The sequence below is a fragment of the Oceanobacillus sp. AG genome (genome assembly GCF_009746545.1).
In the GTDB taxonomy this organism is placed as follows: Bacteria; Bacillota; Bacilli; order Bacillales; family Amphibacillaceae; genus Oceanobacillus; species Oceanobacillus indicireducens.
On sequence record NZ_WOWT01000012.1, the window covers coordinates 57,672 to 115,342 of the forward strand.

Here is a 57,671-nt window from a genome sequence, read left to right on the forward strand (position 1 = left end):
CCAATGTCCTAACCCCAATGTCCCATTTTATTTCACACGAGCGATGACACTTTTTGGGATTCCGGTAATGCGTGAGAGTTGTCGAATGGTGATACCTTTTAGTGCTTTTAATTCACGAATGACTGCATCTCTTTCACTTTTCCCCATTTTTTGCAGGTGGCTTATGTTGCTTATACCTATCTCCGTTAGAAAATTCATAACTTCTGCATCCTCAAGAACTTTTTTGCCTGTATTATTCATAAACTCATCTTCATGTTGAAGCAGCATAAATTCGATAAATAATCGAATTGCCTTCTCCCTGTCTAAAGCGAATAATTGAACGGCAACTTCGGTATCCACAAGTGAAGGTTTGCCTAAATATTCTTGCATGCTTGTCCATTTAGATGTTATGGCGTCACTAGCAAGTCCCGCCTGAACGGGGTTTTGGTGAATATAACGAAGTACTTTTAAAAAAGAGCGGACAGACTCTATTGTTTCACTTCTAAATCTTCCTTGAAACAAGTGACCTGTTCGATCGTATTTCCGATTGTACCAAAGAACATAGCTTGAACTTAGGCGCTGAATCGCTTTAGAAATTGATTCTTCTCTTTCTTCAATCAACAGGTGGACATGGTTATCCATTAAACAATAACCATAGAGTAAAAGACCACTTTTCTTTTTAACATATGCCAATGTCTGCATAAATCTGTATCTGTCATTCTTATCCTCGAAAATTGTTTGCTTATTAATCCCACGCAGCATGACATGATAAATCCCACTTAAACTTTTTTTACGCGGCTTTCTCGCCACAAAAATATCCTCCCTTCCTGGTTTATTTAAAAAAGATATGCGTTTCTGAAAAAAGATGAGATGTTGAAAGAATTAATGATAGGGTATATAGGAGAAAAGACGGGGAAAGGATGCTAGCATTTATCATAGACGGTTCGAAAAGAAGAAGCAAATAGAGGATTTACAGTAAAGGGGGAGCTATTTCTGGAAAATAGAGGGGGAAATGGGAATTATCATCGTAATGTAAGAGATCAAAAGTATCATTTACCTCAGGTATACCAACTGAAAACGTAAATCGCCAAACTTTTAATAATATATTAATCGGGACAAATACACTGACCCCATGTCCCAATCGGGACACAGAGTCAGTGTATTTGTCCCAGTTTATGCTGGGAAGTTAACTGTTTTATCTGTTGGTTTTGTTTTTGCTTTTTTATTGAAGCGTGCTTTGATATATGGAGCAATAAAACGGTCGACACCGTAGTAATAACTTGCTGCACCTGTGAATAAAAGCACAATCGCAAGCGTGTAAAGTATAGGGTTTGTACTCAATGTTCCTGCAAGTAAGAAATTAAGGTTCATGAATGCACCAGCGATTAAAGCAGGAATAGTAGCTGCACCAAGTATTAAACCGATACCTACCAAGAGTTCTCCCCACGGGATTAAGATATTTATTAAACCGACATTCGGAATAGCAAAGCCTTCGACAAATGTTGCGTACCATGCTTGTACTGTAGGGGCTTCGCCTGTTGCATTGGCAAGTACACCTTGCAGAAACCCGCCGGCATCAAATCCGCCAACTACTTTACCCCAACCCGCAGTCAACCATTGTACACCTAACCAAACCCGCAATACTGTCCAAACAACCGCCATCTGAGGTCCTTTAATAAAGTTTTTCATTTGTTTATCTCCTCACATATTATATTGTGAAATGTTTCACTATCTCTTACAATTTAAATATACTGTATTCAACGTGAAAATGCAATATACTTCACCGCATTGTAACAATTTAAAAATGGGGACAGGGGGTCAGAGCAACTGTCCCAGAATCTCTGGGACAAGTGCTCTGACCCCCTTGTCCCTTTCCCGTTTAGAAATTGTTTAGTTTGGCTCATTATACTAGGGATTGGATAGGTTTATTTAAAATAGAGGGTGTTTAGGATGAAGATTGTTATTATTGATGATTTAATATTTCTAAAGAAAAACAATCAAGAAATTGCTGAAGAACTGGAACAGCCGGCTGAATCTGTTCGCTATAATGTGAGTAAAATCTATAAAACATTGAAACTAAAAAAATCCGGTAGAAACCACTCGTTATCTTAATAAGCTGATAATGAATAGAGGGACATTGGGGTCAGAGCAACTGTCCCCGCTTTTTTGGGACAAGTGCTCTGACCCCAATGTCCCAACCCCAATGTCCCACCACTTGTCTATCTTGTAAAGGTGATTTCTTTTTTTGTGTTGAGGTTGATATGGGTTTCGCTTGGTTTTGTTTCGGCGATTTTCTTACCGTTTCGGAAGGCGTAGCGGACAATTGTTTGTTTCCGAATCGCCTCATACCCATTTTCTGCCCCTAAAACAATAAAGTTTGCTGGTTTTCCAGCTTCAATTTCGTACCGATCTTCAATATGCAAGGTGCGTGCACTGTTTGCAGTAACCAAATCGATTGAATTAACAATTTCCTCATAGCCCATCAACTGCGCGACATGGATGCCCATATGCAATACTTGCAGCATATTTCCAGTTCCTAAAGGATACCACGGGTCAAAAACATCATCGTGACCGAAGCAAACATTCAAATCCGATTCCAGCAATTCTTTTACCCGTGTGAGTCCCCGCCGTTTCGGATACGTATCAAAACGCCCCTGTAAATGAATGTTAATAAGCGGATTCGATACAAAGTTAATGTCTGCCTTCTTCAATAATCCGAATAATTTATATGTATAAGCATTATTATAAGATCCCATCGCTGTTGTATGGCTTGCAGTCGTTTTTGCACCTAGCCCACGCTTTAACGCCTCCGCAGCAACAACTTCAACAAATCGGGATTGCTCATCATCAATTTCATCACAATGGATATCGATTAGCCGGTCATATTCTTCGGCAAGATCAAAAGCGATCTTCAAGGATTCGACGCCATACTCCCGAGTGAATTCAAAATGAGGAATCCCGCCAACAACGTCAGCTCCAAGCTTGAGCGACTCCCGAAGAAGGTCTTCACCGTTCGGATAAGATAGAATTCCCTCTTGCGGAAAAGCTACAACTTGCAGGTCGAGATAATCGCTCATCTCTTCCTTCACAGCAAGCATTGCCTTTAAAGCCGTCAGATCAGGATCTGTCACATCAACATGGGTCTGGACATGCTGAATCCCTTGAGCGATTTGCCATTCGAGCACGGTTTTCGTCCGTTTTTTTACATCTTCTTCCGTCAATGTTTCCTTCCGCTCGGTCCAGCGCTGAATCCCTTCAAACAATGTACCGCTCTTGTTCCACTCAGGCTCTCCAGCTGTCAATGTCGTATCCAAATGAATATGAGGCTCGATAAACGGTGGAAGGACGAGAGCACCCCCGACATCAAGGATTTCCTTATCCTCGGGCAACTCCTTTTCATCTGCGGTAATTTTTTCAAAAACACCATCTTGAATCATGATATGGAATGTACCATCTTGTCCACGTAATGTACAATTTTTAATGATCATTTGTCATAGCAACCCCTTTTACAAAAATTCTTTCAGGTAAAATTTTCGTTAATATAATATATACCATCCCAGTGCCAATCAGGGCATTTAACGGACTGATCCCTGGTGCGAATTGGGCCAAACTAACTCCGGCTACCCAAGCAATCATCGCAATCCAGTTCACTTTTTGAAAATGCATCTTCTCAAATTCAGCATATTTCCGCTTGCGTATAAAGAAATAGTCTGCAATTATAATCGCTCCAATGGAAGGAATTGCCGCTCCAAGCACATTGAGAAATCCAACAAAATTACTGTACATCCACATTGCAAAAAGCGTTCCGACGAGTCCATTGATGATGACAAATAATTTCTTCGGCATGTTCGTGATATTAGCAAAGGCTAATCCGGAAGCGTAAAGCGCATTGTCATTCGTTGTCCAAATATTTAAGCCAAGGACAACAATCGCTGGGATAACCAATCCCTGTAGAAAGAGAACTTCGGAAATCTCAGCAAGGCCATATGCCATCGCACCGAATGCACCGAAAATAAACATGAGTGAGTTACCCAGTAAAAAGGCGATGACCGTTGCCATTACGGCTTGGCGCGGTGATTTGGAAAAACGGGTAAAGTCCGGTGTGAGTGAACCGGCGCTAATGAAAGATCCAATACAAATCGTAAGCGCAGCTGCCACGGAAATAGATGTTACGGGTTCGTAGGAAATGAGACCTTGCAGACCACCAATTGCTTTTGTCGCGTGAAACATGGAATATGTGCCAAGTATCGCAATCGCTGGTACTGCAATATATCCAAGTAGGACGAGCGATTTCATCCCGTACAATGCGCTCGCTGTCATCGCAAACCCAAACAGGAAAATCAGGGCGTACACATTCCAGCTGAGAATTTTTGCAACAGGAATCGCAAACATGGCAACTCCAACCCCAAACCAGCCGACTTGTGTAAAGCCAAGCAGGAAAGAAGGCAGGTGTGAACCTTTTTCTCCAAAGGCATATTTTGCTAGCAAATGGGTCGATAAACCAGTTTTAGCCGCGATAAAAGCAAGGGAACCAGTAGTAAATTCCTAAAATGAAGTTCCCAATCAAAACAATTAGCATAAATTGTGTGAAGGTGAGACCAAGTCCGAGCTCTCCACCTGCGAGCATACTTGCTGAGAAAAATGTCATTCCAAGCATCACAGATAAGATTTTCCAAAAGCTATTACGATTTCCCATTGGGACAGCTTGCCGAGAAAATTCCGGATCAAATTTTTTCATTTTTGTATCCTCCTCATTAGCTGGTATCCATTTTCTATACATGAGGAAGTAAAAAAGAGGCTAATCATCAGTATATGCTGACAATTAGCCTCTTTTAAATATAAAGATAGACATCTACAGTATATCGACTGCAGACGCATCCTCTACTTACCCGCTGTTCTTGTCAGCCTCACAGGACTGAATTAAAGATACCAGTATTTAGTTAGTGTTCATTATAGCAGGGTAATTCGTATTCCGCAAGAAAATGTTTTATTTTCTCTGAAGCGGTTAAACATAGAATGAAAGCAAAAGAGAAGCATAAACTAGTAAACTGCTTAGGAGGTTTTTAATAATGGAAAATGTTTATGTTGTTGAAAATAGTGTGAAGGCAAAAGAGAAGATCGACCAATTAATGCTACAAGGTTATACAAAAGATGAAATTTATGTTATTGCCCACGAGCCAGACCTAACGGACAAGCTATCAGAAAATCTGCATGTGAATCAAGTAGGCATGGAGGAAGAGGGCATCCTGGATAAAATCGCAAATGTCTTCCGTTCCCGTGGTGACGAACTCCGGAATCAATTTGAAAACCTTGGCCTTACAGAAGCAGAGGCAGACAGATATGAAGCAGAACTCGACAAAGGCCATTTGATAGTCGTCGCAAAAAAATAACACAACGTGCGGGACATTGGGGTTGCGGGACATTAGGGTCAGAGCACTTGTCCCAGATTTCTGGGACAAAAGCTCTGACCCCATGTCCCGCTCAAATAATGAGATTTATTTGATTTAGCGTTTCGGCAGCTTGGGAAGTAATCGTCCCACAATTTCCTCGCGTCTTCCCTTCCCAATACCATTACAAAGGTGGATGTTCCGTTTTCAACATCTTATCTGGAAGGTTTTCCACGTATTTCCTCATTACTTTCTGCATCTAACAGATTATCCATTTTCTCCGTTTCATCCATTCAAGTGCAAGGTGTTTGCCTGTACGCTGTTTATTCCATAATTTAAAGTCAGACAGTGGGACATTGGGGTCAGAGCACTTGTCCCAGATGGGACAAATGCTCTGACCCCATGTCCCAAAGGAGAAGATGACAGATTTAAAAAAACGATGTATTCTAGCTTTAAACAATCATCAGGGGGATATGTATGCGACTGTACGAGATAAGGCAGAACTTCAAGGAAGCGAAAGTAACGGACGCGAGAGTATGCCGAGGTGGCTCGAGCAGCAGTAGCGGGTCACTTAACGAAAGCACGTATCAAGTTGAATCATCCCCGTGTTATGTAGCTGAAGGAAGGAGAGGAAAAATCATGGAAATTAAGAACATATTTTGTATCGGACGTAATTATAAAAATCATGCGCTGGAACTAGGAAACGAAGTACCAGATCAACCTTTAGTATTTTCAAAACCGACAAGTGCGCTTGCTTCTGCGGATGGTAGCGTCTTATCTTTTCCAGCTAATCGCGGTGATATCCATCATGAACTGGAAATTGTCCTTTATATCGGGAATGAAGTGGAGCGCGGTTTCACGGTAGAGGAAATCGTTACACAAATGGCGCTTGGTATTGATTTAACACTAAGAGATATTCAATCGAATCTGAAGAAAAAGGGGCATCCATGGCTTGTCGCTAAAGGATTCAGGAATGCAGCAATTGTGACAGAGTTTTGGGAGTTCCCTGGTGTGGAACAAATAAAAGATGTGGAATTCTCCTTGGAGCGTAACGGGGAAACGGTTCAGCAGGGAAATATCCAATCCGTTATTTTTAGTTTCCAAGAATTACTAGAATACATCCATGAAGAATTTGGTTTGTCAAAAGGCGATATCATTTATACTGGTACCCCCGAAGGCGTTGGACCGATTACAGACGGAGAAGAATACACATTAAAATGGGGAAATGAAGTAAAAGGCAGATTTACGGTAAGCAAACGATCATAAGTGTTAGAAAAAAGAAACAGGATGTCATGTTTCTTTTTTCTAAACCTACTGTGGACTGTCCACCTAGCCACTGGCCAGATTGGAGGTTTTCTATGGAATTTGCACCAATTAAAAAACGAAAAAGAATCTATCAAACGATCATTCAACAAATCAAAACTTCCATTGCAAACGGACAAATTTCCCCAGGGGAAAAGCTTCCATCCGAGCGAGCACTTGCGGAAATGTTCGGCGTCTCCCGGACGTCCGTGAAAGAAGCTGTAACTGTCCTGGAATCTTCCGGCATCATTACCGTCCGGCCTGGCGTCGGTATGTTTATCAATGAAGATTCCCAGCAAGATTTATTGTATAAATTAACAGCATCGGGGGCTGTGGCGCACAACTCGTAGAATACGATAAGTTATTGGCGGATGATACAGACTGGGCGGAACGAGCAGAGCAATTTGCTAGAAAGAATGTGGATATTAGTGTCATTTTGAGAGAATTACGCTTACCGTGTACGAAAGAGATTAATAAAGTTATAACCTACCAGCCGTCCCGCCATATGACAAATGTTCAAAAACGGGAGAATAAGCCGCTGGAGTTGCTAGGGATTACTTATCTCGAACTGCTAGACAAAAATATGTGCTGTGGTTCAGCGGGTATTTATAATATCGTAAATTATATTGAATAGTCCGAGTGGGACAATTGGGGTCAGAGCATTTGTCCCACTGGGACAGATGCTCTGACCCCCTGTCCCAAAAAATTAAAAAGCGCGGGATTTGTTGATACATCAATAATCCGCGCTTTTTCAATCGATGTGCCTATGTCATAAGTCCATTGTGATTTGGTTAGAGTTATGGTTGGATAAAAGAGAATGGAAAATGGTGGCACTTTCCCATCCGACTTCGGCTAGGGAACATCCTATTATCGTAGATGTTGCGTGTAGTAGGGTGATATATAGTATAAAAAGTATACTAAAAAGGGAGGAACCAGCAGCATGGACAAAAACAATGGTCAACAGTTAGAAGGGGATTACGAGAAGGGGACAGATGAGAAGTCTACAGCTTCTCCGCAAGAACAAACTATTCATCAGCATGCTTCAACTTGCCAAGAAGAGATCCAACCCACACATCAAGAGAACGTTCAACAACCATCTAATGTAAATGAAAATCAGCAAAAAGAAACAGATTCCAAAGATAAAAAAGTAAATTTCAATTTTGATAGGAGTCTGAATGAATCAAAAGGGATATTAAAAGATGCGATTATCAAACCGCATTCGGTCATTAACTCCAACCGTTCAATTAGTTTAGAAACAAGTGTCATTATATTCGTTCTTTTATCTTTTATCCTTGGAGTGTTCGCATATTTCTCTGTGAAAAACCTTATGGACAATATGTTTGGTGGTTTAGGAAGCTTTTTTGGCAGTTCGATAGGGATTGAGTTTCTTTTCAAGACGATGTTTGGTTGGCTCGTCACGTTTGCGGTTGGCTATTTTACTTTATATTACATGCTATCCTATTTTGGAAACCGAAAAATGGAACATAAATTATTGCTGACGAAATACGTTACAGTAAACATCCCGTTTGTGCTCGTATTTTGTATCGTTTTCGTACTTTTTGGTTTACTTGCTATTGAATACTTTATGATTATGTATGTGTTTGGTCTGATGCTTTTTGGTATGATTCATATTTATCTATTCTTGGTTAATGTGAAGAAACCGAAGTTTGACATGTTCTGGCTCAGCGCAGGCTACCTGCTAGTACTGCTCGTCGCCACGTACCTACTAACTGGAATAGATTTCGGATTTTAATCGGGACATTGGGGTCAGAGCATCTGTCCCAGTGGGACAGATGCTCTGACCCCAATGTCCCTCCCGCCAATTAAAAAGGACGGCCAGAATATTCTGGTCGTCCTTTTCGATTAATCTTCTCTAATATTTTTACGGTCTTTCTTAAAGAGTTTACTTAACATTTCATATACCACTGGTACGATAATGAGTGTAAGGAGTGTCGAACTTGCGAGTCCACCGATAACGGTGATACCTAAGTCTCTTGATACAAGTCCTCCGCCACCTGTAACAGCAAGTGGGATAAGGGCTCCGATTGTCGCGATAGCTGTCATCAGAATTGGACGGAGACGTGTGCCTCCACCTTCGATAATCGCTTCACGAAGCGACATACCGCTGCGTTCCATCCGGATGATCCGGTCGACAAGCACAATCGCGTTCGTGACAATGATACCAATTAGCATCAAGAGTCCCATCATTACCGTTACGGAAATGGTGTCACCAGTCAAGTATAGACCAATGAAAGATCCAATAACTGCAAATGGAAGGGAGAATAGAACTGCGAATGGGGCAATTCCTTCACTAAAGGTAACAACTAGGATGAAGTAAACAATCGCAATTGCGGCAAGCATCGCAACACCAAGCTTTTCAAATGTTTCTTCCATATCAGCTGCAACCCCGGCAATGCCTACTTCCACACCTCGAGGCAGTTCAAGATCTTCAATTGCCTCATCAAGCTCTGAAGTTGCTTGTGAAATATCTTGATCTAGAATCGTTCCCGATACGGTCGCATAGTATTGGTTATTACTTCTGGACAATGTAGCAACCGTTGAATCCTCTTCCACAGATACTAATTCAGATAACGGAAGTACGGTTCCTGGCTGAGCAGGTACAGGTACTTCTAATTCAAGTAATTCATCAATTGAAGTTGCTTCTGTTTCTGCTTCTTGCTGAACGATAACGTCAAGAGTTTCACCATCTTTTTCTACCGTTGTCAGTACATCTTCTGTAGAGGAATTGCTTAGTATACCGACGATTTGTCCTGTTGTTAAACCATATTGCAGGAGATCCGCTTGATCAACTTTCAAGATATGCTCGACGTATGCACCTTCTGCAGTCGACGTTACATCTTCCAAGCGCTCATTTTCAGTCATAACTTCTTCAACCATCCGAACAGCTTCATTTAAATCATTTCGATTTTCACTGTAGAATGTATAGCTTAGCTCATTCGAGCCTATATCCATAGAGAAGTCCTGGCTGATCCATTCTCCAGAGTGGCCGATTTCCGTAATATAATCTTTAATTTCATCTCGTACTTCAGGGAAGTTTTCCATATCCTCATCGAACGTAACGAAGATTAGTGCTCCGCCGCCACCAGTACCCATCATCGCTGATTCAGGAGATGTGGAATCATTAATGGAAAGCTGGACAATTTCTGTATCATCCCGGGCAATTAGCTTATCTTCTACTTCTGCCACATTTTCAAGTGTATCATCCATTAACTCACCTGGTTCTGGTGAATAGGTGATATACATCACTTTTTCCTCATCACTGCCTAGGAAACTGAAGCCAATCAATGGTGTTAAGAATAAGCTTCCAACGAGTAGGGCAATTGCAAGAAAGGATGTAATGAATTTATGATTTAATGTCCAGTTCAGGAACTTCTTATATCCCTGTGTTATTTTTCCTTGTTTTTTATGTTTCACTTCAGTCCGGTCACCATATAATTTCTTCTTGAACAATGTATGGGATAACGCCGGAACAATTGTAATTGCGACAAGTAAGGATGCGAGCAATGCTAGAGACATCGTTAAAGCAAACGGCATGAATAGTTCGCCAACCATACCACCGATAAAGACCATTGGGGCAAATACCGCAATCGTCACTAAAGTGGACGAAAGGATAGGTTTAAACATCTCAATGGTTGCTTCACGGATTAATGCACGCCCTCTAAGTTGTTCGTCTTTCAAGTGAAGTCGTCGATAAATATTCTCAACAACAACTATCGAGTCGTCAATAACCCGTCCGATGGCAACCGTTACCGCACCGAGGGTCATAATATTCATTGTAATATCCAGCCAGTTCAAGATCAGGAAAGCCGTGAAAATAGAAACTGGAATGGAAATGATGGAAATAATTGTGGATTTAATATCCCGTAAGAAAAGCAGGATAATCATAACAGCAATTATTCCACCGAATAGTGCTTTTTCCACCATTGTGCTAACGGAATCTTCAATTGGTTCTCCTTGGTCAAGCGAAACATCTACAACAAGTCCGTCCAATCGATCCTGTTCTTCTTCCATTAAATCCTTGACCGCATTAACAACATCAACTGTGTTTGCTTGCTGGCCTTTAACAATTTGAATCCCAATCGCATCTTCTCCGTTTGTACGGGAGATGGACTCGACCTTACCGACTGTTTCGATTTCTGCAATATCAGCAAGTTCTACAAATGGTACAGGATTTTCTTCTGATGGTGTGACTGGAATAACCATCTCTTCCAGTTCTTCCGCCGTCGTGAATTTCCCGTCAACGGCAACAGCTTCTTCTCCTTCTGTAAACTCAAACAGACCGAGGGAAACGGCCATGTCACTTGCCTGGATCATATCTCTTACCGTTTCTTCATCGAGCTCGAGTTCTTCCATGGCGGCTTCATCGAATGTAAGCTGTACTTCTTCTACATGATGACCGGCCATTGTAGCAGAGGCTACTCCGTCCAACTTTTCAATTTTTGGCAGAATGACTTCATCTACAGTTGATGTAAGCTCGACAATGTCTTCTTCTGTACTACTGATGCTTAATGCAAGAACCGGCATCATATCAAGACTAATTGCTGTAATCGTCGGTTCTTGGGCATCTTCTGGCAGGTTGACGCCTTCAATTGCGTCCTGCAATTCACGACGTTTCTCCGCCATATCAACTCCATATTCATATTCAATTTGAATACTGGAAAGGCTGGAAGAGGAGTCAGAGTAAACATTTTTTACATCTTCCAGGTCTTCAACCGCTCGTTCAAGCGGGATGGATATATCCTCCATCACCTGTTCCGCGGTTGCCCCTGGATAAACATCCATCACCATTAAATAAGGAATGGATATATCTGGAATGGACTCTGTTTTCATCTGAGTCCCGGCATAAATACCACTAGCAGTTACGATAATGGTGAGTAACCATACCGCAAGCTTGTTCTTCATAACGAAATTAGCTATACTTTTCATTTGCACCGTCCCTTTGTTGACATTTTAAACTCATTTTTCTATAATAAATGACCAGCTGGTCAGAAGTCAATAGAAATAGCGGAAAGCAGGACGATAAAAATGGAAAAAAGAAAGTTAATTATGGAAAAAGCAATGGAGCTTTTTGCTGAGCAAGGGTTCCGTGCAACATCTGTCCAAGAAATCACGGAACGTTCTGGTATATCAAAAGGAGCCTTTTATCTTTCATTCAAATCGAAGGATGAACTGATTATGGCCTTAATTCATAAATTTTTACAGGAGTTTATTACCGGTGTTGACCAAGTGGTCAGTGAAGGCGCTTCCGATCAACTACTCTATAATTTTTATGAATATCACTTCGAACGCTTTTTGAAGCAATCGGGATTCGCAAAAATCTTTATGAAAGAGCAAGTTCACTTTTTGGATGAGGAATTTATTACGCAAATCAGTGGCTATAATGAACGGATGCAAGAATTGATTTTAACGATGCTTGAAAAGGTGTATGGAGAAAAAGTGTTGGAGAACAAATATGATCTCGTCTATACGATTCTTGGCCTCATGAAGAGTTATATGGAAATATTGCTCCTTACAGATCTGCCCTTTGACGCAAAACTGCTCGCTGAATCGCTTGTGGAAAAGACGCATATTTTGGCTAAACATACAAGCCAACCGGCAATTACAGAAGATGTCTACGTTATGCTAAAAGGGTCACAGGGAACATCGATTACAAAGGAGAGGGTTTACGCGATCCTTGATGAGACGATTGCTTCGCTGAACGAATCTGTGGAAAAAGAATCCATTCTTATGTTAAAAAATGAGCTGATGAATCCCTCATTGCATCAAGCGGTGATTAAAGGATTACTAAAAAATATCGAAGCACACCCCCAATGCAAGCAGGCTACTTATGTATTGCAATATTATTTTGAACGGCAAAATAAATGGTCGGCTAGGAATAGTTCCTGAACCGACCATTTTCAATTATTTATTTCCCTGCATATACTTTATCTCTTCCAGCAATTCCAGGGGAAGTTAAGTTGTTTAAGTCGAGGATCGTATCGACTTCTTTTTCTGTAAGAATTCCGTTTTCAATACAGATTTCACGGATCGGGCGATTTGTCTCAATTGCAATCCGGGCGACTTCGGTTGCTTTTTCATAACCAACATATGGATTAATCGCAGTAACAAGAGAAATACTGCGTTCGACCATATTCCGGCAATGTTCGATATTCGCCGTCATTCCTTCAATAGCATATTCTTTAAAGATCTGAATTCCATTTTCTAAAATAGAAATGGATTCGAGCAGGTTGAATACAAGGACTGGCTTCATTACGTTCAATTCAAGCTGTCCATTTTCTGCTGCCATTCCAATTGTTGCGTCATTCCCAACAACTTGATAAGCGACTTGGCTAATTACTTCACAAATAACCGGATTTACTTTACCTGGCATGATGGAAGAGCCGCTTTGACGTGCCGGCAGATTGATTTCTCCAAGTCCTGCAGTCGGACCGGAACTCATCAGGCGCAAGTCATTAGCGATTTTCGATATATTTAATGCATGGATTTTCAGCATGCCAGACACTTCGGTATAGACATCTGTATTCTGAGTTGCATCAATCAGGCTCTCACTGCTTTTCAGTTCAAATCCTGTCAGTTCTGCTAAGTAGTCAACAGCTTTCTCCGTGTATTCTGGCAGGGCGTTGAGTCCAGTTCCAACAGATGTTCCACCGAGGTTGATGGAGCGTAAGCCTTTGATTGATTTGCTGATTCGCTCTAAGTCACGATCAATAACAGAATGGTAGCCAATGAATTCTTGGCCAAGACGGATTGGAACAGCATCCTGCAGATGGGTTCTTCCCATTTTAATGACATTATCGAATTCCTCAGATTTTGACTTTAAGGCATCGACAAGCTTGGCAATTTTATCAACGAGATGATGTAGGCGTTCGATAAGTGCTATATTTACTGAAGTTGGGAAAACATCATTTGTTGATTGTGCCATATTGACATGCGAGTTCGGGCTAATAATACTGTAGTTGCCTTTCTTTTCGCCTAATAATTCGAGTGCTCGGTTCGCGATAATTTCATTCGCATTCATATTGAAGGAAGTTCCCGCTCCACCTTGAATTGGGTCGACGATAAATTGGTCATCAAATTTCCCGCTAATTATTTCCTCCGAAGCTGTTACAATTGCTTCAGCGATTTGCTTATCCAGTTGACCGAGCTCGGCATTCGTCATCGCAGCAGCTTTTTTAACAAAACCAATTGCCCGGATAAGTGTCACATCCGTCTTGTAGCCTGTGATGGGGAAATTATCCCTTGCCCTCACGCTTTGTACACCATAATAGGCGGTGTCAGGTATCTCTACTTCACCTAAAAAATCTTTCTCCACACGTACTTCCATTCCCGCATCCCTTTCCATTCTATATTTAACATACCGTTATGTTGAATATCATGAACAATTCATATTCCATTGTACAATTTTTCTTATCACTTGTCAGTAGCTTGACGAGCTTTTCAGACGAATAATGGATAACTTATCCGTTATTGCTCCTCATTTAATCATAAAAAACTGTTTTCATGTGGAATGCTGGAGCAGATTTAGGGAATATGCTAAAATAATAGTGTTACAACTATATGAATTTATCTATGGGCAGAATCTATTGGGTTCTTAAGGTAATTGAATTTGTGGAAGCACTTTCATTTTTGGGGAGCAAAGGAAACTATAAAGTGAAACTCATTCAGTGGGGCAACACCGAACTACCTTCCGTTCTGGAAGGAACAGTTTGTACGTTGCTGCGACTACTGGATACGCTGGTACAGGCGTCCGCGTAACGAATCGCGTACTTAGCCTGTAAGGGTGCTTGCGCCGTTGTTCAAAATATACAGATAAGGAAGAGGATAGTATGAATAAAAGGGAGAACACAGATGTTATTTTAATCGGTGCTGGAATTATGAGTGCAACGCTTGGTACGCTATTGCATGAATTGGCGCCGGAGTGGAACATTACAGTGTTTGAGAAGCTTGAGAAAGCAGGGGAAGAGAGTTCACATGAATTAAATAATGCTGGTACAGGGCATGCCGCATTATGTGAGTTAAACTATACGACTGAAAATCCAGATGGCACAATCGATGTAACAAAGGCAAATAATGTGAATGAGCAGTTCCAAGTTTCCTTGCAGTTCTGGTCCTATCTTGTAAAGAAAGGCTTATTGCAGGATCCGGAGAAGTTTATTAGAGCGTTGCCGCACATTAGCTTAGTCCAAGGTGAAAAGAATGTCGAATTTTTAAAGAAACGTTATGAATTGATGAAGGAAAATCCTTTGTTTGAAGATATTAAATACACGGAGAACCCTGCAACATTAGCGGAATGGCTGCCGCTTATGATGAATGACCGCGTACTTGAAGATGGGATTGCCGCGACGAAGATTGATAGTGGAACAGATGTGAACTTTGGCGCTTTAACTCGGAAGTTATTTGAACATCTAGACGAGACTGGAGCAGATATCCAGTACAATCATGAAGTGGAAGATCTGAAGCAAAAACGCAAAGGCTGGGAAGTCAAAGTGAAAAACTTGGAAACTGGTAAGACGGAAAGCCATTTTGCGAAATTCGTCTTTATTGGCGGTGGCGGCGGTAGCTTGCATCTTTTACAAAAAACAGGCATTCCAGAGAGCAAGCGTATCGGCGGGTTCCCGGTTAGCGGAATCTTCATGGTATGTAATAATCCGGAAATCGTGGAACAGCATAATGCGAAAGTGTACGGTAAAGCGAAGGTCGGTGCTCCACCAATGTCCGTACCGCATTTGGATACACGCTATATCAATAATGAGAAGCAATTATTATTCGGTCCTTATGCCGGATTTTCACCGAAGTTCTTGAAGACGGGTTCCAATATGGACTTAATTACTTCGGTAAAACCGAGCAACGTATTTACGATGCTTGCAGCAGGAGCGAAGGAGTTGCCGCTTACGAAATATTTAGTGACACAAGTGCTGCAATCAAAAGAACAGCGGATGAAAGAACTTCGTGAATTCATTCCGAATGCGAAGAGTGAGGACTGGGATTTGATTGTTGCTGGACAGCGTGTCCAAGTCATTAAAGATACGGATCACGGCGGAAAAGGAACATTACAGTTTGGTACCGAGGTAATTACAGGTGCGGACGGAACAGTTGCTGCATTACTCGGTGCTTCACCAGGTGCATCCACTGCCGTACAGGTTATGTTGGATATCTTGAATCGCTGCTTCCCGGAACGGATGGAAGAATGGGAACCGAAAATTAAAGAAATGGTTCCATCCTATGGAATGAAATTACGTGAAAATCCGGAATTACTGCGTGAAATCAAAGAATCAACCTCTAAAGCACTTGAGTTAAACGAAACGAAAGAACCCGAACTGCTGGCAAGTGTATAATAAATAATTAGAGAAACACCCGCAAATATGTGGGTGTTTTTTTGAGCAGTGGGACAAATGCTCTGACCCCGTGTCCCGGTAAATTTGAAATCAATTCATGTATCCTCTATACTTTTATATATAAAGAAAGGGTGGTTTCGCAATGAAATTTGAAGAGGTTTTGCCACGTCTTCGTGCAGGTGAAAAGATAATCCGTTCCGGTTGGCCGGGTGCTGAGTTATATGTCAAACTTGTTGGTGAAAGTACAATCGATGGTGAAAAACTGAATCCATATTTATTAATAAATGTTGAGGGTGAAGGGTATACAATGTTCACCCCGACTGTTTGTGATCTGCTTGCGGAAGATTGGGAAGTAGTCAAATAAAGACGAGCCTTTTTTAATGGGCTCTTTTTTAATATAAAAAATGTTAAAAGGATGATGATGCTTGAATTTTTCAGAGTATGACGGGAAGACGGTATTTATTACAGGTGCAGCTTCGGGTATTGGATATGCACAGGCAGAAGCCTTCTTAAAGCAAGGCGCTTCTGTTTTTGGGGTGGATCAGAATGAAACCGGCCTGCAGTTATTAAAACAGGCCTATCCGGAGACATTTGCGTTCTGGTGTGCGAATGTCGCGGAAAAGTCAGAAGTTGCAGAAGCTGTCCATCAGGCGCTAAGGGAATATGTCCGAATTGATATTCTGGTGAATACAGCAGGCATCCTCGATGATTACAAAACGACGCTCGATACGACAGAGGAATTATGGGATGACGTATTTAATACAAACGTAAAAGGAATCTACCACGTTACGAATTATATCCTTCCTCATATGTTGAAATGGGAACAAGGGGTTATTGTGAATACCGCATCGATTGCCGGGCTTGTTGCAGGAGGCGGAGGAGCAGCGTATACGGCTTCGAAGCATGCAATTGTTGGCTATACGAAGCAGCTTGCCTATGATTTCAGCAGAAAAGGAATCCGGGTAAACGCGATCGCGCCTGGGGCGATCCGGACTCCAATGAATGCTAAGGACTTCGCAAATGGAGGCGAGATGGCAAACTGGGTAGCAGAAGAGACGCCGGCTGGGCGCTGGGCTGAACCAGAAGAGGTTGCGAACCTTACTTTATATCTTGCTAGCAGCGCGGCAGGTTATATTCATGGCGCTGTCATTCCAGTCGATGGCGGTTGGACTGTTAAATAGCGTATCATAACTATTTTCCACAAAAATCCTTCTATGCAAAAGAAGGGTTTTTTGTTATACTCATCTGGCAGGCTTTTTTGCTTGTATTATGGCACTTTGTAGGGCACTTGTCCGATCCTTTGGCCATAATTATTACTAAAATAGCAATTTGCTATTTTACAAAGGAGTTTATCAAATGAATAGTTCTATAGCACACGAAGAGTCACTGACTTCAACTAGGAGTATAGTGAAAATTTCCTTAGTTGCCGCATTATATATGGCGGTCACCCTCATTTTATCTGTCATTAGCTTTGGGCCAATCCAGCTCCGCTTATCCGAAATGTTCAATTACTTGGCATTATTTCACAAACGATATGTCGTTGCAGTTTTCTTGGGAGTTGTAATTGCAAACTTCATGTCACCGATGTGGTTTATCGATGTGCCAATTGGCGGACTCGCGACCCTTGCAGTTTTGCTTGTCGCTAGGGCTGTGACCAAGAATATAAAAAATGTAAAAGCTAAATTTATTGTCACAGCTTTTATCGCTACGTTATCGATGTTTAGTGTCGCTGTGCAACTTTATTTAATATTCGATCTGCCATTTTGGTGGTCTTATCTTACGGTTGCTATTGGTGAGTTACTCTCCATGACAATTGGCGGATTCATTATGTACTATACAAGTAAAAAGATAGATTTGACCCAATAAGTTTAAAGCCAGATTTTCGGACTTCCGATCTGGCTTTTATTATTTTTGTTAAATTTCTATGTCTCCTTAATATATGTGGTAATATATTGTATAATAGATACAATTATCGCTGAAACGGATACTCACATGAAAAAGAGAAATTAGGTGGAAAAGTGAAAACGATTAGTGTAGAACGAATTGCGAAAGAATTATCCTTGGAAATTCTCGCAGGAGAAGATAGTCTCGACAGAAAGGTATCGAAGAATAAATCGCACCGGCCTGGCCTCGAGTTTATCGGTTATTTTGATTTTTTCCCAACGGAACGCGTGCAAGTTCTCGGACTAACGGAAATAAATTACTTGAAATCGCTTAGTGTGGAAGAAAGGAAACAAAGAATCGGCAACATTGTCAATTATCATCCTCCTTGTTTTATTGTGACGCGGGGGCAGGAGGAATTGACCTATCTTGAACAGTACTGCAACCAGGAGCGAATTCCATTGCTTCGGACGAATGATTCTACGTATGAGTTCATCTCTAAATTGGACGCTTATTTAGGTAGAGCACTTGCAGAGGAGATTGCTGTACCAGGCGTTTGTCTGAATGTGTTCGGCATCGGAATCCTTCTGCGCGGTGAATCGGGAATAGGAAAAAGTGAAACCGCTTATACGCTCATTGGGCGCGGGCATCGTCTTGTTGCTGATGATATTGTCGTACTGAGAAAACTCAGTCACCGGACGATTCTTGGGACACATAATGAGATGAATAAAGAATTCCTTGCTCTAAGAAGTGTAGGACTGTTAAATATCGTCCGTGTTTACGGAAGGAAAGCGTTCCAGGAAGAAACGAGGATTGCCCTTGATATTGAGCTTACCAAATGGGGAGCTAATGAGCTGAACAATGATCTCGAATTAAAGACAGAATATACGAATTATATGGGAGTTGAAATTCCTCATATTAAAATCCAGCTCCAGCCGGGAAGAGATGTTGCGGGCTTAATTGAAGCAGCAGCAAACAGCTGGTATCTAAAACAACAAGGCTACAGTGCTGCCGAAGAATTCATCAACCGAACGGAAAATTATAACGGAAATGACTAAGGACAGCCCATCAAGCTGTCCTTTCCTCGTTGGATAAGAAACTATAAATTAAAATGCTGTGATAACTTAGGTATCCAGGGCTAGCCACGTCCGCTCTGCGCTCAAGCATTGCCTAATTTAATTCCTTCTTGAGTAAGCTCCTAAGAGTAATCTTCTTGCAGCTTTGCGAGGAGAGTTTCTCCACCCAGAAAGCTTGCAATACGACGAGTAACTAGCAGATCTTTTGGTAGGACGAGTAATCACAGTCCCAGGCGCCCGCGAATCGGCCTTTGCACTTTTAGATTCTCTTCCTCACCGTAAAGTTATCCCGCAGCAATTCCCAGTTTTGTGGGAAAGGGTAGCCGAGTGCCCAATAACTGATCCCGCCAAGATTCAATTCTTTTGCCAAATCAAACTTGGCTTGAGCACTTCTCGCATCTTCAAACCACACTTCATGATCTACACCGTCTTCATCCGTGTAGCGAAAGAACGGAGAAGCGGCAACTCTATCAAACTGAATTTCTGCATTATACTTGGTAGCGAGCTCCACTGCCCTTTGAGGGCTGAATGTTTGGGCGGCTTGACCTTGAACATGAGGCAACTTCCAGTCCCGCGCGTAAATCTGGAAACCAAGGAATATTTTCTCTGCGGGCATTTCGGTTAGGGCATATTCTACAACCCGCCGCATCTGGTTTAGTGGTGAAATCGCTTGAGGCGGACCGAGCCGGTATCCCCATTCATATGTCATTAAGATAACGAAATCGGCAATTCTTCCATGGGCTGCATAATCATGGGCTTCATACAATAATCCAGGTTGGTCAGCGCTTGTCTTCGGGGCTACCGCAGTCGAAACGAAATACCCTTCAGGATGGAGGCGGTTGACGGCCAATTGTATAAAGTTATTGAAACGCTCCCGATCTTCGGGTAATACATTTTCAAAATCAATATTTAACCCTCGATAGCCTTTTTCGTTCATTACATTGAGGATGTTTGTCAATAATGTATCCATTAGCTGGTTACTCGTCAGAATCGTATGGGTGAGCGATGAACCGGTTTCTTCTGAAGTGAAATTCAAGATCGACATCATTGGCAAAACATTCTCTTCATAACTTGCGGCAATCATCTGTTCATCTGGAAAAGGCTCCAAGCTTCCGTCCGCTTGAACCTGATAGGCAAACGGGCTCGCAAATGTCAGCAGTTCCCCAACTTCACGGATCGACTGAGCACCCGCTGCATCTTGCTGGTAGGAATATGCATTGACATCAATAATTGGTTTCCCCCGTGGAATAAAGAGCGTTTGGCCACTAAAGATAGGCTCGGTTATCGTAAGGGCGTTCTCCTGAGCGAGTGCATAGACCGATACTCCGTACTGATTTGCAATGCTTGCAAGTGTCTCGCCAGGCGCTACATTGTGACGTGCAAGCGGAATAAATATTCTTTGCCCTGGCATGAGCGCCTCGGGATTGCCCCCGGGGTTTGCCTGTAATACCTGATTTAAAGCCAATCCAAAATTAGCAGCAATACTCCACAAGCTTTCCCCAGCCTTCACCGTATGCCACGTACCCTTAATCGGAATAAGTAACGCCAGACCAACAACAAGCCGTTCCGGATCCGGCAAATCGTTCACTCGCAATAACTCCGTCATACTTACCCCATATCGTTCATGTAACCCATACAAATTATCCCCCGGCTCCACAACGTGAATAATCACAAAAACTCCCCCTCTTACATTTCGCTCCAATATCCTATGCCCAAAAAGTGAGAATGTGTAGGGACAGAGGGTCAGAGCATTTGTCCCAGAATAGGAAACTATAAAATAAAAATGCTGTGATAACTTAGGTATCCAGGGCTAGCCACGTCCGGCTCCAGCGCCCAGCAACTATCAAACTTCACACTCCTCCAATCGATAAGTCAACATCAACTCACTGCGTTCGTTGTGTTTCCTTTATCTCATTCCGGAGTGCTCCAGTTTGTACGTTGCTAAACGGACGCTTACGCCTTTGTCCCAGAAAATTAATAGAAAGTTAACGAAATAAACCATTTTCCCAATAGACATCTGCCCATAACATGTTAAACTTATAGTAAGGAAATGATTGGGAAGTGATGGCCATGAAGTTGTGGATGAAAAAAGCGCTCGTTGCATTGATTGCGATTGCAACACTCGGAATGTACACGCCGACTTCGTTATTGGAAATTGAAGCAGAAGATAATAAAGATACTTTCTCCTCAAAAGCAGAATTCGATCAAGCGACTGAAGTCCGGGCAAGTGAAGCGACGTTCGAAAGCTATGAAACAATGCTTGAAGTCGAAACAGAACCGGATTATTTACGGGAGTTACAAGAACAGGCGAAAATTCAAAGCATGCTGAAATTTGGTCCGCGTATTGCTGAACAAGTGGAGGATGAGTTTTCTGCGGTAATTTTGCCGAAAATGGAGTCTGTACTAGAAGAGTTAGCTGCTGAAGCAGGGGATGAGGCGGTTCGTTATTATGGAATTACGGAACAACCAGCAAAGGGCTACGGTGAGCGAATCTTTCACGTAACCGATTATCGTACGGAAGAAGATGTCATCCAGTTCCACGTCCGTCGTGACAATCGGCCATTAGAAGGCTACTATTTCAACTTCCACTATCATCTTCAAAACGATGACTTCAGAGAGCATCACAACCTCGGTGAAATTTACTGGGATAAAAATACACCACCTAAGTGGATGGCATAAAGATTAAAAGAGGTGAGGATATAAGCTGTCCCCACCTCTTTTTATATATTCGCGCGCCCAGCAAGCCGTTAGTTGCTAGCTGTTGAAACTTTCTTGAATGACCTAAAGCTTTGAGGTGGGAGCTTTACGGACGGTTACACCGGGATAAAGTGAATCCTGCCGCCTTGTCAATTACACCCCTTGTTGAGGGATAAAGGGAAGATGAGCCTGAGATTATTGGCGAAAACCATGGAAGATGTGAGGAACTTGGAATTCAGCACCGAAGAATCCCGCGGGAGTTTCTATTTATGGATTAGGAGAAGGGAGAATATTTTAATGAGATTAGGTTTAAAAAGAAATGAAGTTAGACTGGTACCTCATAATCACGAATGGACAGAAGAGTTTCTCAGAGTTAAAAAAGATATTGTAAAGGAAACAAGGCTAGAGCCGTATAAAGAAATCCTTTGTAAGGCATAAACAGGAAGGTATAAATGAATATACAGCGAAAAAAGAGAGTTTTGTTAAAAAAATATGTGCATTGAATATAGTATAGAATAACTTCACCGATTTGTCATAATCTGCCGAAACAGGAAGCGTTTCCAGGTGGTATGATCAATTTGAAAGAGATAGAAATCTTATTACGCAATAACATGATCAACGGTTCACAAAGAAGCGAGGTGAGTTTAACGGTTAATTAACAGACATTATTTTCTCAGCCTCACATGATATTTAGTTGGATAGCAATAGGCTATATTTTTTTAAAACAACATGCTCAATATTTCACAATATAAGATGAGGAGGATTTACCATGACTACAAAAACACTTGAAAAGAAACAAGTTAAATCAGCGGGTGAGAGCATTGATGCCCTGGTCGTTAATGGGAATAAGGCATTAAAGGAAATGAAAATGCTGGATCAAGCCCAAATTAACAACATTATTAAAGAAATGGCATTAGCGGGCTTGGTCCAACATATGGAATTGGCCAAGTTGGCTGTAGAAGAAACAAAACGCGGTGTTTACGAGGACAAAATTATTAAAAATATGTTTTCGACGGAATATATTTACCACAACATTAAATATGAACGGACAATAGGGGTCATGAATGAAAATGAAATGGAAGGTATCGTTGAAATTGCGGAACCTATTGGAGTCATAGCTGGCATTACTCCTATCACGAATCCGACTTCTACGACCATGTTTAAATCCATTATCTCTATTAAAACGGGCAATCCGATTATCTTTGCTTTTCACCCTGGGGCACAAAAATCAAGTGCTAAAGCAGCCCAAGTCCTATATGAAGCTGCTGTAAAAGCCGGTGCACCTGAACACTGCATTCAGTGGATTGAACAACCAGCTGTGGAAAAAACGCAAGCACTCATGAAACATGAGGGCATCGCGCTCATTTTAGCCACAGGTGGATCTGGAATGGTGAAATCCGCTTACAGTTCCGGAAAACCAGCCCTAGGTGTCGGACCAGGTAACGTCCCTTGTTATATAGAAAAAACAGCATATATCAAACGAGCAGTCAATGATCTCATTTTATCTAAAACATTTGATAATGGCATGATTTGTGCTTCCGAACAAGCTGTAATTATCGATGAGCCAATCTATGAAAAAGTGAAACAAGAGATGATTGCCCAGAACTGTTACTTTTTAAATGCCACAGAAAAGGTAAAAGTTGAAAAACTGGTCATTGATGAAAATACGGCTTCTGTTAATCCGGCGATTGTTGGAATGAGTGCAGCTACTATTGCGAAAATGGCAGGAGTCACTGTTCCAGAAAACACAAAGATATTGGTCGCTGAATTAACCGGAGTGGGTCCCGATTATCCGCTGTCACGGGAAAAACTCAGTCCCGTGCTTGCCTGTTATAAAGCAAACAATACAGAAATGGGACTCAGACGATGTGAGGAAATGCTTGAATTTGGTGGACTTGGTCACTCTGCTGTGATCCATTCTGAAGATCAGAAGGTCATCGATGAATTCAGTCAGCGGATGAAAGCTGGACGCTTGATTGTTAACCAGCCATCATCTCAAGGGGCAATTGGCGATATATATAATGCGTATACCCCGTCACTGACCCTTGGGTGCGGTTCATATGGCGGAAATTCTGTGTCTAGCAATGTGAGCTCTGTTCATTTATATAACGTCAAAAAATTGGCGAAAAGAAGTGTTAATATGCAATGGTTTAAAGTTCCACCAAAAATATATTTTGAAAAAAATGCCGTTCAATATCTTGAGAAAATGCCGAATATCTCAAGGGCTATCATTGTAACGGATCCGATGATGGTCAAATTGGGATACGTTGATAAGGTCCTATATTACTTGAGAAAACGTCCGGATTATGTCCATTGTAGAATTATTTCAGACGTTGAGCCAGATCCTTCTAAAGAAACCGTCATGCGGGGTGCGGCGGAGATGAGAGAATTTGAGCCGGATGTCATTATTGCTCTCGGTGGTGGTTCACCCATGGACGCCGCTAAATCGATGTGGCTATTCTATGAATATCCTGAAACAGACTTTAACGGTTTAAAGCAGAAATTCATGGATATCCGTAAACGTGCTTATAAATACCCGCAACTCGGAAAACGGGCGCAATTTGTCGGGATTCCAACAACCTCTGGGACTGGAGCCGAAGTCACATCTTTTTCAGTCATCACAGATAAAGAGAATAATATAAAGTATCCGCTGGCTGACTATGAGCTGACACCGGATGTAGCAATCATTGACCCGCAATTTGTAATGAGTGTACCGAAAACAGTGACAGCTGACACCGGAATGGACGTCTTAACCCATGCGATTGAAGCTTATGTATCCAATATGGCTAACGACTTTACAGATGGGTTGGCAATTAAGGCTATTCAGCTTATCTTTGAATATTTACCGCAAGCCTATCATGATGGATCAAATGAGAAGGCCCGTGAAAAAGTGCATAATGCCTCGACCATTGCCGGAATGGCATTTACCAATGCGTTCTTAGGGATAAACCATAGTTTGGCACATAAACTGGGCGGTGAATTTAACATTGCTCATGGCCGTGCTAATACTATTTTGTTACCTCATGTTATTCGATATAATGCAACGAAGCCGACGAAATTTGTCTCATTCCCTAAATATGAACATTTCATTGCAGATAAGCGTTATGCGGAGATTGCCAAAGCGATTGGCTTACAAGCTGCTACCACCGAAGAAGGGGTGGAAAATCTGGTACAAGCCATTATTAAACTGGCAAAAGAATTGGATATCCCGATGAGTATTGAAGAAAATGGGGTCACCCAGAAAGAATTTGAAGCAAAAGTGGATCATTTAGCTGATAAAGCTTTTGAAGATCAATGTACAACAGCAAATCCGAAGTTACCTCTCGTCACAGAACTGGCCGATGTTTATAGAAAAGCATTTAAAGGTGTCTAGCTAGTAGAAGAGGGCGAGAAAAACCGGAAAATAGAAATGAAAGACGTGGTATCTACCCTCATAAGGAGAGGGAGCTACCACGTCTGTTTTATTTTTCTTATAGATTCTCATCCAGTTCTTGCAAAAGCTCACCAATTTTCTTATCTTGAATAATCAAATCGGCGGACCGATCAAGCGGGGTATCTTCTGCATTAACAATGACCAATCTCGCACCATTTTCTTTCGCAAGCATTGGAAACTGGTTCGCCGGCGTAACGGTGAGGGAAGAGCCAAGCACAATGAACAAATCTGCTTTTTCTGTTTCCTGTAGTGCAAATTCAAAGTCATCGACTGGTAGACTTTCCCCGAATAAAACAATCGAAGGCCGTAACACACCATTACATTCCTCACAGTAAAATGCCTCTTTCACATACTTCTCACTACCGTACTGGCGCCCGCATGATTCACAATGCAACTTCTGCAAGGTACCATGAAGCTCTGCGACTTGCTTACTGCCTGCAAGTTGATGGAATCCATCGACATTTTGTGTAATAATCGACTTCACTTTGCCGGAACGCTCCCAATTGGCAAGGATCGAATGTCCTTTATGTGGTCCATATTCCTTCACTCCGAGTACACGCTCCCGGTAAAATGCAATAAACTCTTCCACATTATTGTTGAGTGCATCGGTACTTGCAAGCTGCGCGGGGTCTTTCTTCGTCCATAACCCCTTATTTGCTGACCGAAAATCCGGGAGGCCACTTTCTGTCGACATCCCCGCTCCGGTAAATACGACCGTATAATCAGACTGCTCCAACCAATTCTTAAGCATGTCATTCCTCCTTACTTGTACCCCTAGTATACCGTGAATTCAGGAAGCTTGCAGAGACCCAAGTTGATTGACTTCATAGAAAGGATATGGTATTAAAATAGATGGATTAGTATATATTGCTTCTTACTTTTTAACGAAAGAGGAGAGAGACGATGGAAAGAAGAGAATTTCAAGCGGAATCAAAGAAACTACTAGATATGGTGATTAACTCCATCTATTCGCAGCGTGAAGTTTTCCTAAGAGAATTGATTTCCAATGCGAGCGATGCAATCGACAAACTATACTACCGGGCACTTACAGATGACAATCTCACGTTTGATAAAGACAGTTATTTTATCAAACTTGACCCGAACAAAGATACACGAACATTAACCATAACCGACACAGGAATCGGGATGACAAAAGAAGAGATGGAGAGCAACCTCGGTATCATCGCAAAAAGCGGCTCCCATCAATTTAAGGAAGAGAATGAAATTAAAGACGGCCATGACATCATTGGGCAATTCGGTGTCGGCTTCTATGCGGCCTTCATGGTTGCGGAAAAAGTAACCGTCATCAGTCGCTCTGTTGATAGTGAAGAAGCTTATAAATGGGAATCAACTGGGCCTGAAGGGTACACGATTGAACCGGCAGAAAAAGCCGAAGTAGGCACTAAAATTATCCTCAAAATCAAAGAAAATGAGGAAGAAGAGAATTACGATGAATTCCTAGAAGAATACCGACTCAAACAAATCGTGAAGAAATACTCCGACTTTATCCGTTATCCAATAAAAATGGACGTGACGGAAAGTAAGCTGAAAGAAGGCACGGAAGACGAATATGAAGACGTCATTACGGAAGAAACCTTGAATACAATGATCCCAATCTGGAAGAAGAATAAGAGTGAGCTTACCGACGAGGATTATGAAAACTTCTATCGGGAGAAGCATTATGGTTTCGATAAACCGTTAAAACATATCCATCTTTCCGTTGATGGTGCGGTCCGTTATGATGCGATTCTTTATATCCCGGAGAGCGCACCATATAACTACTATACGAAGGAATATGAAAAAGGATTGGAGCTTTATTCCAACGGCGTACTTATTATGGAGAAAAGTCCAGAGCTGCTGCCGGACTATTTCGGTTTTGTGAAAGGATTAGTAGATTCCGAGGATCTTTCTTTAAATATTTCGCGGGAAATGCTTCAGCATGATCGCCAGTTAAGAACAATTGCCAAAAACATTAATAAACGAATCAAGCAGCAACTGAAACAAGTGCTGAATAATGACCGGGAAGCTTATGAACGCTTCTACCAATCCTTTGGCCAGCAATTGAAATTCGGTGTTTACAGCGATTTCGGCCAGCATAAAGAAGTGCTGCAAGATTTGCTATTATTCTACTCATCGAAAGAAAAGAAATTAGTTACTTTGGATGAATACGTTGAGCGCATGCCAGAAGAGCAGAAATATATTTACTATGCACAAGGCGATAGCGTTGACCGCGTGGACAAGCTTCCGCAGACTGAACTTGTAAAAGATAAAGGTTATGAAATTCTATATTTCACAGACGAAATTGATGAGTTCGCAATCCGCATGCTCATGAGCTATAAAGAGAAGGAATTTAGAAACGTCTCAAGTGGCGATCTTGGCATTGAACAAGATGAGAAAGAGAAGGAAGAAGAGAAAGAAACAGAGAAGGAACACGAAGAGCTGTTTACGAAAATGAAAGAGCTATTAGGGGATAAGGTTACAGCTGTCCGTGCTTCAAAACGTTTGAAATCTCATCCGGTTGTGCTTACAGCAGATGGTGATATTTCAATTGAAATGGAAAAAATCATTAATTCCATGCCCGATGATCAGCAAATTAAAGCAGATAAAGTATTGGAGATTAATGTGGATCACGAAATTATGAATGCTTTAGAGCAAGCGAAAGAGCAAGGCGACGAGCATTTGAAACTTTACACGAATCTATTATATAACCAAGCATTACTAATCGAAGGTCTTCCAATTGAAGATCCGGTTGCTTTCACGAATGATATTTGTAAAGTGATGCTTTAATATTCTGATGGTACTTTTCCGTATATCTGGAAAGGTACCATTTTTTATCTACCTAGCTTTCGCGAAAAAATGGTACACCGCAAAAAGCTCATTAAAAATCCGCCTTGCAATTGTATTGGGTTTTTGATATGATGGAACGTAACCCAAAATTTGTAGTAAACAATTTACCATCTATGTTAGAAATTACCTCCAGACGGGTAGACTAGTTTTCATAGTCGATTGAAAGTATCTGAAAGGAAGTGATTTCATGTTATTAAGTATTATCCTACCTGTCTTATTCCTCGGCCTCATTGTCTTCATCTTGCGTCAGTCAACCAGAAGATCCTAAAACAAAAGCGAGGCTCATTCCTGGCGTATTCCGTAATAGGCCAGGAAAGACCATGCTTCTACTCCTCCTGTTTCACCCATTATGTAGCATAAATTTCATCGCTCTAGAAAATACACCACGCTCATGTATAGCTGACTACTTTCAACTTTCACAGCCTAAAATAGCGAACTATTCCCTCGCGTAGTTAGTAAAACCAACTATCCATTATGGTTTCAGACACATATAGATGTTTTTCCGATCTCCTAATACCCCTCTCAAAAGGAACAACTGACTTACTTACTTTTTTATACAGCGTAAGTGTTTGCTCGTTCACTAATTAAAGAACGCTTTCGTATGTGGCAACGTCTGTATTAGCGACATCCTATGCGTCGAGACTTAGGCAGCCGCCCGCGGAAAAAGAGAGGTACCTGGAATGTGGCTCTCCAGAAGTAGGTTGCATTCAAGCCGTAATGAAAGTAATCATCCGTTCAGCTTAAAAAGCTTTTATTTAAAAAATAGTGTCTAGGTACATATTTGCAAAACTGCGGGATTCGGGAAGAAAGTAGGAGTTTTACGATAGCGATTTAAGGTAATAACTATTTAAAGAGGTAATTGTGGAATAAGTAAGTAAAAAGTTAGGAATACCCCGTATTGCATTGACAAATGACACGGTGTCATTTATTATAAAAATATAAGATGACACCGTGTCATTATCTGGTAGAAATGGAGGTAAAGGAATGCCCAAAGCAACATTTTTTAATCTGCCAGAGAAAAAGCGTCAATCCTTAATTAAGGCAATGGAAATAGAATTTTCTAGAGTTCCTTTATACGAGGCCTCCATCGCAAATATCGTAAAGACAGCAGGGATATCTCGGGGAAGCTTTTATCAATATTTCAGAGATAAAGAAGACGCCTATTACTATATTCTCAAGGAACAGGCAAGCCGTAGAAACAAACAGTTTATTCAACAACTGCATACACATCAGGGAGACTTATTCGAAGCAATCACTGCTTTTTACTATGATCTGCTTATTGAATTACCTGATGAAAAGGAGTATAACTTTTTCCGGAATGCTCTTCTTAACGTAACCCATCAGATTGAAACCATCTTCAATGAAATAATTGAAAGCAATCTGAAAAAAGATGGTATGGAAGAAATTACGAAACTAATTAATAGAGATCTTTTAAATATCGAATCAGACAGCGAACTGACCCATGTCATCCACATTATATCGGCAGTTGCATTCCGCAATTTTGTCGAGAAGTTTACGAAAGAGCTATCCGATCAAGAAGCAATTGAAAGCTTTATAGCAGAAATGAACTTATTGAAAAAAGGCATAGCAAAATAAACCAATTTGAAATGGGGTATGATATATGACAGTGACAATTTATGGAGCTGCATGTTCATCGACTAGGAAAGCGAAGCAATGGTTTACAAAGCAAAACATTCATTATGTGGAGCGGAATATTTTGAAGTATCCGTTAACCGTAACGGAACTTCAGGGAATCCTACGCATGACCGTTGACGGAACGGATGAAATTATATCAACACGATCCAAGATTTATAAAGATCTTGATCTAGATATTGAAGCATTACCGCTTCAGGAATTATTGGAACTGATTCACAAGCATCCTCGTCTGTTGCGTAGTCCAATTATGGTTGACGAGAAGAGGCTGCAAGTAGGCTATCATGAGGATGATATCCGTCAATTCCTGCCGAGAAAAACACGCGAATACCAATGGTTGCAATGGAGATTAAATCATTTGCAACTTGCTGAAGGGTAATTTATGGCGCAACTCTTGGCTGAACAATCGTATGTGAAAGTTATTCGTACCGTCGATTCCCTCACCCAAACAAATACTGAAGAACAACGTATGATGTATTTGTATGAGGATCGACTGGTGACGAAACATCGTGAGTTTCCAATCGATACAATTCACGATTTGTCCTACCGGTTGCTCGGAACAAAAGGTGGACTGTTGTATGTATATACGAACAAAGGTGTATACTCCTTTATTGTTAAAAGCTCTCCAGAACAATTTATTGAAGTTTTTAAAGCATATAGTAAATAAGGTAAACCCTAAGACTGGGTTTACCTTATTTTTATAAAAAATCGAAAGGAATGCATGCCCTAAATAATTACTTACTTTCTGAAGCGTGCACATTCTGGAATAGATTGATAATAAACAGCACAACAGAGATTAAAAATGCAACCCCACCACCAGACACGAAAATTTCAAGAACGATTGGCGGTACATCAAGATAAATCATCATCATCCCGATAAGGAGAAAAGGTAAGCCGATTTGATGAAGCCAGAATTGTAATTTACCAAGTTGGCTATTTCCCGCTTTTGGGTAAACCGAGTAAATAACACCAATTAAACCAGTAGACAGCCAGCCGACAACATTAATATGAGCGTGCGTTGCCCCCCATTGAAGCTGGATCGTGTAAAGCGCAAATAACCCAAAGCCAATTCCGATAATAAAATAAAGAGCGGCAATTTTTATCCATTTCGCACCCAACGTTATCCACTCCTTTTTTGCTGATTCCTTTCGATTTTTAACCGGTTGACAGGAAAATAGAAGCAGACTGAAATGCTGAGTTACTCTACCCAACCTAAGCCTTTTTTAGCATATTTTTCAAGTGAAACAGAAATACTTCCTCATTTTTATTTCATCTCCTTCATAATATATATTGTTCCAATTGGAAAAGTATGCCCTATCCAGAGGATGTTGGGAAATGGTAAAATATAAGATAATGAAAGAACAGAGGAGTTTGTCGGATGAAACGATTAAGTTACCGAGATACATGGGTTGAAGTTTCTTTAGCTGCAATCCGAGAAAATACGCGAGTCTTTAAACAACATATGAATAAAAATAGTAAACTACTTGCTGTCGTAAAAGCGGATGGCTATGGGCATGGTGCGGAGGAAGTCGGGAGGGCTGCTTTAGCGGCTGGTGCCGATCGTTTAGGTGTCGCATTGCTTGATGAGGCGATTGAACTCAGAAAGGCTGGTATCGAAGCCCCGATTCTTGTGCTCGGTTATACGAAACCGGAAGTTGTAAAGGAAGCGATTATAAATAAAATTACGCTCACCGTTTATAGCAAGGATGTGTTGGACGCACTTGTTACCGCCTGTGAAGAATTGCAGCAAGCAGTTAAGGTCCATTTGAAAATAGATACAGGGATGAGAAGGGTTGGCGTTCAGACCAAGGAAGAAGCACTTGAATTAGTGAAGGGCATTGACAGCAAGTGGATCGAACTTGAAGGGATTTATACTCATTTTGCAGACGCGGACAATGTAGATGAAACGTATACACGGATGCAATTTGCGCGTTTCCTTGAAGTGACGGACTATTTAGCAGAACATGGTTATTCCGCCCTGCTGAAGCATTGTTGTAATAGTGCGGCAACGATTTGTTTTCCAGAGATGCACTTGGATATGTGTCGGGTTGGGATTGGTATGTATGGTCTTTATCCAGCAAAACATATGAAGAAAGTGATTAGCTTGACCCAGGCAATGACATTCCAGACGAAAGCGGTGCTAATTAAGGAAGTAGAGGCGGGAGAGTCAATCAGCTATGGTTGTACATATCAGCCCAAGAGAAAATCGCTGATTGCCACTCTTTCAGTTGGATATGCGGATGGGCTTTCTCGTCAGCTGTCCAATCGTGGTGAGGTGACGATAAGGGGGCAGCGGGTGCCGATTGTCGGGAGAATCTGTATGGATCAGACGATGGTGGACGTAACAAGTATTGACGAGGTACAGGATAACGATATTATAACGATATTTGGTGAGGAAAAAGAAGGCTACATCTCCCTCGACGAAATAGCCGAACAGCTACAAACCATCCATTACGAAATCATTTGTCTCATCGGGAAACGTGTTCCAAGAGTTTATATTGGGTAAAGTGAAACTCATTCAGTGGGGGTATCCTTACCTCCCCGCTGAATGTAAGTTGAACAGAATAGGAATTTACGGACTGTTTATCCCCATCCTTCACATATTGGGTTTCCCCCATGTTTAGAGGAGGGGGTATTACAGACCGTTAATACGTGATAAAATAAAAATTCGCTCTGTGCCTATGTTATTAAACTTACAAATGATAAGTAAATAATAAAAGAGAACAAAAAGATTGCAACATGAAAAAAATCATGGTATATTAATAAGCGTAATTCATTTATATTGAATTAAACTAAAAGTAAGTTATAGATAACAGGGGGAATTCGAGTGTTAAAAATTGGTATTATTTTAGGAAGTGTTCGTGAAGGACGTAATGGGGAACAAGTAGCAAATTGGACACTTGACTTTGCGAACAATCGCAAGGATCAAGATGTAGAATATGAGCTAGTAGACCTAGCGGATTACCGTTTACCATTCCTAGGTGAAAGCTTACCGGAAGCTGAAAAAGAAAAGGCAAATGCAGTTATCAAAGCTTGGTCTGATAAAATGGCTTCTTTTGACGGATATATTTTCATCACTCCAGAATACAACCATGCAATCGGTGGTGCACTGAAGAACGCGCTTGACTACTTAAATCCAGAAGTAAATAATAAAGCGGCAGGATTTGTTGGTTACGGAAGCCTTGGCGGAACCCGTGCTCATGAGAACATGCGCCTGATTCTTGGTGAATTACAAGTAGCAGACGTTCGTACTGCAGTTACATTCTCACTACTAGCTGACTTTGAAAACTTCTCCGTCTTCAAGCCAGCTGATTACCATGCAGATAATGCAAACCAAATGTTAGATCAAGTCATTGCTTGGAGCAGTGCTTTGAAATCATTACGAGGCTAATTTGCTGACCACAAAATCCTCATGAATGATCTTATAAATGAAAGAGAAGATGCTGAGCTTAACGCACAGCATCTTCTCTTTTTTCATATAATCTCAGGAATTCCGGGATATACATCAAGAAAGAAATGGATAGGAATATACCCGTTACAATCATGAGGAATGCGATAAAATACGTATCTAGGCTGGGAAATGTAATTAAAATTCCCATCGCTAGGTAAAAAACAGCCGTTGATACTTTCCCAAACCACTTCGCTCCGTCCAATTTTTTCCCGCGTTTTAAAAGAATGAGTCCATTGATTCCCATAAACAACTCTTTCAAGACAAAGAGGATAAACAGAATCCACATATATGGATAGCGGAACAATAGACAGGCGACGATCGCTGTCTGTGTTAATTTATCTGCAATCGGGTCAACGATTTTCCCGAGTTCTGTAATTTGATTGAATGTCCGGGCAATCCATCCGTCCAATGCGTCGGTTACACCAGATAAAAGAATAATAATGCCGATAAGATAATAATCGCTTGTGTCCGTTGCATGAATGAAAAGATAGACAAATACAGGAATCAGAAGAATCCGGATGTAAGATAAAATATTTGGGATGGATAAAACTTCCCTTGTTGTTAACTTCACATGAAATTCCCCCTATGTTTAGAACTACATTACCCAACTCTTGCAACTTATAAGTTTTATAAAAACTAGGAATTACTTTCATTCAGTGTAAGAGTAACTCTTACCTGGAGGTCCGCAGTTCAGACACCTCTCGCTTTCCACAGGCGGCCGGGTTACTCCTGCGTGAAAAGCATTAGTCCTAAGCTCCCGCAGGAAGTGCTTTTCTTCCGAGGCAGACTAAGTTCGCTCTCGTATGTGGCAACGCCTGTATTATCACTTCCTGTGCGTCGAGGCTACGGCTGTACCGTAGGATGCGCATCCGTCCGCCGGGCAACTGAACGGCGATTAGTGCTCTTACATAACAGAACGTGCGAAACATTTGCGCTGAATGAAAGTAATTATACGGTTAGGTTGTTGTAAAAGTTGAATAATACCTTATAAGCATATCAAAAATAGTTGTTTTACACTCCTATTTTGCTACCAAACGATGCGCTTGTCTTGTTCAATGAGCGAGTAGAGACTAACTGCAATGAAAAATTGAGCTGCATAGTAGGGGAGCATGACAAGGGCCTTCGCAAATGGAACGGCCGCCACAAACATATTCCAAGCAAGAATCGAATCAGAAATAACGAATAACAATGCCCCGAATTGCGCCGGTCGATTGCCTGTTAAAATTGTAGCCAAGAGCATTAGTGAAATAATGATAATATAAGCAACGACTGGGACCGCAAGTACTTGCTCTCCGGCATCCGTTAACGCAGGTATAAGGAATATCCCGAAAATAATAGCATAGATACCAATTGGAATTGCGGCAAGTATCCGCCGCTTCGTGAATTTGGCAACTTTGAGGAAGCCGATAGCATAACAAATATGGGCAATAAAGAAGGCGACAAGACCAATGAGAAACCAGTGCAGTGTCGCATCGCCAATCATCGAAAAGACGAGACCAAGCATGATGAACCAATGGACGCATCTTTTATTTTCTGGAGCAATCCGAAATGCATAAAGTATAATGACAATCATTGGCAATAGTTTAAAAAAGAGTTTGAACGTAAAAGGCTCATCGGGAGCGATGAAAATATATACGAGACTAAGCGTCAGTATCATTAGCGGTAAGCGGTAAAGAACCATTGTGCTCCTCCTCGTCTTTATTCCGTGTCGCCCGATTTCAAGATGGCAGGCAATTTAATTTGCAGTGTAAAGGTTTGGTTCTTATAAACGAAATCAAGATATCCTGCATGTTTCTGGGTAATCTGTGCGATAATCTGTGTACCAAGTCCCTCATGATCCCCTGATTTGGTCGTTCTCGCCTGTTTCGTAAATAAATGATCAAGTACATCGTTCGGTATGGGGAGGGTGTAATTTTTACAGCTTAAAATAAATAATCCGCTCCGTTTTGAAGTCTGTAATGTAATATGGGCCTGTTTTCCGGTCTCTTTTTGCCATTCGGCGCTTGCTTCCAGCGCATTATCCAGTATATTCCCGATTAGTTCAGTTAAATCTCGATCGGAAAGTGGCAAGCTTGAAATTGCCGCTTCGAGATCGTACGTTACTTCAATCCCATTATCTTTTCCTTTGCGGTAACTTTGATGCAGAATACCCGCAACCGTTCCTCTTTCTCCTTGAATGGACAGGTTTGTTTCCTTATACCCTTCCACAAGCTCATTTAAATACGTTGTTGCTTCTTTATGATTCTTATTTTCAAGCATATAATGCATCGCAGAGATATGTTTTAAAAAGTCATGTCTTTCTTTCCGGACGATGAGAAAGGCTTCATTCATCTGCTCAATTTCCCTTGTGTGGGAATGGATAAGCTCATCCTTATGATAAAGCTTCCGGCCCAATGTAAGTCTCATTATTTCAACGGAAAGGAAGAGGAGAAATGGAATAAGTGAAATCAGGCCAGGCCCGCTTAATAAATAGATGAATAAAACAAGTAGCTGGATACTGTATAACCCCAAATTCACCTTTGCTCCAAGCGCCTCAATCTGCACGATCATTTTTCTTTGAAGTAGAAAAACAAGGAACAAAGCTACAATAATTGATACATAAAAGGGAAAATCAAAAGGTAAAGCTCGCCCCGCAAGCTCCAAATGAAACGCGAAAAGCAAGACAACACTCACCCAATAAAGACGCACAATCCCCATTTCCAACCTCCTATCAATCGGGACAACTGCTCTGACCCCGTGTCCCGCACTGGGACAGAGGGTCAGAGCAGTTGTCCCGGTGTTAAAAGTAATTTTGCTGCAAGTGGTTGACCATTTCTTTTGTAATCATTGCGGTTTCTTCTATGCCGTCAAAGTTCACGATGAAGGAGTTTTTCGCGTAGAGCTCGAAATTTTGAATGTAGTGGATGTTGATGATAAAGGAACGGTGTGAGCGAAGAAAATCCCTTTCCCTTAGCTCTCCCTCTAATTCTTTTAACGTTTGATATGTCTTAATGGTTCCACTTTTTGTAAAAATTGTGGATGACCTGCCTGTTCGTTCAATGAAAATGATATCCTTTTTCTGGATAATATGAATGTTGTTCTTCTGTTTAATGTAAAGTCTCCCTGTAATTTCCGCTTGCCGGGACTTTTCCATAATCCGTTTAATTGATGTCGTGAGCCGATTTTTCGTATAGGGCTTCATAATATAGTCATGTACATTGATTTCAAAGGCATGGACCGCATACCCACTATTTGCCGTTACGAAAATAACGTCAATATGAAGCGCGTGGGAATGGATAATATCTGCGAGCTCATAGCCGGAAAGATGGGGCATTTCAATATCGGCGACGAGCAGCATGATTTCTTCATCTTTAATCCGCTCATAGGCTTCCTCTGCAGAAGTAGTAGAGAAGACGATCTCCACATCATCAATCTGTGATACAATCCCAACTATCTTATCTAAATCAATCTGACGGTCATCAACGATTCCAACCTTCAGCATACTTGTAACCCCCGTACTTTCTATGTAAAATGACGCAATAGTTTTTCTTCATTATACCATTTCAAAGCCAGATAAGGCATTTTCACGACATCAAAGGAATGATTCGCGACATGTCCGGTGAAAGAGGCGATGGTTTTGCTTACAATGAATGTAACAAATCAAAAAAGGGATGGGAACGAAATGATTGAAATTCAAAACGTGACGAAACGATTTCAAGATAAAAAACTCTCAATAACTGCTTTAAACCATGTGTCCTTTACAGTTCATGCAGGAGAGATCGTCGGTCTATTAGGGGAGAACGGAGCAGGGAAAACGACGCTTCTCCGTTCCATCGCAACATTGCTTACACCGACAGAAGGACAAATTGTTGTAAAAGGCTATGACACAGTAAAGAAACCAGATGAAATTAAAAAGCGGATGGGTGTCTTGTTCGGCGGAGAGACTGGGCTCTATAACCGCATGACCGCTAGAGAGAATCTCGAATACTTTGCAGCGCTCTATCATTTAAGCAAGCATGAAACAAAGGTGCGGATTGATGAACTGACGAAAATGTTCGGTATGCGCGACTTTCTTGACCGGAAAGTGGACGGTTTCTCTAAAGGGATGCGTCAGAAGATGGCGATCGCTCGTGCAATCATCCATGATCCGGAAATTATTCTCTTCGATGAACCGACAACCGGACTCGATATCACCGCTTCCAACGTTTTTCGCCAGCTCGTCCAGGAGCTAAAAACACAAGGAAAAACGATTATCTTCTCCAGCCACATTATGGAAGAAGTTGATATGCTCTGTGACCATATCGCGATGATCCATAAAGGTGAACTTATCTACCATGGGGAGAAAGAGGCCTTATATGAAGAGGAAAACAGTCGGGATTTAAACTATATCTTTATGAGTAAATTAGTAAGGGGGACGGATGGCTATGCTATTTAAAATTTATAAAAAAGAAATGATTGATTCCTTCCGTGATAAGCGGACATTGCTATTAACCGTATTGTTACCGATTCTTATGATGTCCGCATTAACTTTTTTCTATGAAAGTTTGATTAGTGACGGGGAAGATGAAACATACACATTGGCTGTGGAAGAAGACATTTCCGCTGAACAGGAAACAATACTTGGAACATTGGATAAGGTGGAACTCTTACGTGCGGAAAATCCGGAACAGGCGTTTATCGATGGAGAAGTTCAAGCAGCAATTGTGTTTGCAGATAACTTTGACGCGGAAGTGCAAGCGGGAGAAGCTGGCAATGTGGAGCTGATCGGGGATACATTCAGTCAAAAATCTTCTAATCTTATTTATCTTGTAAGTGGCAAGCTTGCAGAATATGAACAGATTGTTGTCGCAGAAAGACTGCAACAAGCGAATATCGATCCATCCATCACTCAGGCGGTTGCAGTGGAGCAACGGGAGACGAACACGGAGGATAGTAATATCCAGGTGCTGGCTCTGTTGATCCCACTTATTCTATCGATTGCTATTGGAGTGGGAGCTGGTCCATCGGCAGCAGATATCTTTGCGGGTGAAAAGGAAAAGAAAACGATGGAAGCACTTCTTATGACGCCAGTAAATCGCTCTACGTTACTAATGGCAAAATATTTAACGATATCTTCTGTCGGGGTCATTATTGGAGTTATTACGCTCGCCGTCGTTGCAATTGAGGTAGCCTTCTTTACGGAACATTTAAAAGCTGCCATTTCGTTTGGTGATAACATGGTCACGATTATTGGGATGGGTGCACTTGTTACGCTAGTCTATTCATTCTTCGTTGGTGCTCTTTTAATGATTACAAGTATTGTGGGTAAGACAGTAAAAGAAGCACAAAGTTATAGCACACCGATTATGATGGTGATTATTTTCCCGGCGATGATGATTGGCGGACTCGGTGTGAATGAATTCACGATGAATCATTTTATTCTGCCATTTGTAAATATCTTTGCGATTCTTACGGAATTATTGTTTGGTGTGGTGAATTATGGGCATATATTGATGACGATTGGCAGTAATCTCGTCTGTATCATCATTATCTTCATTATCAGCAGAATCCTATTTAGTAAGGATAAATGGGTGATGAATTAAAATAAAAGACTCAATAGAGCCATATAATGCTTGAATAAAGATACTTAAACAGCCGGGCACATCATAATATGCCCGGCTGTTTTGTCGAGTGTTTAACTATTTTAAAAGATGAAGGTTTCAATCCCCATTTGCAAGATGCGTTTGCGAGCGATTTCTGCTGCAGATCGGCTCGGATAGGTGCCGGCGATGACACGGTATAGCTTTTTTCCAGTTATCGACGCTTCTTTTACCGTGGCCGGGATTTGTTTTGAGGTGAGTAGTGCTTGTCTTGCAGTTGCATTTGCTTTTTGTGCATAGGAACCGGCAATTAATTGGTATCCCTCTTTACTAGAGCTAGAGCTTTTTAAGTTAAAGATTTTAACTAACCCTTCTACATGCGCGGCTGCGACTTTTTCTCTCCAGGCAGCTTGCTTCATCCACTTCGCATCTTCCGGGTGATCGATAAAGCCGTTCTCTGTTAAAATCGCCGGCATGTTTGATTCGCGCAGGACATGAAAGTTGGCCTGTTTCTTCCCACGGTTTGGTATGCCAATTGCTCCCAGGACTTTTTCGTGGAGAATCGTTTGATAGTTTCTTGTAACAGAACCTGCCGGCAATTTGTTATAAATAAAATCTTCATATCCCCGGGCTCGTCCATTAAAAGCATTACAATGAAGCGACAAGAAAAGATTTGCCCCCCAGCTGTTCGCTTCATTTGTCCTCGCAGGAAGACTCTTCGTGGCATCAGTCGTTCGGCTCAATTTCATTAAAACTTGCGGATAATCACGAAGCATACGGCGAATCCGAAGCGCCAAATCAAGAGCCACTTCTTTTTCCTGCAAACCATTTCCGATCGCACCGGAATCTTCTCCACCATGTCCGGCATCAAGATAAATTTTCATCTCTTTCATCTCCCTTTCTTTTCATTATCCATCCATTTCTATAATCGAAAGGAAATGATAGAAAGGGGCATAGATTTAGAAGAAAGCTGCATATACTATAGAAGCTCCGTAAATTTACACAAGCTTTACATTCGACTAATACTTCCTTTACATTGGGACACTATACTAGTACTTGAGAGCGAAAAGCGCTCAAGATAAAATCCATCTATTATTGGGGAGGACAAAGTCGTATGAAACTCAAGAAATTCCTTATGTTCCTCGTAATCGGAGCATTCGTTACAGTGCTTGCAGCATGCGGAGGAACAGATAACGGTAATGACACAGGTTCAGAGGAATTGTCAGAAGAAACAAGTGGCAATTCAATAGAAACACAAGAAGGCGAATCCGAAGAGCTGGAAGGTATTGTTGAAATTGACGGCTCTGGAACTGTATTTCCATTAATGTCTAGACTTGCTGAAGAATATATGGTTAATGAACAACAAGGTGTATCGGTCGAAGTTAGTCGAGCGGGCACAAGTGCTGGTTTCAAACGTTTCCTGGAAGAGGGCGGAACGGACTTTAATGATGCCTCCCGTGAGATTAAAGAAGAAGAACTAGCAAAAGCAGAGGAACTTGGAATAGAAGTGAAAGAATTGAAAGTAGCACTAGATGGTTTGACAATTGTAACCCACCCAGAGAACGATTGGGCAACAGAACTGACTCCAGATCAAATCATTGGTATTTTCTTAGGTGAATATACAAACTGGTCTGACGTAAATGCAGACTGGCCGAATGAGCCAATCCGCACGTACGGACCGAATGAAAACCATGGAACGTACGAATTCTTCTATGAAAATATTTTAGAAGAACAAGACTTAAGAGAAGATGTTAACCTGCAACAAGAATATTCAACACTCGTAACACTAATTTCTGAAGATGTAAACTCCATCGGATTCTTCGGATTCGGTTACTATGTAAACAACCAAGACCAAGTACAAGCAGTTAAAGTTGATTTTGGTGAAGGTCCGGTTGAACCGACATTGGATACGATTGCGGAGGATGGCGATTATGCGGACTTCACGCGACCAGTATTTACGTATCTAAATGTAAACAACTCCAAGGAGAAGCCACAAGTCCTTGATTATGCAATCTATTGTATGGAGAATGCGGCAGACTTTGCTGGTGAAACTGGATTCGCACCAATACCTGAAGAGGAAGCAAGTGCATTGGTTGAAGAATTAGAAGCTCTTCAGTAAAATACGCAACATCATGTAAACATTAAAGATGAGGGCAAAAAATTGCTCTCATCTTGTTGTGAATTTTTCACGCATGAATGGGTTGTAGTACCCCACCTCTAAATGTGGATAAATAAAAATTTGAGAAAAGGGGTAGCCCCAGGAATCCCTGATACGGCTCAACTAACAATCCGAGGGGTGATAAAGAAACCCTACGGAATGAAGTTTCACTTTTTATTCTGGGAAGGAGTATACGGAAATGGCAGGGAACAGCGATACAAACAAAAACGCTGTGAATGTAAGAGAAATGATTGCAGAAAAGAAAAAAAGGAAAAGTCTCTCTAATTATACGGAAAAATTCATTCCAACTTTTCTTCTTCTTATCGCATCTATCTCTCTTCTGACAACAGTAGGAATTATTATAACTTTATTTACGGAAGCAATTGAATTCTTTAAGCGTGTTCCGGTTTGGGAATTCTTTACTGGAACGGTGTTGAAACCGATGAGTCAAAATCCTGAATTTGGTGTGCTGCCATTAATTAACGGTACACTGATTTCAACCTTTATCGCAATGCTCGTCGCAGGCCCGATTGGGATTATGTCGGCGATCTATTTAAGTGAATATGCATCAGACAGGGTAAGGCGGGTATTGAAGCCGCTGCTTGAAATTCTCGCGGGGATTCCGACAATCGTATATGGATTTTTTGCATTCACATTCGTTACACCACTTATCCGTAGCATTTTTCCAGAAGTAGGAGCGACAAATATTTTGAGTCCTGGTCTTGTAATGGGGGTCATGATAATCCCGATGATTGCTTCTTTGTCTGAAGATGCTATGAGTTCCGTGCCGAATAGTATGCGGGAAGGTGCATTCGCCTTAGGTGCCACGAAATTGGAGACGACGTTTAAAGTTGTCATCCCGGCAGCACTGTCTGGAATTATTTCATCCTTTGTACTTGGTATTTCACGGGCAATCGGGGAAACGATGATTGTTACGATTGCGAGTGGTAGCTCAAAGAACTTCACTTTTGACGTCACCCAATCGATGCAGACGATGACTGCTTATATCGTAGAAGTTTCTTCAGGTGACGCTCCGGCAGGCTCGACTATTTATTACAGTCTTTATGCTGTCGCAGCTACATTATTTATTTTTACGTTATTAATGAATATCCTAGCAAGATATCTCTCTCGTAAATTTAGGGAGGAGTATTGATTATGAGATATGTTGATGAAGCAGTTGTAGAGAAGCGGATGAAATCACGGGTACGCAATAATTCAATCTTAAAATTCATCTTTTTACTCTCCACCTTATTTGGCTTAATTGTCTTAGCGGTATTACTTGTTCGCGTATTCTCTCAAGGTATTGCTTGGTTGGATTGGGATTTTATAACGGGTAGATTATCGACAGACCCTGATCGTGCAGGAATTATGGGGGCAATTCTTGGAACCTCCTGGCTCATGCTTGTCGTCATCCCGGTCACTTTATTTATAGGAGTGGGAACTGCTATTTATCTCGAACTTTATGCAAAGCCTGGCCGTTTTCAAAACTTTATCGCTACAAATATATCAAACTTAGCCGGTGTGCCATCAATCGTTTATGGTTTACTAGGACTAACAATTTTTGTCCGTGCCCTTGATTTCGGTAACGTCGTGTTGGCAGGTGGTTTAACATTATCACTCTTAGTATTGCCGATTGTTATTGTTGCAGCTCAAGAATCGATTCGTGCAGTTCCTAATTTTTTAAGTGAAGCAAGCTATGGTATGGGGGCTACGAAATGGCAGACGGTGAAGAAGATTATCCTGCCAGCAGCACTACCAGGAATTTTGACGGGCTCGATTCTTGCATTATCGCGGGCAATCGGGGAGACAGCGCCCCTTACAGTTATTGGGATTCCTGCATTGCTCATCCCGTTTCCAGGTGGCTTATTCGATACATTTACGGCACTCCCGATGCAGATTTATTACTGGACACTCGATGCATCCTTAGTTGCTGAGTATACTTATCTTGCAGCTGCTACGATTATCGTGTTGCTCGTCCTATTATTCTTACTCAATTCCGTAGCCATTCTCATCCGAAATAAATTCCAACAACGCTATTAAGCGATTAATTGATTCAAGTCACGTTTTTAAGGAGAGAACATAATGAGTCAGAAAATCACGGTAAAATTAAATGATCAGGTCGTCAAAAAGACTGGCCGACAAGAAAAGAAGCGTGCCGTATTTGAAACAAACCAGTTGAATTTATGGTATTCAGACACCCATGCATTAAAGGATATTAATCTATCAATTAAAGAAAAGGAAGTCACCGCCGTCATCGGTCCATCCGGTTGCGGAAAGTCAACATATATTAAAACATTGAATCGCATGGTTGAACTTGTTCCAGGTGTTCGCACAACAGGTGAAATCAAGTATAAAAACAGAAATATTTTAGATCGAAATTTCCGTGTCGAAGATTTAAGGACCCAAGTCGGCATGGTTTTCCAGAAACCGAACCCCTTCCCAAAGTCGATATATGAAAACATTGCTTACGGGCCGAAAATCCATGGAATTAAAAATAAAAAAATACTTGATGAAATTGTGGAAAAGAGCCTTCGTGGTGCCTACATTTGGGATGAGGTGAAAGACCGCTTGAATGAGAATGCATATGGTCTTTCGGGCGGACAGCAGCAACGACTTTGTATTGCACGTTGTCTAGCGGTTGAACCTGACGTCATTTTAATGGACGAGCCCACTTCAGCACTTGATCCGAAGTCAACGCTCCGGATTGAGGAGCTTGTTCAAGAGCTGCGTGAAGATTATTCCATCGTTATCGTTACACATAATATGCAACAAGCTGCACGCATTTCAGATAAAACGGCGTTCTTCTTGAATGGGGAAGTTATCGAGTTTGATGAAACGGATAAAATTTTCACCAATCCAAAAGACAGCCGCACCGAAGACTATATTTCCGGTCGCTTTGGCTAGAATGAATAAAACGAGGCTGGCATTCGTGCTAGTCTCGTTTTACCACGTATTAACGGTCTGTAATACCCCCACCTCTAAACATGAGGGAAGCCCAAGATGTGAATGTTGGGGATGTACAGTCCGTAAATCCCTGATTCTGTTCAACTAACATTCAGTGGGGAGGTAAGGAAACCCCACTGACTGAAGTTTCACTTTATTAATAAACCTTCAACTTTCTGCTATACTTGGGATAGACTGTTTGTTGAAGGAAGGAGCTTTTGCAGTTGGTTGGCGTATTTCGCATTATTACTCATATTTTCTTCTTATATGCTTTACTCCTGATTGGGAACTTTCTTCAGGAAGTTTTTCACATACTCATACCAGGCAGTGTCATTGGTATGCTTCTTTTATTTCTTCTATTAAAAATGGGAATCATTAAAATAAAGTGGATGGAAGAAGGGACTTCCCTTTTGTTAAGACATCTCACCTTATTCTTTATTCCGGTGACCATCGGATTTATGGAATACCTTGAATTGTTTAGAGGAAAAGGGATATTCCTTCTCCTTATTACAGTAATCAGCACAGCGCTTGTCATGGGAGTAGGCGGAGCGGTTAGTGAACAGCTGGCCCACGGAAAGGAAACACAACATGAATGAAATTGCAATTGGTATAATCGCAATTACTGTGACCATCATTATCTATTCACTTATTCTTCCTATCCATAAAAAGGTTCAATCACCGCTCACTCTCCCGATTGTCGCTGTTTCTGCGATTATGATTCTCGCTTTACTTCTCTTTGATATCCCTTATGAAACATATATGATTGGCGGTCAGTGGATTGAATTTCTGATGGGGCCGGCGGTAGTAGCGCTTGCGTTACCACTTTATAGGCATTATGACATGCTGAAGAAATACATGAAACCAATTTTCGCAGGAGTCACGATTGGTGCTTTCGTGGGGGTAACGACAGGTCTGTTCATGGCAAAAGCGCTTGGCTTCGAGAGGGAACTGATCCTTGCACTTCTGCCAAAATCGGTCACGACTCCAGTAGCGATTTCTATTGGTGAGACATTGGAAGGACCGCTATCCTTGACAGCAGTTTTCGTTGTCATAGCTGGAGTTTCCGGGGCAATTATTAGTCCAGTTATATTTAAACTCTTTAAATTGGAGCGACCGATTGGAAGAGGAATTGGTATGGGGAGCGCTTCGCATGCAATCGGTACAGCTACGAGCATGGATAGAGACGCCTTAGAAGGTTCCATAAGTTCCATTGCAATGATACTCAGCGCGATCATCGTTTCCATCCTTGCACCGTTATGCGCCTTGTTATTTTTGTAATCCAACAAATAGCTTGAGACAAGCAAGATGTATCTTTGCAAAATATAGGAAACCCACGATTCCTTTCATTCAGCGTAAGGGTTTTGCGCGCTCCCCAGACTGGCTCTCTAATCGCCGTTCAGTTGCCTGGTGGACGGATGCGCATTCTAAGGCAAAGCCGAAGCCTCGACGCACAGGATGTTAATGTCAGACGTTGCCACATACGAGAGCGTTCTTAGTCTGTCTCGGAAGAAAGGCACTTCCTGCGGGGTCTCATCGTCTCCGCTTTCCCGCAGGAGTCACCGTCCACCGGCAACTGAACTGGTAGAAAGGATTATTATTAATGGAAAATATGTCACTGATAAGCGTCCTCTTACTAAAATGAAAAATAATGCTCCAAATTTGACCTTTCCTCGGAGCAGTCCAGACACCTCGAGACTCCAGCGGGAGGATAGGCCTGGCGAGACCCCACAGCGCGATAGCGCGAGGAGGCTTGCCGGCCGCCCGCGGAAAGCGAGAGGTGTCTGGACTGCGGACCTCCAGGAGTAAGTTGCATACACTCACGCTGAATGAAAGCAATTCGTTTTTTAATTTTTTAGGTTTTATAAAAAAGAATAGAATGTTTGAATTGTGGTATTCATTATAGTGAACCTTTTATTCAATCCAGGAGAAAGGAACAAGCGCGATGGCATATTACCAACAGGACACAACAGAAGTACTGGAAGAACTTGAAGCAACCACGGAAGGACTAAAACAAAGCGAAGCAGAGAAACGAGTAAAGGAATTTGGCTATAACGAACTAGCAGATAAAGAACAAGTCGCAACTTGGAAATTATTCCTCGAAACCTTCAAGGATCCGATGGTCATTGTTCTGCTTGCTGCGGCAGGCATTCAGATTTTGCTCGGTGAAATCGCGGAATCGCTCATTATTTTTCTCGTACTCATTATAAACTCCGTGATCAGTGTCATTCAGACAAAAAAAGCAGAAAGCTCGCTCGAGGCATTACGGGATATGTCAGCCCCGGAAGCGAAGGTCATTCGGGATAGCACCAATACGATAATACCAGCCCGGGAACTCGTGCCAGGAGACATCGTATTGCTCGAAGCAGGAGACTATATTCCTGCTGACGGGAGAATCATCTCAAGCGAATCGCTTAGGGTAAATGAAGGCATGCTTACCGGGGAGTCTGAAGCCGTTTTGAAGAATACGAAAACGATATCTGGAGAAGCTCCACTCGGGGATCGATTTAACTCTGTTTATAGCAGTTCTCTCGTCGTAAATGGCCGCGGGAGGTTTGTTGTAACAGGTACAGCTGAACAGGCGGAGATTGGAAAAATTGCTGACCTGATTCAAACGGCGGAAGCAAAGCAAACCCCGCTGCAACAAAAACTTGAAGTGTTTTCGAAAAAGCTTGGTCTCGGCATTTTAATCCTCTGTATTTTAATTTTTGCCATACAGGCGCTGCGAATATGGTTCGGGAATTCAGAAGTAGCAACCGGAACAGCATTATTGAACGCATTAATGTTCTCCGTCGCGATTGCGGTGGCAGCGATACCTGAAGCTTTGTCATCGATCGTTACAATTGTCTTATCCGTTGGTACGAATAAAATGGCAAAACAGCATGCCATCATCCGAAAACTTCCTGCCGTTGAAACGTTGGGCAGTGCCAGTGTCATCTGTACAGATAAAACTGGAACATTAACCCAGAATAAAATGACGGTCACTGATTATTTTGTGTTAGGGAAGGAAGAGGAAACGGCTAAGAAGGCAAAGCAGATGTTGCGCAATGTTGCTGCCCTCTGTAATGACGCAAGGATAGATCCGGACGGAAAGGAAATCGGTGATCCGACGGAAACAGCGCTGATCCAGTTCGTCAATGAACAGGGGAAAAGATATGAGGAAATCCGGGAAACTTACGCTCGCCTCGGAGAATTGCCTTTTGACTCAGACCGGAAGCTCATGTCAACAATTCATTCAATTGGTGGAGAGCGGTTGCTCCTTACAAAGGGTGGACCGGATATTATGCTGAAGCGGGCGAGCCATGTTTTACAGGCTGGCGAAGAAGTTCTGGCAACTGAAGAATTGCTCTCGAAATTTACCGAAATGAATGAGGAATTTTCCAATCAGGCCCTTCGTGTGCTTGCCTATGGTTATAAAAAGTTTCCAGAAGACACGGTGACCGTTACCGCAGAAGATGAATTTGATTTTGTCCTCATAGGTCTCACAGCGATGATTGATCCGCCTCGGGAAGAGGTATATGACTCGATTCGCGAAGCGACAAATGCAGGAATCCGAACGGTCATGATTACTGGTGATCATAAAACAACTGCCCAGGCAATTGCGAAAGATATCGGTATTGCGCGGGAAGGAGATATAGCGCTTACCGGTCAAGAATTGGACGGGTGGAGTGATGCGGAACTGGATGAAAAGTTAACATCGATATCTGTTTATGCTCGTGTTTCACCAGAGAATAAAATTCGGATTGTCCAAGCCTGGCAACGAAAAGGTAAGATTTCAGCGATGACTGGAGACGGTGTGAACGATGCACCGGCATTGAAACAGGCTGATATTGGTGTCGCAATGGGAAGTGGAACAGATGTAGCGAAAGACTCTGCTGCGATGATTTTAACCGATGATAATTTTGTTTCGATTGTCCGAGCGGTTGGTGTTGGGCGCACGGTATACGACAATATTAAAAAAGCGATCAGTTATTTATTTGCTGGGAACTTAGGAGCGATTATCGCTATTTTGTACGCGGTTATTTTTAATTTACCGAATCCGTTTACTGCCTTGCAGCTTTTATTTGTCAACCTGGTAAATGATTCACTTCCGGCAATTGCACTCGGGATGGAAAAGCCGGAACCGAATATTATGGACCGGAAACCGAGGAAAATAGATGAAGGCATTTTTGAAGGTGGGACATTACGGGCTGTCATGACAAGAGGTGTTATGATTGCGACCGTTGTCATTATTGCCTTTTATCTTGGAATCCGTCACTCTGCGGAAATGGGGGTGGCAATGGCCTTTTCAACGCTCATCCTTTCCCGGACATTACAAACGTTTGCAACCCGTTCGAATACACAGACAGCAATCGGCGCAGGCTTTTTCCAAAATAAATATGTACTCGGCGCCGTTGTGATAGGTTTTCTCTTATACGGTATGACGACATTGCCATTTGCAAGAGAAATCTTCAATATCCCACCAGAATTTGGTTTCCGGGAGTTCGCGATCAGTATCGGACTTTCCATTATAGCTCTAATAGCAATGGAGAGTGCGAAAGTTATTCAAACATGGCTAGAAAAGACTTTGTAAGCAGCAGTGAGGAAAATTCCTTACTGCTTTTTTGTGCTTTAAAAATTATAAAATAATGGGATCCTAAACGGGTACATTCATCTTTATTATGAATAATTTACAGTTTATTTGTAAAGCTATGATTGTAACTATTTTAGGAGGTGTTGACAATGCATACGTTACGAAAAATTGCATTGGCACTTGTAATCATTGGAGCGATTAACTGGGGACTTATTGCTTTATTCCAATTTGACCTCGTTGCAAGCATCTTTGGCGGACAGGCCGCGGGTCTTTCTCGACTTGTGTATGGACTTGTCGGTTTAAGCGGATTAATTTGTCTAAGCTTTTTCTTTGATCCAGAAACCGATACAGATATGGATCGCGGCGTCCAGACAACGAAGCAGGCGACATTCGGAACGGAATTTGCCGATGACTTTGACCCAGAGTATCGTAGAGAACGAGAAAACCCACCACGAGACAGAGATGATCTGTAAGTGTAAAATAACCCACTTCAAATAGAAGGGGTTATTTTATTGTTGACAAGAATGTTTACAGCTGTTATTATCTACATATAATGAATTAAAAATACTTTAATTAATATAAACTGAATTTGTGGAGGGTAATGAATGAATCATTTAAAAGGAATTCACCACGTAACCGCGATTACAAGTAGTGCCGAGAAGAACTATGAGTTTTTTACGTATGTGTTAGGAATGCGCCTTGTGAAGAAAACAGTGAACCAGGACGATATTCAAACGTATCATTTATTTTTCGCCGATGATGAAGGAAATGCTGGAACAGATATGACATTCTTTGATTTTCCAGGTATACCTAAAGGGGTGCATGGGACCGATGAGATTTATAAAACATCTTTCCGCGTGCCAAGTGATGCAGCCCTGGATTACTGGGTAAAACGCTTTGACCGTCTTGAAGTGAAACATACTGGAATTAAAGAACAATTTGGTAAGAAGACGATCTCATTTGTTGATTTTGATGATCAGAACTACCAGCTTATTTCAGATGAAAATAATGAAGGAATTGCTTCCGGTATTCCATGGCAGAATGGCCCTATCCCGTTAGAGTATGCGATTACTGGCCTTGGACCAATTTTTATCCGCGTGAGCCAGTTCGATTATTTTAAAGAAATGCTGGAAAAGGTCTTGCTTTTTAAAGAGATTGCAGAAGAGGATGGCGCACACTTATTTGAGGTCGGCGAGGGTGGAAATGGTGCCCAAGTGATAGTGGAGAAAAACGTAGTAATGCCGCCGCACCGTCAAGGTTTCGGTACTGTTCACCATGCAGCTTTCCGAGTCGAGGACCGCTCTGTTCTTGATGAGTGGATAGACCGGATGGATAGCTTTGGTTTCCCAACGTCCGGGTTTGTTGATCGCTTCTTCTTTGGTTCCTTGTATGCACGGGTAGCTCCACAGATTCTCTTTGAATTTGCAACGGATGGTCCGGGATTCATGGGGGATGAGCCTTACGAAACACTGGGCGAGAAGCTATCCTTGCCACCGTTCTTAGAGCCGAAACGCGAACAGATCGAAAAGATGGTCCGTCCGATTGATACGGTGAGAAGTACAAAGAAAATTGAAAAGGAATATTAGGAATGAGACCGTGATAGACTGGATAATAAACAAGATTTATTCAATCTTTACCTATTCTTTTCCATTAAGTTGGGGTATTCTAATATTAGAAATTGAATAAATTAAAAATGACAGAAGATGTGCTACTACCTACTGTCTATCCAATAGCTAGGTTCCCTACAAGGGCGACTGGCAGCAAATAATCCACTCGAGCGACCAACTCAAGGGTGGATTATTTTTTGGTTAAAAGCTAAAAGTACATCACAACCCCGCATATTACTGTAATTAGAAGAATCCATTTTGAAAAAAGATTAATCAAAATGGATTCTTCACTTTTAGATATAGCAAGACTTTTTATAATAAAGAGATTGATTATTTTAAGGCTCTCTTATTCATAAGGTTATAAATTAAATCTTTCTGATATAATCTTAGCTACTTCCATAGGACTCAAATTAGTGTTATCAATTCTTATGTAATTTTCCTTTTTAATTTCACCTTTTTTGGAATTCAATCTGTATTTTTTCATTGTCTCCTTTATTTCCTTTTCTGACCAATCAACATTTCTTTTTGTAGGCTTATGTTCCAGACGATGTGGACTTTTATTTCGTTCCACTCTTTCGTCAAGATTGGCTTCTAATTCTACAAAATAAATACTTGCCTCCTTGGATTCAAAAATTTCACATATATTATCTACATAATCCCAATCATCTTGTTGGTCAAATGCCCATACATAGGTGAATATTAAGCCTTTTTGTTTACTCTCAGCTACTGCCTTAAATATTTCCGTCCTAAATAGAGTTGATAATCTCCACATTTCTGGACTAAAACCGAAAAATGGTTCAAGTAATTCGATGGTCATATGGTTATGAAATAATTTCAATTCGGTTATCTTTTCTAATTCCTGCCCTACTGTCATTTTTCCAACAGCTTGAGGTCCAAATATAAGTACGAATTTCATTGATTTCCTCCTCTTCTTTTGAAACAAACCTGCCCCATTATTACAATATATTCGACGAAAAGAGCGTTAACCCTTCTTTGATTAACGCGCCCTATAGTTGAATAGCTATCCCAATGACTCTCAAGAAACTATATGCCAATGAAAATTATTACTACGAAATTAACAATAGGGAATTAGAACGCAAGAAAAGAGAAGAAATTAAATCCCTTGAAGTGTTAATGTTTTAATTGAAAGAGGGGATATTTATGGGAAAGCGTTCTATTGGTTTATATGAAGGTATAGCATTGTATATTGCTGCAATACTTGGATCGGGTGTTCTATTTATATCATCGGTTACAGCTTCTATTGCAGGCCCTGCATCCATATTGTCTTGGATAATTGTAATTCTTGCTAATCTTCCACTCGCCTACACATTTGCTTGTCTAGCACGTGAATACCCAGATGCTGGGGGTGCTGCAACTTTTGTAAGGAAATCATTTGGATTTCATTCCGGAAATATTGTAGGTTGGTTTTACTTTGTCACTGCTGCAGTTGGACAAACGATTGTATCTTTAACTGGGGCATTTTACATTAGTCAAGCATTTGGATTTTCTGATCTAGCAAGAACTTTAATTGCATTGATCATTTTAGTAATTGCAGGTACAGCAAATTATAACGGAATTAAGGTTAGTGGTAAAGTTGCGTTAATCATAAGTGGTTGTTTACTATTAACGCTTACAATTACCATCATAATTTCAATACCGAGCATCAGATTGGAAAATTTTACTCCCTTTGCCTCTAATGGATGGTACTCAATTGGAACAGCAATAACAGCAATATTTTGGGCATTTTTTGGATGGGAAGCTATTTGTAATCTTGCTAATCACTTTAAAGATCCAGATAAAAATATTGTTAATAGTACCATTATTAGTGTAATAATTATAGGGATATTATTTTTAGCGCTAAGTTTTGTAACAATCGGAACCGGGACATACGGAAGTATTGAGAGTAATCTTTCACCAATTGGCGTTATAATGGAGGAAACACTAGGAGTAGGTGCACAAATTGTGACCGCTATTTCGGCATTTTTCATATGTATAGGAACTTCAAATGCGTTTGTAGCAAGCCTAGCGCAACTCGGATACTCTTTGAGTAGAGATGGTGCGTTTCCAAAAAAATTATCACATATGCATCCAACTAAACAAGTCCCAAGACGTATGGTTGTTTTTGTAATTGGTTTTGCAGGTATCGGAGTTATTATTACAGAATACTTGACAATGACATTTAACGATATTTTATTTATTCCGACTTCGTTAGGAGTGTTAGTGTATATTTTTTCTATGGCTGCTGGTGTTAAACTTTTTAAAAATAAAACCTTACCCTGGTGGTCTTCTTTATTTTCACTAATCTTTTGTATCCTTGTATTACCGTTTTTTCAATTATACATCTTTGTCCCTATAATCATTACCGCTTTATATGTTATCTATATGACATTTCAAAAAAGGTTTCTATCCTTGAAGAAAGCAAGTTAGTCAATGAAAATTAAAGTTAACATAATGGTTTATTGGTGATATGTAAAGCTTACCTGGCGGTATTAGCTAATAGAAACTTTATCAATTGGAGAGAATTTAATCCATGAAATCAAATAATCTATTTTCATTCGAAGTAAAGTGGAAAGCAATAGTTACATGCGACAAAAGATATGATGGTAAGTTTTTTTATGCCGTAAAGACAACTGGTATTTTTTGTCGACCATCTTGTAAATCCAAAACCCCTAACTATGAAAATATATGTATTTTTAAAAATGCTATGGAAGCTCTACAACAAGGATTTCGACCATGTAAAAGATGTCGACCTGAGCTTTTTATTGACATTTATGACCCTCAACAAGAAGTAGTGGAGAAAACAAAATTTTATTTAGAAAAGAACTATGAAAAAAAGTCACCTTGAACAACCTTGCTGTCAAAATTGGCGTAAGCCCCTATCATTTAAGTCGAATATTCAAAGAAAATTTAGGTAGCACGCCACACAAATACCTTGAAAATATAAGAATTCATAAAGCCAAGAGTTTATTATTGAATACAGATCATAACATCATGGAAATATGCTTTCAGATAGGGTACAAGAATCTTTCTAGTTTCTACAAACACTTTAAAAAAATATGTGGCTGCTCACCTCACCAATTTAGAATTAACAATAAGAAGGTAAATTAAGAGACCATGTAGAAATTTATGTACAATAAGCAGTTTCTTATTGAACAATCCTGTCCTTAAATCACATATAAAGTCATTCGAATAAAAAAACTCGAATGAGCATCATGCACGCTGATTCGAGTTTTATTACATTTTATCACGGATTAACGGTCTGTAATCCCCCCCACCTCCAAACATGAGGGAAGCCCAACATGTGAAGGTGGGGGGGATACAGTCCGTAAATCCCTGATTCTGTTCAACTAACATTCAGAAGGGGAGGTAAGGAATTCCCCACTGAATGAAGTTTCACTTTATAAGTTTTTAATCGCGTCTTCAATCGACTGTTCACCCGAAATGATATCAAAGGACGTGTTTTCGGTGTTTTTATTTTTTAAGCTCGCGATTACCGTTTTCGCAACATCTTCTCGCGCAATTGCACCATATTCCTTCAAGTCACCTGCTTGAATTTTCCCAGTGCCTGCTTCGTTCTCTAGTCTTCCTGGGCGAATAATCGTATGCTTCAATTTACTATCCAAGAGGAAGCGGTCAGCATAATGCTTCGCTGCCATATAATGTTTGATTGGACTTTCCGCCCAAACTTCACGATTCTGTGCCTGGAATGCGCTGATCATAATGAAACGTTCAACACCAGCATTTTCAGCAGCTTCAACTGCTTTCACTGCGCCATCGAGGTCAACGAGAATGGTTTTATCAGCTCCTGTATGACCGCCTGATCCTGCTGTGAAGATAACAGTGTCTGCCCCGTCTATTGCTTTCTCTAAATCAGCAACCGAACCTTCTAAGTTTGCCAGTACTGCATCTGTGCCGTTTGCTGTCAACTCATCTAGCTGTTTTTCTTTACGTACCATTGCCGTTAAGGAAATATCAGCTTCGTCTTTCGCGAGCTGGATGATATGTTTTCCTATTTGACCATTTGCTCCAATCAACAACACGTTCATGAATTCTTCCCCTTTCTAATGAGAAACTATAAAATAAAAATGCCGTGATAACTTAGTTAACCAGGTCTAGCCACGTCCGCTCTGCGCCCAGCAACTATCAAACTTCACACTCCTCCAATCGATAAGTCAACATCAACTCACTATCGTTCGCTGTGTTTCCTTTATCTCATTCCGGAGTGCTCCAGTTTGTACGTTGCTAAACGGGCGCTTCCACCTTTGTTCTTTTATTACTTTGTTTTATTTTTGCAAAATGATGAAAAGAATTCAAGCTATTGATTTGGAGTGTTAGAAAAACCACAGGAATGCGGCGATCAAACTGACAGTAAGCTTGAAGATGAAACGTATGATCTCACTCCTCTAAAGTATGGCTTCCCCTTAATATAGCGTGAGATTTATTAACATTAGTGACGTTTGTTCAACCATAATACGCCAGACTTTGCTAAGCGGGGAAGGAGCCCGGTCATTGGCATTGTCATCATATTACCGAAACCATCCGATTTCCCGAGGGATCCAAGTGTGCCTCTTAACTTGATTGGGCGTGGTTTTCTCGGAGTTTTGCCGCGTAATAGTGCGAGTAAGATTTCAGCAAGCTGTTCTCCTTGGGCCCCTGCAAGCTGGGCGCTTGGCGAAAGTTCGGATGCGGCACAGTCACCAAGGACGAAAATATTTTGTTGCTCTGGTACTTGATAATATTCATTAACGATGATCTTTTCATGCATGTCTTTTTCGAATGGCAGTTCACGGACAAGATAGACAGGTCTTACACCAGCGGTCCAAATAGTGACATCATTCAAGTAACAGACACCATTATTGCACACACCGTCTTTTTCTACATATTCAACATTGGAGTGATGAATGACATCGACATCATTGGTAATGAACCATCTTTCTACATGATTTTGGATTTTCTCATCAAATGCTTTCAAAACAGTCGGTCCCCGGTCGAGCAGGCGAATGTTCAAGTCCGGCCGGCTTTCGCGGATTTCAGAAGCTACTTCAATTCCGCTCAAACCAGCTCCTACAACAGTAACCTTCCCGTAAGCATTCAAGTTACCGACCGCGACGCCTGTATGTCTTGCCTTAGAAAAGGTCTGAACACTTTCTGTATATTCGATGGCCCCTTTAACGCCGTGATAATTGTCTTCGCAACCGAGTCCAATTACCAAGTAATCAAAGTGAAGTGTATCTTCTGGGTCTTCGAATATGATTTTGTTATTTTCTGTATCAATTTTTGTAACTTCTTTAAACATATACTGGACCCGCTTGTCCTCCGGGAATTCCACACGTACTTCTGAATCAGCGACCGTTCCGGCTGCAATCGTATAGAATTCAGTTTTTAAGGAACGAAATGGGTTCCGGTCAATCAATGTAATCTCTATATCGTCTGGAAGATAATTTTCTAGCAATCCGGAGAGCACTTTAATCCCGCCGTAACCCCCGCCTAGTATTACTAGCCTCTTCATGAAATAACCCCCTTAAGTTTGTTCGCATCACGATTTATCTCCCAATCTATCACAGTGTAACTCGCTGTAAGCCCTCCCAACTTCAAACGCTAGTTAACTCGTTAATACGAAAGGGGAGGCCTAGCAACCAGTAACGGACCGATTGGCTTAGATCATTCAGCAGGGGAGAAAAGCTCGCACCACTGAATGAAGTTCCACTTTATAGATTACCAAAGTTAAGTAAATTCCGCTACTAACGGCCTCGGTCCTTAAAACAAATGAAAGGGCAACCAAATAGATATATGATATACTAAAGGTAGTTTTTCAATGTGTGGAAGAGTAATTATACAAGGGGGAAAAGTGATGGTGAAGGAAGGAATTGCTATCCAAGATGAATATGCGGATGAGTTTGCTTGGTGTTATGGGTGTGGCAGATTAAATGAAGCGGGGCATCATTTCCGGACGTTTTGGCAAGGGGAGAAGACGAGGACAGAATATCAGCCGAAAGACGAACATAAGGCAATACCAGGTTTTGTCTATGGTGGTGTGCTTGCATCGCTTGTTGATTGTCATGGAACAGGGTCGGCAGCATTGGCCTTGCACCGGAAAAATGGTCACGAACCGGGGGACGGGGCAGAACCTCCAAGATTTGTGACAGCATCGCTCCATCTGGATTTTATGAAACCGACTCCACAAGGTGTACCTTTGACAGCGATTGGGACGGTAGAAGAAGTTCATCCGAAGAAGTGGAAAGTACATGCTGAGGTCTTTGCCGGTGAGGAATGTGTTGTTAAAGGGGAAGTTGTCGCAGTCGTCATGCCGAAAACTTTCCAGAATGCATAGTAAGTATAAAGCTTTAAACGAATGATGAGGTGGAACATGAAGATGTTGAATTTAGATTCCTTATTGGATGTCATGGGCGAACTTTTTTCTGATGAAGTATCCATCGCAGTCTCGGATACGAAGGAATATATTTATTATCGCAGGAGTAAACGAATCGATTTAAAAATTACGCCAGGAGATCCAATTAAGGAAGGAACGATCGCATATCAAGCTATTGCAACGAAGCAAAAATCCTCCGAGTTCATCGACCGTTCTGTATTCGGTGTGCCTTATCATGGAATGGCTGTACCTTATTTTGAAGGAAAAGAAGTGGCTGGTTGTGTCACGGCTATTTATCCAGCATTCACCGATGGGAAATCGGTCGTGACGGTGCGGACGGAAGATGGCTGGAAACCGATTCCTTTTCAGGAAGTGCAGTTTTTAGAAGCGAAAGACAGGAAAACCCACGTCATCGCTGAACATGATTATGGGACACATAAGAACACCCTTCAGGAATTTGAATATTTATTACCTCGGGATATATTTGTACGTTGCCATCGTTCTTTTATCGTGAATGTACACCATATTAAAGAAATTTACCCTGATACGCATTCGACTTTATTATTATCGATGATCGGCGGGGAGAAGATTCCGGTAAGTCAATCCTATTCTAGTTATTTTCGAAAATTGTTAGGATTTTAATGCAAAAAATTCATTGTTTGTTCACAATTAGGCTTGTTTTAATCAAATAAATATGAAGTCTATCCTGGAAATCCAATTTCCCCCTAATTCTCTTGTAATATTATTTGTAAGAGATCTTTTTAGAGAAGGGGGAAATTTTCATGCGGGAAAGATTAAAGCGCATACATCTTACGGAGCTTCATGATCGTGTTACTTCTGCGCAAGTTGCGGCATCATGGGTAGAAGATGGAATGACACTAGGCTTGAGTGGTTTTACGCGGGCAGGCGATGCGAAAGCAGTACCGAGAGCATTAGTGGAGCGAGCGAAAGATGGCGAGGACATAAAAGTAAACGTATACACGGGCGCCTCCCTCGGCTCTGATATTGATAAGATGATAGCAGAAGCGGGCATTGTGAACAAACGAGTTCCTTTCCAGGCTGATCCAGCGATGCGTAAAGCAATTAACTCAGGGGATCATTTGTTTGCCGACCAGCACTTGTCCCATACTGCTGAGCTCTTGCGTTCGGGTGTAATTGAAATCGATTACGCAATCATCGAAGGCGTATCGATAACGGAAGATGGATTACTGATTCCAAGTACATCCGTTGGGAACAACCTAGCTTTTGTTGAAGCGGCGGACCATTTGATAATTGAAATCAATACAGCTCAACCGGAAAATCTGGAGGGAGTACACGACTTGTACAGCCCGGCAGTGCAAGGGGAAAGACAGCCGATTCCATTAACGAAAGTGGCCGATCGTCTCGGAGATATCGGAATTCCA

At 41.3% G+C, this 57,671-nt stretch carries 55 protein-coding genes and 1 pseudogene (1 of these 56 only partly in view); 39 read left to right on the forward strand and 17 right to left on the reverse strand.

Annotation, left to right across the window (positions count from 1 at the left end):
* Positions 1-27: 27 nt before the first annotated feature.
* On the reverse strand, positions 28-789 hold the full coding sequence (locus GN217_RS08145; RefSeq protein WP_156856187.1) for a transposase: 762 nt from the start codon (positions 787-789) through the stop codon (positions 28-30).
* 363 nt (positions 790-1,152) lie between these two features.
* The gene (locus GN217_RS08150; RefSeq protein WP_156856188.1) at positions 1,153-1,668 is read right to left on the reverse strand and encodes a DoxX family protein; all 516 of its coding nucleotides are present in this window, start codon (positions 1,666-1,668) and stop codon (positions 1,153-1,155) included.
* Between the two features lie 261 nt (positions 1,669-1,929).
* Here GN217_RS08150 and GN217_RS08155 point away from each other — a divergent pair, with 261 nt between their 5' ends.
* Positions 1,930-2,091: a hypothetical protein gene (locus tag GN217_RS08155; protein WP_156856189.1), complete on the forward strand. Its 162-nt coding sequence runs from the start codon at positions 1,930-1,932 to the stop codon at positions 2,089-2,091.
* 107 nt (positions 2,092-2,198) lie between these two features.
* Here the strand turns inward: GN217_RS08155 and codA are convergent, their stop codons facing one another.
* Entirely contained in the window at positions 2,199-3,467 is a 1,269-nt protein-coding gene (codA, locus tag GN217_RS08160) for a cytosine deaminase (protein ID WP_156856190.1), read from the reverse strand.
* Positions 3,457-4,717, reverse strand: a pseudogene (gene codB / locus GN217_RS08165) (cytosine permease). Before codB ends, codA begins: the two are co-directional and overlap by 11 nt.
* A gap of 331 nt (positions 4,718-5,048) precedes the next feature.
* On the opposite strand from codB, the gene GN217_RS08170 reads away from it, so the two are divergent.
* The 6 genes from GN217_RS08170 (at position 5,049) to GN217_RS08195 (ending at position 8,421) form a co-directional block, all read left to right on the forward strand.
* Positions 5,049-5,369, forward strand: coding sequence for a YflT domain-containing protein (locus tag GN217_RS08170; RefSeq protein ID WP_156856191.1), 321 nt, complete (start codon positions 5,049-5,051; stop codon positions 5,367-5,369).
* 416 nt (positions 5,370-5,785) lie between these two features.
* Complete coding sequence (locus tag GN217_RS08175) at positions 5,786-5,929, forward strand: hypothetical protein (RefSeq protein WP_156856192.1); 144 nt, start codon at positions 5,786-5,788, stop codon at positions 5,927-5,929.
* Positions 5,930-6,005: 76 nt separating this feature from the next.
* Entirely contained in the window at positions 6,006-6,632 is a 627-nt protein-coding gene (locus GN217_RS08180) for a fumarylacetoacetate hydrolase family protein (RefSeq protein ID WP_156856193.1), read from the forward strand.
* Positions 6,633-6,724: 92 nt separating this feature from the next.
* On the forward strand, positions 6,725-7,018 hold the full coding sequence (locus GN217_RS08185; RefSeq protein WP_156856194.1) for a FadR/GntR family transcriptional regulator: 294 nt from the start codon (positions 6,725-6,727) through the stop codon (positions 7,016-7,018).
* A 14-nt stretch (positions 7,019-7,032) separates the two neighbouring features.
* Positions 7,033-7,302, forward strand: a complete 270-nt coding sequence (locus GN217_RS08190; RefSeq protein ID WP_156856195.1) for a (Fe-S)-binding protein — start codon at positions 7,033-7,035, stop codon at positions 7,300-7,302.
* Between the two features lie 306 nt (positions 7,303-7,608).
* Positions 7,609-8,421, forward strand: coding sequence for a hypothetical protein (locus tag GN217_RS08195; RefSeq protein WP_156856196.1), 813 nt, complete (start codon positions 7,609-7,611; stop codon positions 8,419-8,421).
* 110 nt (positions 8,422-8,531) lie between these two features.
* Here GN217_RS08195 and GN217_RS08200 read toward each other — a convergent pair whose 3' ends face one another.
* The gene (locus tag GN217_RS08200; RefSeq protein ID WP_156856197.1) at positions 8,532-11,615 is read right to left on the reverse strand and encodes an efflux RND transporter permease subunit; all 3,084 of its coding nucleotides are present in this window, start codon (positions 11,613-11,615) and stop codon (positions 8,532-8,534) included.
* A gap of 99 nt (positions 11,616-11,714) precedes the next feature.
* Here GN217_RS08200 and GN217_RS08205 point away from each other — a divergent pair, with 99 nt between their 5' ends.
* Entirely contained in the window at positions 11,715-12,575 is an 861-nt protein-coding gene (locus GN217_RS08205) for a TetR/AcrR family transcriptional regulator (protein WP_156856198.1), read from the forward strand.
* A gap of 19 nt (positions 12,576-12,594) precedes the next feature.
* On the opposite strand, the gene GN217_RS08210 is transcribed toward GN217_RS08205, so the two are convergent.
* Positions 12,595-14,013, reverse strand: a complete 1,419-nt coding sequence (locus GN217_RS08210; protein WP_232334371.1) for an aspartate ammonia-lyase — start codon at positions 14,011-14,013, stop codon at positions 12,595-12,597.
* A gap of 460 nt (positions 14,014-14,473) precedes the next feature.
* Here GN217_RS08210 and mqo point away from each other — a divergent pair, with 460 nt between their 5' ends.
* The 5 genes from mqo to hprK all read left to right on the forward strand — a co-directional run bounded on the left by mqo (position 14,474) and on the right by hprK (position 18,963).
* The gene (mqo, locus tag GN217_RS08215; protein ID WP_255454361.1) at positions 14,474-16,024 is read left to right on the forward strand and encodes a malate dehydrogenase (quinone); all 1,551 of its coding nucleotides are present in this window, start codon (positions 14,474-14,476) and stop codon (positions 16,022-16,024) included.
* A 142-nt stretch (positions 16,025-16,166) separates the two neighbouring features.
* Positions 16,167-16,388 carry a DUF2829 domain-containing protein gene (locus GN217_RS08220; RefSeq protein WP_156856201.1) on the forward strand — a complete coding sequence of 74 codons (222 nt, stop codon included), beginning with the start codon at positions 16,167-16,169 and terminating at the stop codon, positions 16,386-16,388.
* A 61-nt stretch (positions 16,389-16,449) separates the two neighbouring features.
* Complete coding sequence (locus GN217_RS08225) at positions 16,450-17,205, forward strand: 3-oxoacyl-ACP reductase (protein WP_156856202.1); 756 nt, start codon at positions 16,450-16,452, stop codon at positions 17,203-17,205.
* A 175-nt stretch (positions 17,206-17,380) separates the two neighbouring features.
* On the forward strand, positions 17,381-17,890 hold the full coding sequence (locus GN217_RS08230) for a QueT transporter family protein (protein WP_156856203.1): 510 nt from the start codon (positions 17,381-17,383) through the stop codon (positions 17,888-17,890).
* Between the two features lie 152 nt (positions 17,891-18,042).
* Positions 18,043-18,963: an HPr(Ser) kinase/phosphatase gene (gene hprK, locus GN217_RS08235; protein WP_156856204.1), complete on the forward strand. Its 921-nt coding sequence runs from the start codon at positions 18,043-18,045 to the stop codon at positions 18,961-18,963.
* A 277-nt stretch (positions 18,964-19,240) separates the two neighbouring features.
* Here the strand turns inward: hprK and GN217_RS08240 are convergent, their stop codons facing one another.
* Positions 19,241-20,653: a LysM peptidoglycan-binding domain-containing protein gene (locus GN217_RS08240; RefSeq protein ID WP_156856205.1), complete on the reverse strand. Its 1,413-nt coding sequence runs from the start codon at positions 20,651-20,653 to the stop codon at positions 19,241-19,243.
* Between the two features lie 398 nt (positions 20,654-21,051).
* Here GN217_RS08240 and GN217_RS08245 point away from each other — a divergent pair, with 398 nt between their 5' ends.
* The 3 genes from GN217_RS08245 (at position 21,052) to adhE (ending at position 25,051) form a co-directional block, all read left to right on the forward strand.
* Positions 21,052-21,660, forward strand: coding sequence for a YpjP family protein (locus GN217_RS08245; RefSeq protein WP_156856206.1), 609 nt, complete (start codon positions 21,052-21,054; stop codon positions 21,658-21,660).
* A 183-nt stretch (positions 21,661-21,843) separates the two neighbouring features.
* On the forward strand, positions 21,844-22,116 hold the full coding sequence (locus GN217_RS08250) for a hypothetical protein (protein ID WP_156856207.1): 273 nt from the start codon (positions 21,844-21,846) through the stop codon (positions 22,114-22,116).
* 331 nt (positions 22,117-22,447) lie between these two features.
* Positions 22,448-25,051, forward strand: a complete 2,604-nt coding sequence (adhE, locus tag GN217_RS08255; RefSeq protein WP_156856208.1) for a bifunctional acetaldehyde-CoA/alcohol dehydrogenase — start codon at positions 22,448-22,450, stop codon at positions 25,049-25,051.
* A gap of 97 nt (positions 25,052-25,148) precedes the next feature.
* Here adhE and GN217_RS08260 read toward each other — a convergent pair whose 3' ends face one another.
* Positions 25,149-25,862, reverse strand: a complete 714-nt coding sequence (locus GN217_RS08260; RefSeq protein ID WP_156856209.1) for an NAD-dependent protein deacylase — start codon at positions 25,860-25,862, stop codon at positions 25,149-25,151.
* 152 nt (positions 25,863-26,014) lie between these two features.
* Here GN217_RS08260 and htpG point away from each other — a divergent pair, with 152 nt between their 5' ends.
* The 4 genes from htpG (at position 26,015) to GN217_RS08280 (ending at position 30,278) form a co-directional block, all read left to right on the forward strand.
* Positions 26,015-27,898 (forward strand): molecular chaperone HtpG, encoded by a 1,884-nt coding sequence (gene htpG, locus GN217_RS08265; RefSeq protein WP_156856210.1) that lies wholly within the window; start codon positions 26,015-26,017, stop codon positions 27,896-27,898.
* Positions 27,899-28,942: 1,044 nt separating this feature from the next.
* A complete protein-coding gene (locus GN217_RS08270) occupies positions 28,943-29,554 on the forward strand; it encodes a TetR/AcrR family transcriptional regulator (protein WP_156856211.1) in 612 nt (203 codons plus the stop codon).
* A 25-nt stretch (positions 29,555-29,579) separates the two neighbouring features.
* A complete protein-coding gene (gene spx / locus GN217_RS08275) occupies positions 29,580-29,990 on the forward strand; it encodes a transcriptional regulator Spx (RefSeq protein WP_156856212.1) in 411 nt (136 codons plus the stop codon).
* 3 nt (positions 29,991-29,993) lie between these two features.
* Positions 29,994-30,278, forward strand: coding sequence for a hypothetical protein (locus GN217_RS08280; protein ID WP_156856213.1), 285 nt, complete (start codon positions 29,994-29,996; stop codon positions 30,276-30,278).
* A gap of 67 nt (positions 30,279-30,345) precedes the next feature.
* On the opposite strand, the gene GN217_RS08285 is transcribed toward GN217_RS08280, so the two are convergent.
* A complete protein-coding gene (locus GN217_RS08285; protein ID WP_156856214.1) occupies positions 30,346-30,729 on the reverse strand; it encodes a hypothetical protein in 384 nt (127 codons plus the stop codon).
* Between the two features lie 260 nt (positions 30,730-30,989).
* On the opposite strand from GN217_RS08285, the gene alr reads away from it, so the two are divergent.
* Together alr and GN217_RS08295 are read left to right on the forward strand one after the other, a co-directional pair.
* A complete protein-coding gene (alr, locus tag GN217_RS08290) occupies positions 30,990-32,117 on the forward strand; it encodes an alanine racemase (RefSeq protein ID WP_156856215.1) in 1,128 nt (375 codons plus the stop codon).
* A 321-nt stretch (positions 32,118-32,438) separates the two neighbouring features.
* Entirely contained in the window at positions 32,439-33,002 is a 564-nt protein-coding gene (locus GN217_RS08295) for an NADPH-dependent FMN reductase (protein WP_156856216.1), read from the forward strand.
* Positions 33,003-33,060: 58 nt separating this feature from the next.
* Here the strand turns inward: GN217_RS08295 and GN217_RS08300 are convergent, their stop codons facing one another.
* From GN217_RS08300 to GN217_RS08315, 4 genes are all read right to left on the reverse strand, one after another.
* On the reverse strand, positions 33,061-33,633 hold the full coding sequence (locus tag GN217_RS08300) for a CDP-alcohol phosphatidyltransferase family protein (protein ID WP_156856217.1): 573 nt from the start codon (positions 33,631-33,633) through the stop codon (positions 33,061-33,063).
* A gap of 456 nt (positions 33,634-34,089) precedes the next feature.
* Positions 34,090-34,743, reverse strand: coding sequence for a lysoplasmalogenase (locus GN217_RS08305; protein ID WP_156856218.1), 654 nt, complete (start codon positions 34,741-34,743; stop codon positions 34,090-34,092).
* Positions 34,744-34,760: 17 nt separating this feature from the next.
* The gene (locus GN217_RS08310) at positions 34,761-35,759 is read right to left on the reverse strand and encodes a sensor histidine kinase (RefSeq protein ID WP_232334372.1); all 999 of its coding nucleotides are present in this window, start codon (positions 35,757-35,759) and stop codon (positions 34,761-34,763) included.
* Between the two features lie 82 nt (positions 35,760-35,841).
* Entirely contained in the window at positions 35,842-36,543 is a 702-nt protein-coding gene (locus GN217_RS08315) for a LytR/AlgR family response regulator transcription factor (protein ID WP_156856219.1), read from the reverse strand.
* 180 nt (positions 36,544-36,723) lie between these two features.
* On the opposite strand from GN217_RS08315, the gene GN217_RS08320 reads away from it, so the two are divergent.
* Together GN217_RS08320 and GN217_RS08325 are read left to right on the forward strand one after the other, a co-directional pair.
* Positions 36,724-37,476 carry an ABC transporter ATP-binding protein gene (locus GN217_RS08320; RefSeq protein ID WP_156856239.1) on the forward strand — a complete coding sequence of 251 codons (753 nt, stop codon included), beginning with the start codon at positions 36,724-36,726 and terminating at the stop codon, positions 37,474-37,476.
* A complete protein-coding gene (locus tag GN217_RS08325; protein ID WP_156856220.1) occupies positions 37,466-38,623 on the forward strand; it encodes an ABC transporter permease in 1,158 nt (385 codons plus the stop codon). The genes GN217_RS08320 and GN217_RS08325 overlap by 11 nt, the downstream gene beginning before the upstream one ends.
* A 101-nt stretch (positions 38,624-38,724) precedes the next feature.
* Here the strand turns inward: GN217_RS08325 and GN217_RS08330 are convergent, their stop codons facing one another.
* Positions 38,725-39,513, reverse strand: a complete 789-nt coding sequence (locus GN217_RS08330) for an N-acetylmuramoyl-L-alanine amidase (protein ID WP_232334373.1) — start codon at positions 39,511-39,513, stop codon at positions 38,725-38,727.
* Between the two features lie 221 nt (positions 39,514-39,734).
* On the opposite strand from GN217_RS08330, the gene GN217_RS08335 reads away from it, so the two are divergent.
* The 9 genes from GN217_RS08335 to GN217_RS08375 all read left to right on the forward strand — a co-directional run bounded on the left by GN217_RS08335 (position 39,735) and on the right by GN217_RS08375 (position 49,877).
* The gene (locus tag GN217_RS08335) at positions 39,735-40,739 is read left to right on the forward strand and encodes a PstS family phosphate ABC transporter substrate-binding protein (RefSeq protein ID WP_156856221.1); all 1,005 of its coding nucleotides are present in this window, start codon (positions 39,735-39,737) and stop codon (positions 40,737-40,739) included.
* 238 nt (positions 40,740-40,977) lie between these two features.
* On the forward strand, positions 40,978-41,931 hold the full coding sequence (gene pstC, locus GN217_RS08340; protein ID WP_156856222.1) for a phosphate ABC transporter permease subunit PstC: 954 nt from the start codon (positions 40,978-40,980) through the stop codon (positions 41,929-41,931).
* 2 nt (positions 41,932-41,933) lie between these two features.
* On the forward strand, positions 41,934-42,818 hold the full coding sequence (gene pstA, locus GN217_RS08345) for a phosphate ABC transporter permease PstA (protein WP_156856223.1): 885 nt from the start codon (positions 41,934-41,936) through the stop codon (positions 42,816-42,818).
* A 42-nt stretch (positions 42,819-42,860) separates the two neighbouring features.
* On the forward strand, positions 42,861-43,682 hold the full coding sequence (gene pstB / locus GN217_RS08350; RefSeq protein ID WP_156856224.1) for a phosphate ABC transporter ATP-binding protein PstB: 822 nt from the start codon (positions 42,861-42,863) through the stop codon (positions 43,680-43,682).
* 263 nt (positions 43,683-43,945) lie between these two features.
* The gene (locus tag GN217_RS08355; protein ID WP_198042615.1) at positions 43,946-44,317 is read left to right on the forward strand and encodes a CidA/LrgA family protein; all 372 of its coding nucleotides are present in this window, start codon (positions 43,946-43,948) and stop codon (positions 44,315-44,317) included.
* Positions 44,310-44,999 carry an LrgB family protein gene (locus GN217_RS08360; RefSeq protein WP_156856225.1) on the forward strand — a complete coding sequence of 230 codons (690 nt, stop codon included), beginning with the start codon at positions 44,310-44,312 and terminating at the stop codon, positions 44,997-44,999. The genes GN217_RS08355 and GN217_RS08360 overlap by 8 nt, the downstream gene beginning before the upstream one ends.
* Positions 45,000-45,663: 664 nt before the next feature.
* Positions 45,664-48,291, forward strand: a complete 2,628-nt coding sequence (locus tag GN217_RS08365; RefSeq protein ID WP_156856226.1) for a cation-translocating P-type ATPase — start codon at positions 45,664-45,666, stop codon at positions 48,289-48,291.
* Positions 48,292-48,440: 149 nt separating this feature from the next.
* The gene (locus GN217_RS08370; RefSeq protein ID WP_156856227.1) at positions 48,441-48,764 is read left to right on the forward strand and encodes a DUF378 domain-containing protein; all 324 of its coding nucleotides are present in this window, start codon (positions 48,441-48,443) and stop codon (positions 48,762-48,764) included.
* A gap of 132 nt (positions 48,765-48,896) precedes the next feature.
* The gene (locus GN217_RS08375) at positions 48,897-49,877 is read left to right on the forward strand and encodes a ring-cleaving dioxygenase (RefSeq protein ID WP_156856228.1); all 981 of its coding nucleotides are present in this window, start codon (positions 48,897-48,899) and stop codon (positions 49,875-49,877) included.
* 379 nt (positions 49,878-50,256) lie between these two features.
* Here the strand turns inward: GN217_RS08375 and GN217_RS08380 are convergent, their stop codons facing one another.
* Positions 50,257-50,814: a DEAD/DEAH box helicase family protein gene (locus tag GN217_RS08380; RefSeq protein WP_156856229.1), complete on the reverse strand. Its 558-nt coding sequence runs from the start codon at positions 50,812-50,814 to the stop codon at positions 50,257-50,259.
* 245 nt (positions 50,815-51,059) lie between these two features.
* Here GN217_RS08380 and GN217_RS08385 point away from each other — a divergent pair, with 245 nt between their 5' ends.
* The 3 genes from GN217_RS08385 to GN217_RS18940 all read left to right on the forward strand — a co-directional run bounded on the left by GN217_RS08385 (position 51,060) and on the right by GN217_RS18940 (position 53,006).
* Positions 51,060-52,325, forward strand: coding sequence for an APC family permease (locus tag GN217_RS08385; protein WP_156856230.1), 1,266 nt, complete (start codon positions 51,060-51,062; stop codon positions 52,323-52,325).
* Between the two features lie 103 nt (positions 52,326-52,428).
* Positions 52,429-52,743 carry an Ada metal-binding domain-containing protein gene (locus GN217_RS18935; RefSeq protein ID WP_232334374.1) on the forward strand — a complete coding sequence of 105 codons (315 nt, stop codon included), beginning with the start codon at positions 52,429-52,431 and terminating at the stop codon, positions 52,741-52,743.
* On the forward strand, positions 52,740-53,006 hold the full coding sequence (locus GN217_RS18940; RefSeq protein ID WP_232334375.1) for a helix-turn-helix domain-containing protein: 267 nt from the start codon (positions 52,740-52,742) through the stop codon (positions 53,004-53,006). The genes GN217_RS18935 and GN217_RS18940 overlap by 4 nt, the downstream gene beginning before the upstream one ends.
* 290 nt (positions 53,007-53,296) lie before the next feature.
* Here the strand turns inward: GN217_RS18940 and GN217_RS08395 are convergent, their stop codons facing one another.
* Together GN217_RS08395 and GN217_RS08400 are read right to left on the reverse strand one after the other, a co-directional pair.
* Positions 53,297-53,944, reverse strand: a complete 648-nt coding sequence (locus GN217_RS08395; protein WP_156856231.1) for an SDR family oxidoreductase — start codon at positions 53,942-53,944, stop codon at positions 53,297-53,299.
* Positions 53,945-54,345: 401 nt separating this feature from the next.
* On the reverse strand, positions 54,346-55,407 hold the full coding sequence (locus GN217_RS08400) for an NAD(P)/FAD-dependent oxidoreductase (protein WP_156856232.1): 1,062 nt from the start codon (positions 55,405-55,407) through the stop codon (positions 54,346-54,348).
* 342 nt (positions 55,408-55,749) lie between these two features.
* Between GN217_RS08400 and GN217_RS08405 the strand changes: the two genes are divergently transcribed.
* From GN217_RS08405 to GN217_RS08415, 3 genes are all read left to right on the forward strand, one after another.
* Positions 55,750-56,229, forward strand: coding sequence for a PaaI family thioesterase (locus tag GN217_RS08405; protein WP_370459747.1), 480 nt, complete (start codon positions 55,750-55,752; stop codon positions 56,227-56,229).
* 36 nt (positions 56,230-56,265) lie between these two features.
* On the forward strand, positions 56,266-56,910 hold the full coding sequence (locus GN217_RS08410; RefSeq protein ID WP_156856233.1) for a LytTR family DNA-binding domain-containing protein: 645 nt from the start codon (positions 56,266-56,268) through the stop codon (positions 56,908-56,910).
* Between the two features lie 140 nt (positions 56,911-57,050).
* Positions 57,051-57,671, forward strand: partial view of a succinyl-CoA:acetate CoA-transferase ScpC gene (locus tag GN217_RS08415; RefSeq protein ID WP_156856234.1) — the beginning only. Its footprint extends 900 nt past the window's final position; the window shows 621 of its 1,521 coding nt (coding positions 1-621); the start codon lies at positions 57,051-57,053; its stop codon lies beyond the right edge, outside the window.

What these genes read in the sequence shown, in the direction of transcription:
- alr (WP_156856215.1), top strand. Translation starts at nt 30,990, where the DNA reads ATGAAACGATTAAGTTACCGAGATACATGGGTTGAAGTTTCTTTAGCT.
- GN217_RS08205 (WP_156856198.1), top strand. Translation starts at nt 11,715, where the DNA reads ATGGAAAAAAGAAAGTTAATTATGGAAAAAGCAATGGAGCTTTTTGCT.
- GN217_RS08180 (WP_156856193.1), top strand. Translation starts at nt 6,006, where the DNA reads ATGGAAATTAAGAACATATTTTGTATCGGACGTAATTATAAAAATCAT.
- codA (WP_156856190.1), bottom strand. Translation starts at nt 3,467, where the DNA reads ATGATCATTAAAAATTGTACATTACGTGGACAAGATGGTACATTCCAT.
- GN217_RS08320 (WP_156856239.1), top strand. Translation starts at nt 36,724, where the DNA reads ATGATTGAAATTCAAAACGTGACGAAACGATTTCAAGATAAAAAACTC.
- GN217_RS08365 (WP_156856226.1), top strand. Translation starts at nt 45,664, where the DNA reads ATGGCATATTACCAACAGGACACAACAGAAGTACTGGAAGAACTTGAA.
- adhE (WP_156856208.1), top strand. Translation starts at nt 22,448, where the DNA reads ATGACTACAAAAACACTTGAAAAGAAACAAGTTAAATCAGCGGGTGAG.
- pstB (WP_156856224.1), top strand. Translation starts at nt 42,861, where the DNA reads ATGAGTCAGAAAATCACGGTAAAATTAAATGATCAGGTCGTCAAAAAG.
- pstA (WP_156856223.1), top strand. Translation starts at nt 41,934, where the DNA reads ATGAGATATGTTGATGAAGCAGTTGTAGAGAAGCGGATGAAATCACGG.
- pstC (WP_156856222.1), top strand. Translation starts at nt 40,978, where the DNA reads ATGGCAGGGAACAGCGATACAAACAAAAACGCTGTGAATGTAAGAGAA.
- GN217_RS08260 (WP_156856209.1), bottom strand. Translation starts at nt 25,862, where the DNA reads ATGCTTAAGAATTGGTTGGAGCAGTCTGATTATACGGTCGTATTTACC.
- GN217_RS08405 (WP_370459747.1), top strand. Translation starts at nt 55,750, where the DNA reads ATGGTGAAGGAAGGAATTGCTATCCAAGATGAATATGCGGATGAGTTT.
- GN217_RS08360 (WP_156856225.1), top strand. Translation starts at nt 44,310, where the DNA reads ATGAATGAAATTGCAATTGGTATAATCGCAATTACTGTGACCATCATT.
- GN217_RS08315 (WP_156856219.1), bottom strand. Translation starts at nt 36,543, where the DNA reads ATGCTGAAGGTTGGAATCGTTGATGACCGTCAGATTGATTTAGATAAG.
- GN217_RS08280 (WP_156856213.1), top strand. Translation starts at nt 29,994, where the DNA reads ATGGCGCAACTCTTGGCTGAACAATCGTATGTGAAAGTTATTCGTACC.
- GN217_RS08200 (WP_156856197.1), bottom strand. Translation starts at nt 11,615, where the DNA reads ATGAAAAGTATAGCTAATTTCGTTATGAAGAACAAGCTTGCGGTATGG.
- GN217_RS08410 (WP_156856233.1), top strand. Translation starts at nt 56,266, where the DNA reads ATGAAGATGTTGAATTTAGATTCCTTATTGGATGTCATGGGCGAACTT.
- GN217_RS08330 (WP_232334373.1), bottom strand. Translation starts at nt 39,513, where the DNA reads ATGAAAGAGATGAAAATTTATCTTGATGCCGGACATGGTGGAGAAGAT.
- GN217_RS08380 (WP_156856229.1), bottom strand. Translation starts at nt 50,814, where the DNA reads ATGAAATTCGTACTTATATTTGGACCTCAAGCTGTTGGAAAAATGACA.
- GN217_RS08175 (WP_156856192.1), top strand. Translation starts at nt 5,786, where the DNA reads ATGACAGATTTAAAAAAACGATGTATTCTAGCTTTAAACAATCATCAG.
- GN217_RS08220 (WP_156856201.1), top strand. Translation starts at nt 16,167, where the DNA reads ATGAAATTTGAAGAGGTTTTGCCACGTCTTCGTGCAGGTGAAAAGATA.
- GN217_RS08310 (WP_232334372.1), bottom strand. Translation starts at nt 35,759, where the DNA reads ATGGGGATTGTGCGTCTTTATTGGGTGAGTGTTGTCTTGCTTTTCGCG.
- GN217_RS08210 (WP_232334371.1), bottom strand. Translation starts at nt 14,013, where the DNA reads ATGGAAGTACGTGTGGAGAAAGATTTTTTAGGTGAAGTAGAGATACCT.
- GN217_RS08375 (WP_156856228.1), top strand. Translation starts at nt 48,897, where the DNA reads ATGAATCATTTAAAAGGAATTCACCACGTAACCGCGATTACAAGTAGT.
- GN217_RS08170 (WP_156856191.1), top strand. Translation starts at nt 5,049, where the DNA reads ATGGAAAATGTTTATGTTGTTGAAAATAGTGTGAAGGCAAAAGAGAAG.
- GN217_RS08245 (WP_156856206.1), top strand. Translation starts at nt 21,052, where the DNA reads ATGAAGTTGTGGATGAAAAAAGCGCTCGTTGCATTGATTGCGATTGCA.
- GN217_RS08195 (WP_156856196.1), top strand. Translation starts at nt 7,609, where the DNA reads ATGGACAAAAACAATGGTCAACAGTTAGAAGGGGATTACGAGAAGGGG.
- GN217_RS08385 (WP_156856230.1), top strand. Translation starts at nt 51,060, where the DNA reads ATGGGAAAGCGTTCTATTGGTTTATATGAAGGTATAGCATTGTATATT.
- htpG (WP_156856210.1), top strand. Translation starts at nt 26,015, where the DNA reads ATGGAAAGAAGAGAATTTCAAGCGGAATCAAAGAAACTACTAGATATG.
- GN217_RS08185 (WP_156856194.1), top strand. Translation starts at nt 6,725, where the DNA reads ATGGAATTTGCACCAATTAAAAAACGAAAAAGAATCTATCAAACGATC.
- GN217_RS08270 (WP_156856211.1), top strand. Translation starts at nt 28,943, where the DNA reads ATGCCCAAAGCAACATTTTTTAATCTGCCAGAGAAAAAGCGTCAATCC.
- GN217_RS08325 (WP_156856220.1), top strand. Translation starts at nt 37,466, where the DNA reads ATGCTATTTAAAATTTATAAAAAAGAAATGATTGATTCCTTCCGTGAT.
- GN217_RS08395 (WP_156856231.1), bottom strand. Translation starts at nt 53,944, where the DNA reads ATGAACGTGTTGTTGATTGGAGCAAATGGTCAAATAGGAAAACATATC.
- spx (WP_156856212.1), top strand. Translation starts at nt 29,580, where the DNA reads ATGACAGTGACAATTTATGGAGCTGCATGTTCATCGACTAGGAAAGCG.
- GN217_RS18935 (WP_232334374.1), top strand. Translation starts at nt 52,429, where the DNA reads ATGAAATCAAATAATCTATTTTCATTCGAAGTAAAGTGGAAAGCAATA.
- GN217_RS08305 (WP_156856218.1), bottom strand. Translation starts at nt 34,743, where the DNA reads ATGGTTCTTTACCGCTTACCGCTAATGATACTGACGCTTAGTCTCGTA.
- GN217_RS08150 (WP_156856188.1), bottom strand. Translation starts at nt 1,668, where the DNA reads ATGAAAAACTTTATTAAAGGACCTCAGATGGCGGTTGTTTGGACAGTA.
- GN217_RS08155 (WP_156856189.1), top strand. Translation starts at nt 1,930, where the DNA reads ATGAAGATTGTTATTATTGATGATTTAATATTTCTAAAGAAAAACAAT.
- GN217_RS08370 (WP_156856227.1), top strand. Translation starts at nt 48,441, where the DNA reads ATGCATACGTTACGAAAAATTGCATTGGCACTTGTAATCATTGGAGCG.
- GN217_RS08230 (WP_156856203.1), top strand. Translation starts at nt 17,381, where the DNA reads ATGAATAGTTCTATAGCACACGAAGAGTCACTGACTTCAACTAGGAGT.
- GN217_RS08335 (WP_156856221.1), top strand. Translation starts at nt 39,735, where the DNA reads ATGAAACTCAAGAAATTCCTTATGTTCCTCGTAATCGGAGCATTCGTT.
- GN217_RS08400 (WP_156856232.1), bottom strand. Translation starts at nt 55,407, where the DNA reads ATGAAGAGGCTAGTAATACTAGGCGGGGGTTACGGCGGGATTAAAGTG.